Origin of the sequence: Desulfosporosinus shakirovi (assembly GCF_020595055.1) — a bacterium.
In the GTDB taxonomy this organism is placed as follows: Bacteria; Bacillota; Desulfitobacteriia; order Desulfitobacteriales; family Desulfitobacteriaceae; genus Desulfosporosinus; species Desulfosporosinus shakirovi.
This window is the reverse complement of record NZ_JAJDOO010000021.1, coordinates 1-57,671: the sequence shown is the minus strand read 5'-3', so window position 1 is coordinate 57,671 and position 57,671 is coordinate 1. Positions and strand designations below refer to the sequence as shown.

Below are 57,671 nucleotides of genomic sequence, written 5' to 3'. Positions count from 1 at the left end.
GAGAAAGCTGTATTTTTTCAAACTGAAAAGGCTAAGCAAGGCCCCAGCAAGGCCCAAGAGGAGATACCATTTGTCCAGGAGAACTCCCTTGATTTTGTAGGCTCCACCTAAGGGAGGAACCGGTTGCCAAAAAAGGTCCTTTTCTTTGGCAAAGGTTCGGTGCAAAAACAGTACGGGATGTTGAATTATATAAGACACTGCCAATTGCTTATATTCCTTTTCTTGTTCGGGAATGGGCAATTTTTCGATCCGAGCTTTAACTTGGGGTTCATAGCTCGGTTGAGCAAAATAAAAATATTGATCCGTAATAGTCAAGGGATTATTCCCCAGGTAAAACTCATAAGAACCATAATTTGAGACAGCAATGAACTGATGGTATTTAATGCCATTGCGAATCCACCAAGGGCTCATCACCACCACTGTCATCACAAGGATGACGGCAAAATCCCGCAGAGCCATTTTCAAGTTCCAACCCTTGGCCCACCAAATCCAGAATCCCAAAACAGGAAAAAAAAGCAACAAGAGGGGACGAACCAGATTCGAAACCCCCATGGCTGCCCCTAAGAGCAAGAGAGTCTTCAGTTTCGGCCGATCGACTTCTTTCCCATAGCGGGCTAAAAGATAAAGGAAAAGCGTGATGGTAAAAACATAGGTTGCCTCTGTGAGAACATACATCCCCCAGAAGGCAAATAACGGATATCCCAGTGTCAAGCAATAGGGGATCCAAGCATACCCCTTGCCAAACAAGAGTTCACCCGTCTTATAAGCGAAGACCGCGCTGGCAGCTCCGAGCACGGAGTGCAGAACAAGAATAACCATCTTAAAATTCATCACGCCAAATATCCCGTAAATGATGGCCAAGAGCATAGGATAGATTGGGCCTACCACATACTCCCGCGTTTGGGGGACTTCCCATATGTCACCGTCATCCCCCTGGACAAAATTCGCTGTATTTACGAGCCCATTGCCATGAAGGAAATTCTCAGCTATGTTGGAATAATGTAAACCATCGGGAGAAATAAAATAGCCCACACTATATGATCTGAAATATAGGAGTTCTATCATTAGGGCAATGAGAAATAAGAGTCCCGTAAACCACAACATTTTTCGAAGCACAAAGTTCGAGGCACGAGATTTGAACTCTCGATTTGTTCTATTCTCTCTAGTCAATAATTTTTCATCCTCTGCCGATTTGGGATCATTGAGAAGTCAAGAGACTCCCCATTGTTTTTTCATTTGTGCTTGGGATTACCCCGGTTCCGCCCAAAATATAAGCTGTTTTAGTCTTCCCGCACAGTCCCTTTAAGTAAGTACTTGTATCCGAATTCAGATCTCCTTTGGGGACGAGAATCATTGGGCTTCCAGTCAAAGCTGCAAAAGCACCTCCGGATAAGCCATCTGGGAAGGTCTCCCCTGTGGCTATGACGATGGATTCAGGATTTTGGTTAAAATGCTTCACAATTTGTAACATCGTATCATATTTTGTATCCCCAGCCAAGCGCAAAGGACCATGGGGTTCTAAGGGACCTCCTTTGGCATCAAACGTAGTGGATACCGCAAATTTCCCTCCTACAATGATGGTTTTTGTCACCCCGAAGTCTTTTAGTATTTGCTTAGTGGCCGCGGGCAATTTGTTTTGTTCTGTCAGAAGAATCGGAATCCCTAAAGCCGCTGCCGGAGCAGAAGCCGAGAGAGCATCCGGAAAGCTGGTACCGGAAGCTAAGATCACCTGTGAACTGGGTCCGATCTTCCTGGCAATAGCAGCGGCAGTATCTGGCGCTGACTCTCCGAAGATTCGTTCATAGGATAAACCCTCTTTCACAAGAGCGTTTGTAACCGGCTTCAGTATCGCTCCCTCTCCACCGATGACATAGACCTTAGCCTCAGAGGACAGACGTTTTATTTCTTCTAAAACCTCTTTGTCTAACTGATACGGGGATGTTAAAAGTAAGGGTGCCTTAAGCTTCTTTGCCAAAGGGGCAGCTGCTAAGGCATCTTGAAAGCGGTCTACTCGTGCAAGGAGCACGACCGGGGCAGAATTTTTCACCCAGCCGGTTTGGGATATTTTGATCGCCGTGTCTTCTGCCCTCATCCCATAGAGCCGCTCGATGCTTAACTCCTTGGGGTCGGGGGTTGGAGTCGGCGTTGGCGTTGGAGTCGGAGTCGGAGTCGGAGTCGGCGTCGGCGTTGGCGTTGGCGTTGGCGTTGGCGTTGGCAAAGGGTTAGTGTCCTTTATTTTTTCGTACCCGACTCTGGCGCGTTCTGTGAGGCTGGCATCCAGGACTTGTCCCTGCACAACCGTCAAATAGTATTTTGCCGCAGTCTCATTAGAGGAGGCTGTCCCTTCCAGGGCTAATTTATCTGCTTCAGCCAAGAGCTTTGTATAGGTGTTTCGCAGGCCATTTTTAGCCCGTTCTTCCAAGTTGGCATCCAGATTTGACCCCTGTAAGATTATTCCATAGTCCTGGGCAGCCGTCGCGTAAGTGAGGCTGTCTGCAAGGGCCAATTTATCAGCTTCAGCTAAGAGCTTGTTTAAGGCACTGAGATGACCTGTTTGGGCACGTTTCTGGATGGAAGCATCCAGGTTTGGTCCCTGCGAGATTGTCCAGTAGTATTTAGCCGCACTGGCATAAGAAGTGTCGTTCTTTTCGAGCATCAAAACATCTGCTTCCGTTAACAGTTTGCCATAGGCGTTAAGAATTTTCTTTTCAACAATCTCTTTATCTGTAACCGAGGGACTCTTATAAGCAGTAACATAAAATCCTAAAGCATAATACGAACTCCAACGAGCATAGTTGTACCAGTAATCACCATTGGCGGATTCGGCGCCGGTTCCTCCACCGGAATCAACCAAGCTGTCTTCATCAATCTCTAAATCTCCTAAATGAATCGAGGCCGGAGTACTCCAACGACCGGATAAGTAGGGAGGATTTACGGGAGGTAAGAGTTCCTTCGGGAACTTTGTGGCTCCCGGCGCAAAGGTAATTGCACTGTTGTACTTTTGACCCATCAGACTAAACACCGAATCCTGATAAGCGGATTTACCCGTTATGGCATTGGGATTATTTCTGGTTGCCCAACTATTATAACCCCAGATGGCAAAATACCAGTTTTCTAAAACATTGCGGTCCCCGTCCCCAATCTTGGGGTAAGCCCGCCATTTTTGGTTGAGCATCTGACAACCAATCTCAATATTATAGTCGATATCATTTTTTAATTTGTCCATCGTCTCTGTATCCTTGGGATCGTATGAGGAAACTTGCATAATCCCTATCCCAATTCCGTCACGTCCTATTAATGGTTTATCGGTTATAGGCTTTCCCGTCACAGTATCCATTTCCCATTGCTTCCAACCACTCTCCATCCAAGCAACTGCTTTGAGGAGTACAGGCGGAATATTATATTTATTGGCCATATCCTCTAACTTTTCACCGATCTCATTATAATAGGCCTTCTGATCTACGGCTGCCATGACCGGTCTGGCCGGGACTAGCTGGATAATAATAAGTCCGATGATAAGTACTGCCATGATCTTCTTGACGCGTTGTGCCCCCATACTCCTACTACCCCTCTCTAATGTGTCCAAGACAATATTCCATTTCTTATTCGACACTAAAGGAGAGGATTCCTGCCCAAAAACTGTTAATCGAGGGCTTATAGAAAACTTAGTCTGACTAGTACAGAAAATAGTAAAAAAGCCCCCTAAATCTAACTGATACAGTTGACCTAGCGGAGCCGGAGCATACAAGATGAAGTTGATCGCCGCCCTTTAAACCAGGCGGCCGGAAAAGATCAGAAAACCAAACATTACAAAATGAAAGGTAACCAGAATCGCTGACAGATCCCAGATCCGCCCTGTCCCCCAATACTTCCGGGTTTTGTTCTTGCGGTCCAGAAAGTCAAAGCCAATCATCAGCCCCGCATGATAAAGCCCATACAAGACATACTGGAGTTGGGTTCCGTGCCATACTCCCATAATGCCAAAAAGGAGGAGATAACCTACATAGGAGGCGGTATAACGATTTTTAAAGCGCTTTTTCTTAGCTGAATCAAGGACGAAACGCATGTAGATGTAATCTCTAAACCAAAATGACAGAGAAATATGCCAACGGTTCCAAAAATCTTTGATATTTTTAGACATAAATGGTTTATCAAAGTTGATAGGGGTCTTAATGCCCATCAGATAACTGACTCCGATGGCAAAGGCGCTGTACCCTGCAAAATTAAAGAAGAGGTAAAAGCCGTAAACGTACATGTACTTAAGGGTTGGCAGGAATCCAAAAGTATGGTTCAAGGGCTCAAGCCAATACTTATTGATAAGATAGGCGATAATAAACTTATACAGAAAGCCTCGAAAAATATAGTCCATTCCCTGGATGGCCAGCTCACCATAATCCTGACGAGTAAGGGGTTTATAAAGATCCGTAACAAAGCGTCGGTAGCGGTCGATCGGGCCGGAGGCAATGGTCGGGAAAAAGAGGACAAAGCTGATGAAATCCACCAATCGAACCTCTTTAATCAACCCATCGCGAATTTCCAGAATGATCCCTGCCGTACGGAAGGTTAAATAGGAAATCCCTATAAACCCGATGACAGTTTGCCAAAAGCCCAGCGCTATAAAACTAGGGTTAATCTTTACGACCACTAAGGGCAGAATGGCTAAGAAAGTTACCAGATAAAAGACACCGGCGCGATTTTTTCCCAGTGCACTCAGTCGATAGGACAAGTAAAGCCGTACTATAATCCATTGGAACAAAAGATAACCTGCAATCTGATAGAGAACGCTCAGTGGTCGTCCAATGAGCAGAAGCATACCCAAGGTAGAAAGTAAGACCCAGGCAGCTCGTACTTTACCGGATACTCCGAGAATCCCCAGCAAAACTGCCGGCACCATTGGGATAAGCAAATAGATGAAAAAGGAAAAGTCCTCAAAAGGCGTCATTATTGACCTCCCAGCAAAGCACGCCGGTCTGCCTTACCATTCGGTGTCATGGGCATTTTCTCGAGGAATTTAAACCGACGCGGGATCATATATTCGGGCAAGTGTCTGCGCAAATCTTCCTTCAGAGCAAGAGTCGCCTTGAATTCGTCTTCCACAGGCTTACTCACGGTAATAAAGGCCTGTAAATATTCCACTTTACCGCGTCGTTCAATGGGTAAAACTACGGCATTCTCAACCATCGCTAAGCGCCTGAGATTTTCCTCGATTTCTCCTAATTCGATCCGGTAACCATGGAGCTTAACCTGAAAATCCAACCTGCCTTGGTAAAAGAGGAAGCCCTCTTTAAACAGCCCAGAATCTCCCGTTCGGTAAGCATTCCAAGTTACCCCTTGTTCTTGCCAGCTAAAAAAAGCCTTGGCAGTTTGCTCTGGATTGTTAAGGTAGCCCACACTCACATTGGGGCCGGCAATAACCAGTTCCCCCGCCTCTCCCTCGGACAGGGTCTCAGGTCTTTGGGGCAAAAGCCCCTTCTCAGCGGCTATGGTTGCCGTGAGTCCATGGGTATCACAGATGAGGACCAGAGCATCCGGTTTAACCCTTCCTACCGGAAGTGGATTAAACCCGTTCAGAATGTCTTGGGTGATGGTCAGATTGGTTACCGCCACTGTGGCTTCGGTGGGGCCATAGAGATTTTCCACCTTAGCTCCCGGAAAGCGCTGAGCCAGTTTAGTTGCGCAATCATGGGTAAGAATCTCTCCGCAAAAGAGAAAACGCTTGACCCGGGGCAGCAGGGTATCATTAAAACCGGGATCCATTAAACACACCTCGGCAAAGGAAGGGGTTGATACCCAGTAACTGATGTTCGAGGAAGCGAAGGAAGCAAAGAGTTCTTTGGGGTTAGCAATTTGGTTTTTGTCCACACTCCAAAGGGTCCCTCCTGTACTTAAGGACATATATAAATCCATCACCGAAAGGTCAAAGGAAAAGGGGGCCTGATTGAGAAAGACCTCATTCATTTCCTCCGGCTGAAAGGCCGGGTTGACCCAGTTGAGAAAACTCTCTAAAGCCCCCAGGGTAATCTGAACTCCCTTAGGTACTCCTGTACTGCCGGAGGTGTAGATAATGTAGTAAACTTCATCCGGTTGTACCTGCCATGCGGATGACGGTACTTCCCATTGATATCCCTTAAGGATACTGTCCTGCCCGTCCGGTGAAATCATTTCTTGGATCATAACTTTGTGCGAGGCATCCCCTTTAGGCACAATTTGAGGGGAAAGGACTGCCCTTGCCCCGGAAGCCTCAATAATTTGCCAAAGCCGCTCCCCAGGCACGGAGGAATCCACAGGAATATAGGGATGGCCTGCTTTGACACAAGCCATAAATAATACCGGCATCTCATTTTCTTTATGCCCGTACACGACAACCGGAGTTTGACGAGTTATTCCCTCAGCTGAATTCAGTTCATGAAGCCATACTGCAATAGAATTAGATCTGCTTTCTAAAGAAGCATAGGTTAAAACAGAATTCCCATGTCCATGTGCCACCCGCTCCGGACATCTTATAGACCAATCATGGATTTTTTCACTAAGCATGAAACACATTCCCCATTCGCCTAAAAGTTATTGTAAATAAACGGAACTGTAGTTTGTTGCTTTTGCACTAAATAAAGAATAAACAAACCCATCAGGATGAGGTAGTAATAGGCAACTCGACTACACCATATTAAGGTGGGATTCCATTCCTTAGGTCCCTTCCCCTTCGTGATAAAATCCGTCCAATACTTCATCGATGTTCACCCACCCTTTCCAGCCCAAGTGCATCGTGTCCTGCAAGAAGTAAGCATCATATTCGTGATCTCCGAAATTTGCAACCACAAACCCTCTGTCCTTGATCATCTTCTCTGCTCGTAAATAATACGCCTTTCGTTCCTCTATCGGAAAACCTGTATAATCATACCAAGTTCCATTGACTGGCACTATAATAAACATCGGTTGAGCCTTAGTCTCTTGGAGTAAATCCAACAATAGCTCCAGATCTTGGTATTCAGGCGAGGGATATAGTCCCGAATGGGACGATGAATTTCTATTCTGGGCGAGCCTGGGTTGTATATTCTCTGAATAGTACTGATCCAAGATACCGAATGGATTATTATGGGTCAATTCTTCACCCTGCCTGGTGGCCTTCTCTTTTAATTCCTGCCACGAGGCAAGAGGCGGCGCCGTTACAGCAGCATTTATTAAGACACCTTTTGGGTTGATTAGCCGGGCGTAGGCAATAGTTTTCAACGCGTCTTGAGCTTCGAGGGCGGCCATTTCAATTCTTCCCCCAACTGCTAATCTCAGACTCCCAAAGCTTGGTTTTTGGCTTGTAAGTAAGTGCTGGTTTAGAAGGGCGTAGAGAGTGGGTTGCTCCTCAAAGGCTTCGGGAAAGTCTAAGAGGCGGGTTATTAATGAAGTTTTAGTCTCTGCAGATAAAGAGGAGTCAAAAACCATTCGATAGGCGTGGAGCGGGGAAAAATTCTGTTTAAAATACGCGGGACTGATTCCTTCCGGAGTAAACCATTGTGCAGAAAGTATAAGGGCAATTTTTTTGCCCTTAAGAGACTCTCCTAAAGCTGCCATGTTTAAAGCATGGATGATGTCCTGGGTTCCTCCTCGCCCCACAAGAAAAGGGGCAAACCCGGTGGGTTTTCCCTCAAAAAGAAGTGACGGATGAAATTCAGAGACAGCGGAAAATTCCGAAGACCCGTAAACAGGAAAAATATCCGGGGATCGCAGGGCTTTTTCCTGCAAGATCGTGCCCTGAAAACTTACAGGAGTTTGCGAGCCGCCGATGGTTTGGGTAACCCCTTGTTTAAGCCAAAAAAGCCCCACAACCTGCTGGGTCAGTGGGCCCATCCAAACTATTGTTACAGCAAAGAGAAGGACGGCAATAAGCATTGGCCCCAGTCGACTTCGAATCATCAACCCCTACGCTCCTCCAGGTAAGCAATGATTTTATTGGCGGTCTCCCATTCCTCGCGTTCCATTTCTGTTGGTGCCACTTCAATGGCCAGCTGCTCGTGAATGGCCACAAATAATTCAATGATTCCAAAGGAATCAAGCAATCCATTCTTAAACAATTCCAGATCCGGGTTCCGCTTTATCTCATCCGTACCACAAATATCGGTAAGTATATCAAGAATCTTTTCTCTAATCACTCGTTTATTCCTCCTTATGCAAGAACCTTCTTTTCCTATTCGACAAGATAGAAAGCAGTTCCTCCCTGAAACCTCCTGCCTTTTTATGAATTGTTCTTTGTATTCTTTTGATCCTTCCTTAATAAATCATAACCATTTATTGGGCATTTATATCAGTAAGCCCCTTTACCGGAGAAGACGACGGAGAAGGTTTTCCACAAAATCGATAAATCCAACCAGATATTCCAACGCCTGACGTATTCCACATCATAGGCCAGGGTTTCTCCCAAGGTTAGTTCACTCCGCCCGTTGACTTGGGCCAATCCGGTGACCCCCGGCAAGACGTTAAGGCGCAGGCGTTGTTCCGGTGTGTAGTGTTTTGCAATATCCGGAACCTCCGGACGAGGTCCTACAAGACTCATATTGCCCAGCAAAATATTCAGGAGCTGAGGGAGTTCATCCAAACTGGTTTTACGCAAAAACTTCCCGCTCCGTGTAATCCGGGGATCATTTTTCTCCTGAAAAACGAAGTTTTCCAGATTTTTTACTTTTTCCAGCTTTGACTTCATTAAGGCATCCGCATTGGCTGACATCGTCCTGAACTTATAAATAGTATAGGGCTTGCCCCAAATTCCCACCCGGGTTTGTGTGAAAATGGCCGGTCCCGAAGAATCCAAGCGAATCCAAAGGACTATAAAAAGCCACAACGGTGATATGATCACAAGAAGAACAGCAGCGACAAAAAGGTCAAGCAGCCGCTTCAGAGCAAGTTGCCACCGGGAATAAATAAGCTCTTTACTTTCAGCAGATGCCGCCAATCTCTGACCCATTGGTTTGTCTCCTTTCCGTATCTTACTTGCGAAAACCCTCGATAATTCGTTCAACAGCTTCAATGACATCTTCCGTATCTTGCTTACTCATCTTCGGATAAAGGGGCAAGGAGATAATACGTTCAAAGGTCGTTTCAGCCTGGGGAAAATCTCCTTTTTGGAAACCGAAGGTATCTCTATAGAAGGGATGCATTGGCACGGGAATAAAGTGCACACTCGTTCCAATCTGTTCCTTCTTCAATTCTTCGATAAACTCTGTTCTGTCTATGGATAGTTTCTCCAGATTTAGCTTTAGGATATACAGATGCCAAGCATGGCGGGCATATTCCTTTTCGGGAGGAATTTCCAGTTCGGGCATTTTGCCGAATGCTTCGTTAAATCGCTCGGCTATTTCCAGTCGAACTCCCTGCATGCGCTCGAGTTTTGCCAATTGGGACAGACCGAGAGCCGCCTGAATATCCGTCATATTGTATTTGTATCCGGGGTGGAGAATTTCGTAGTACCAGGAACCAGACGCCGAATAGCGGTTCCAGGCATTTCGGCTCATGCCATGTGAACTCATTATCCTGATTTTATCCGCAAGAGCCTCATCGTTGGTGGTGACCATGCCCCCTTCTCCCGTCGCCAAGTTTTTGGTGGCGTAGAAAGAAAATGCCGTTGCATTCCCGATGGTACCGATTAATTTCCCTTTGTACTTAGTATACACAGCATGGGCTGCATCCTCCAGTACAAAAAGATTATATTCCTTGGCCAGCTCCATAATTTCATCCATTTCACACGGATGTCCGGCAAGATGAACCGGAATAATGGCCTTAGTCCGGGGGGTTATCTTTTTACGAACTTCGTTGACATCGATGTTCATCGTCACCGGGTCGATGTCTGCAAAGATTGGTGTTGCTCCGGTATGAATAATAACGTTTGCAGAGGAAGCAAAGGTCATGGGAGTTGTGATCACTTCATCCCCTGCACTGATTCCGGCAGCCACCAGCGCGAGATGCAGCCCTGCCGTGCAGGAGTTCACAGCTATTGCATATTTGACTCCGATATACTCGGCAAAGCGTTTCTCGAACTCGTGGGTTTTGGGTCCCTTGGTAATCCAATTTGATCTGAGACTGTCCACAACTTCTGCAATATCATCCTCTTCAATAAGAGGCAACCCATAGGTTAAAAATTCTTTACGCATTGGATTTATGTCTCCTTTCAAATTCGAGCATATAAAGAACCAAACTTATCTTTTTTGACTGGTATGGAGTAATCGCTGATACACGGCTTCCATTTGAGTTACATTTTCTTGCCAATCATAGTGTTTTAACACATTTGCCCTGCCTTGTCGGCCTAAGCTGTCCCTCAGGGCAGGATCTTTAACCAGACCTTCCATAGCCTGGCCTAACTCGGCGATATTCTCTGATGAAACAAGTAAGCCTGTCTCTCCGTCTATAATTACTTCGGTTAATCCGCCAACCCTGCTGGCAATCACGGGACGGGCGCAGGCCGATCCTTCCACTGCTGTTACACCAAAGCTCTCTTGACGAGAAGGAATGACCACAATATCAATACTTTGATAGAAATCAGCAACCTTAGCATTGGGAAGTTGCCCCAGCCATTCAATATATGCACTAACTCCAAGCTTCTCTGCCAAGTCCTCCAGCTGGCCGCGCTCTGGGCCTTCCCCCGCAATGCGCAGACGAGTCTGAGGAAAACGACCATGAACCTGAGCAAAGGCCTCGATCAAAAGATCTAAGCCATACACAGAGTGCAGGCCTTTGGCAATGCCGAAGACGACGAGATTATCTGTTCTGCTGCTACCGCTTTTCGGATAAGAAACCTGTTCTCCCTGGGGGGGAGAAAAGCAAGTGGTATCCACTCCAAAGGGAATAATTTCTATAGCTTGTTCCGAGCCAATATAGCGATGCATCTCCTGGGCCATTATTTCACTGCTTGAGCATAGCACATCCGCACGACTCAGAATCCATTTTAACAGTTTTCGATGCAAAAAAGAGGTTCGGGGAAAGGAAAAAATATCACTGCCCCAGGCGGAAATAACCAAAGGATGCCTGCCGGTTAACGCTCCCAGCAAGCCAAAGCTCGTGGCATAATGGGAATGGATCAGATCCGGTTTGATCTCGGCGACCTTTTCCCGGACCCAAGTCTGGCGCAATAGTACATCCACCTTATCACCGGCCAGGCGAGGAATCACATGCACTTTAATCTTCGGCAGCTCTGCAGAGAGAAAACTTAGGATTTCTACCTCCCACCCTCGTTCTGACAGAGCTAAGGCCCATTTCTCCGTATGAGTGCTGGCTGCGTTGGCCAATATACAAAGTTTAGCCATCCCAGCTCTCTCCCCAAGGTTTCCATTGAATGGCCAGGCTCAATCCCCAGAAAGCCCAAACCATAGGGTCTTCGAAAAAACGGCCTTCCCCCTGGGAGCTGAGCCAAACCACGAAAATATTGATTAAGATTGCTTGTGCAAAAGAATTCATCTGATTCAACACACGCAAATTCATACTCACAATAATAATAAGAAAAACAAACATGCTTACAAGGCCAAATATCCCCATCTCAGCCGCTACTGTCATTAAACTGGTATGAGAACGAGTGACTGCATCACTCCAAGGCACCAGATAATGGTAGGGCTGTTCTATTGCCCACTGAAAATTTCCCAACCCCACTCCCGTCAAGGGGTTTTCGATAAACATGGCCCAACCGCCCTTGATCAGGTGCTCACGCTGTCCGAGAACGCTCATCCCGGTGAAGAGTGTTTCAAACCGGATGCGGATACTTGGAATGAGATAAAGAGCAATTGCGCCCACCCCTCCAAGCCCCAGTATACTCCAAGGCGTCCTGGGATTTTTCACTGAGCTGATGGCTATAATAACAATTCCTATCAGCAAGGTCAACCATCCTGTTCGCGAAAAGGTAACTCCCAAAGCTGCCATTTGGACAAGAAGTGCCAAGGCGGTCCCGATATTTAAAAACCATTCCCGCCGCAGGAGAAGGAGTAAAGTCCCCAGGATAGAGATATTCAAATAACGTGCAAACAGATTAGGATCAATGAAACTTGCATTCACCCTCCGTACTCCGGAGATATTAATACCTCCGCCCCAAATCCAGTTTCCACTTAAATATTGGGCTAATCCGATGATTGCCGTAAGAGTCGCCATAGCAAAGATCACCTTGAACACTCGGTCAAAGACTGTTTTTCGGTCCGCGCCCAAAGCCATACTTACCCCGACAGCAAATAGAAGAAGCAGACGCACCCCTTCATTAATCGTTGTTTGTGATTGCAAGCTTGTGGTCAGTGAAACGAGGACGGCAATAAACAAGGGAATGACCGCCCAAATCAAGGGAACCCCAGCAAGACGCTTTAAGGTCTTCCCTATTCCTGATTGAACAAAACGCACTGCTCCCCAAGCTAACAAGAAAATCATCCCTATGCGCAAAAAGGTTAAAGAGGTCGGCGTTTCCGCACCGCTTTGATAGGGGGGAAACAGCACTTTACTGATATCCCAAGGCACCAAAGCAAAAAACAAGGGAATAATCCAATCACCCCACCGTTTCACACAGCCACTTCCTCTCACTTATAAACTCCTTGCCTTCCGGCTATTTTAGCTCTTTTAGCCACTGACTGACAATGCTGTTCCAAGAATAATGCTCTTCTACATAGCGCCTGCCGTTCTCTCCCATAGACTTTCCCTGGTCACTTAACTCGTATAGGGAACGAATGGCTTGGGCCATCTCAACAGGATTTTCCGGTTCAACGGTGAGTCCCGCTCCGGCCTCTCTGATCAGCTCTACGGCTTCCCCTTCTCCACTATAGATAACAGGAACCCCACAGCCCATAGCCGGAAACATCTTAGACGGACGTGCCCCTTCAAAAAGTTTTAGCTTCTTTAAGGGAATTATACTTCCTGCAGCTAAGGACAAATAGCGCGGCATATCTGTAACCGGTTGAAATCCGAGGAATTGCACATTCGGCAGCTTCATCTCTTTGGCCATTTCCTCAAGTCTCGGCTTTTCCGTCCCATCCCCCAGAAAGAGAAAATGATACTGTGGTTCAGAACGCAATAAGTTGGCCGCTTCCAATACGCTCTCTAACCCCTGGGCATATCCCATCGTCCCGGTATAGACCAAGACGAATTTATCTTGAAGTCCCAGCTTCTCCCTAAATTCTTGATCCGGTGGAAGGGAGCGAAAGAGATCGAGGTTTACTCCGTTAGGCAAAAAAGCGATTTTCTCAGCCGGTATACCCCGTTTTATCCAAGTGTCGCGAATTCCTAAGGTCACCGCAGACAGTTTCCAAGAACGATTATAAAGCCAGGTTTCCAATCCCTCTGTCATACGGATCATCGTCTTATTGGTAACCAATCCCAAAGCTACTGCAGATTCCGGCCAGAGATCTGAAACGTTAAACACCAGGCGGGCACCTTTAACCCAACTTCCGAGTACAGCGGTCATCCCCAGAAACAGTGGCGGGGACTCCACGAAAAGGACGTCACAAGGCCCTGCCTTTAGGATTCCCCATAAAGACGAAAAGGTAAAGGAAAAGTAATTTAAAAGGCGTTTCCAAAAATGTCCCCGTTGCACAGGGTAAACCCAGGTCCGGTAGACCGGCAATCCTTCTACTTCATCCTTCATAGACCAATATCCTCGATACTTTGGCGGAATGACCCCTGAGGGATGATTCGGAAAGGCCGTGACAATGACAACCTCATGCCCCTGGCGCTGCAATCCTTTTGCCAGTTCTTTAAGCCTCACTTGGGCAGCTCCTGTTTCCGGAGGAAAGTATTGGGTCAAAATTAAAAATCGCATTGATTTACCTTCCTTATCCAACTTTCTGAGATTGGAGCAATACTTTATTTATCGCCAATTAAAGTCATAAACTTTAGTATTGATTACTATTTTTCTTTCCAAAGGTTGCTACAATTTGTTCTGCGGCCTTGCCATCACCGAAAATACTCGGATGATTCTCCGGAGGAGTAAACATCTCTACCGCCTCAAGAATTTTCTCTTCATCCGCGCCGGTCAAGCGATTCCATCCCACGTCGACTGTTTCGACCCACTCGGTTTCATCCCGCATGGTAATGCAAGGAACACCCGCAAAATACGCTTCTTTTTGGACTCCGCCGGAATCCGTAACTAATTTTAAGGTATTCGCTTCAAGTGTAATCATATCAAGATAACCCACGGGTTCAATTACCTTAAGTCGATTAAGCAGGGATGTTAAACCCAATTCATGCACTATTTTACGGGTTCGCGGATGTAACGGCAGGACCACAGGCAGCGAAATCTTAGATAATGCTTTTAAGATTTGAGTTAAACGTGCCGGATCGTCCGTGTTTTCAGCCCGATGTATTGTACAGAGAATATATGATTTTGGTCCTAAACCCAACATCTGGAGAATAGTTGATTTTTCCTTAGCCAACTCCAAGTTATAAAGAAAAGCATCGTACATGACGTCTCCGTCTTGAGAAACTCCCTCTGTAATCCCCTCAGCGATAAGGTTCTTCACGGCAGTTTCAGTCGGACAGGAAAGCCGACCGGAAAGATGATCTGTTAAAATTCGGTTGATCTCTTCAGGCATTCTGCGATTAAAACTTCGAAGCCCCGCTTCGATATGGATCACAGGGATATGAAGCTTCGAGGCAGCCAAAGCTCCCGCCAGTGTCGAATTCGTATCCCCGTAGACTAACAGAGCATCGGGAGTTTCTTGAATCAGCACTTCCTCAACCTTTTCCAGAATTGCCCCAGTCTGAGCGCCATGTCGGCCGGAACCTATCCCCAAGTGAAAATCCGGCCTGGGAATATGCAGTTCATCGAAAAAAATATCGGACATGTTAGTGTCATAATGTTGTCCGGTATGAATTAATATTTCTTGATGGTCCCTTCTTAAAACACGGGAGACTGAAGCCGCCTTAATAAACTGGGGCCTTGCTCCTACGACCGTTGCGATTTTCATAGTTTCCTTATTCCTTTCTTATCTGTTGGTTGGCTAACTGAGAGACTGAGACTAACATTGCCCAAAGGATCCAAAGCAGGGGTTCTTCATATAATCGTCCTTCTCCTTGAGCACTGATAAAAATTGCTATGACTCCTGCCACTATGCTGGCATTCAAGAAACGCAGACGCTCATGACGGATTGTACGGGAAATGTCCCACCCTCTTTGGAGGGTCTTAGCAAAAAGAAAATAAAGAACGGTAAAGCCGATAATCCCGGTTTCCGCCAAGACGGTAAGGATCGCCGTATGGGACAGAGAAACATAAAAGGTAGAGTAAGGATTGAAGTATGGATAGATGGTTGTGAAGGCTACTCCAAAGGCCCCCACTCCAATGCCCACCACCGGATGATCCCTCACCATGGCCATTCCTGACCGCCACAAATACTCTCGAATCCCTCCGGAGGCACTCAATAAACCCGATCTCAAACTCTCTATCCGTGCCATGATCGCCGGATTCAAAACAGCTGCCGCAATAATGGCCAAAATCATCAGCACCATGGCATAGAGTGTCAATTTTCGTCGGGGAATAAGAATCACGAAAATGATCGCCGAGACACCCAGAGCCAAAATCCCGCCTCGTGAACCGGTGATTCCCAAACCGGCACCCTGAAGCAAAATGGCGACGAGGGGTATAACACGGGATGACCATGATGTGCGTCGCTCGAGCTCAGCCACGGAGAACAAGAAGGTGATAACAAGGAAACGGGCAAAGATATTGGCATCGGCAAAGGTGGTGTTTGAGCGGCGATTAATGACGACAGCCGAGGTCGGGATGAAAAACCACTGTGTTAGATACTGTACAATGGCAACTAAACCCAGAACCGCTCCGGCTGCAATCAGCGTATAGCCTAAGCGCTGCAAATCCTTTTCGTCTTCGACGTAGGCTACGACAAGGTAAAGGGTGATAATCAAGGAAAGCAAGCGCAGGGTTTCTGCAAAGGAATGTGCCGGCGCAATAGAAAAGGCCGTTGAAAGCAAGTAAACTCCTAAAAGCGCGATTGGGAGCCATAAAAGGGCGTCTGTCTTTAGACGTTTCCAAATCTTAAATTTATCGGCTATGTGTGCCCCATGGTCTTTATGACTCTGCCAAAGATCACATAACCAACGCAGGCCTAAGGCCAGTTGTGTAAGACGAAAAAAATCTAAGATAGAAACATTAAAACCAGCTAATCGCTCTGGTAAGCTGTAAGCCGGTATGAACATTTTTGAAACCTCAAGGGGAAATGTGACGATAAGGACTGCCGGCAACCACCTGGGACGTTTTACGGCAACCCAAACAATCCCCCACAGATAACCCAAGGTTATTAACGTCGACGGATAATAGACCCAGCGCAGGATCATATAAAGCCATAAAATGGTTACAAAGACTTCAAGAATCAGGAGCAAACGGTTTTCACTCAGATTATTTTTTTCCATCTTGCCTCTCCTTTCTCCTCGAGATCCATTTAGTGCTCACCTGCTTAATAAACAACGTCATCTCTCTTATGTCCTCCCGCGTAAAAATCAAAACGGTTTTAAACTTTTCGCCGCTTTCACGGCGGTAAAAACCATAGTTCAGGGTAAAAAGTGATATATAAACTAAACTCGAGGCCAAGGAGGCGCCCATAATACCCCAAAGGGGGATGAGGGTAAAATCAAGGATCAGGGTTAGTACGACTGTGATACCGGAAGAGATACTTGAATAAATCGGCTTTCCTCGGGCCATTAAATCCCCCGAAAGCACTACAGATCCACCAAGGGCCACAATCCCAGGTAATAATACCAACAAAGGGTAGAAAGCTCCACTAAAGCGAGCCCCAAAGAAGAGGAGAATCAGCGGATAAGCGATTATAGCCATTCCGAGTGCGGCAAGAAAGGTCAGCATTATGGTTAGGCGCGTGACTTTCGGAGTCATAGAGAAGGTAAGGCTGTCTTTCTCCGAAGCAAGCTTTGGAATGAGAGCCGTATTGACCGCATTACCCAAGTATCCGACCATTTCGGCGAGGGTGACCGCAGTAGCGTAAAGGCCAACTTCAGATAAGGGCAAAAATCCGGCGATTATGAAGAGGTCCAGTCGATAGTTTATAACCATCATGACGTTCGCTAAGTAGGACTTAGCCCCATAGCTGAGAGTTTGCCTTATATACGAAGGGCTAAAGACATGAAAACGCCAGCAGACAATCTTCGCCATTTCCGGCAGCATATACAGGGTTGTCAAGATATTTCCGGCAACCCATATCCCAAACCCAGTGGTCACTGTCAGACGGTCCAAGGCAGCCGCTGCCGAAACTCCTGCGGAGAGGACTGCGAACTGGACCAGTAAGGCCAAGTTGTACTTGCCTATGGAGTCCAATCCCCATAACACACTCAACCAATAGAGATTAAGCAGTCCGAAAGGAATCGCCAGCAGAATCAATCCCAATTGGAGGGGCGTCACTGCTTGCATGTACCCATTTTTTAAAAAGTGATAAGCAATACTTACACATACAACCATAAAACCGCCCAAAAAGGCTGCCATACCCAGTGAACTTCCCACAGCCTTTTTGCCATCTTCCGGGTTTCGTGCCACGTAGTAAGTATTGGCATAATTCAATCCTAAGCTACACAGCGGTACCAATACCGTGGGGATCTGGACAAGAAAGGAATACAAGCCCTTTCCCACGGGTCCCAGCACGCGAGAGATGATGATTTGAGTTACCATGGAAAAAACAACGCGTCCCAGGGTTCCAAACAAGGTCAAAAAACTGTTTCGAACAAAACTCATGGTTTTTCACCATTATCAGGATTGCCCCACAAGACATCGGGATCCACAGTCTCCCGTGTAACCACTATACTTGACGGGAATATGGAAGAATACTTCACCTCTAAAACATTCCCGTTTTTCAGCAGATCTCTCTGCTCTTTTGTCAGATAAAATGTCCAAGTATATTTGGCATTGGGCTTTGGTGCCAGAGTGATATAGTAGGGATATTTTTCGAAATCAAAATCCCTTTCTAATTCCAGCCCTTTGATCATGGTGGTTAACCAAAGATCCGTAATATAGCCCGCAGCTACTTTTTGGGTATTAGGGGCTGGTTCGACAAGGCTATCCCCCGGCGAGTGATAGGTTACCCGAACACTGTTCAGTGTTTTAAGAGTTGCCAGTTTAGCAGCATCAACAATAAAGCGTTGAACTGTGTCCTCTTTAAAGGAGTATACAACACAATAGAATTGATCATTGTTCTTCGGAGAAATTCTCTCTAAAGAATTAATTTCTCCATCCATGATCCTTTCCTCCGGAAAAACCGTCGTCACGTATGAGACATAATTGTCCACCCCGACCCATTCAACCTTTTGACCTGGGCTTGGTTTGTCCTGGGGGGTAACAAAGGAGATTAGGTTTTTTCTGCCTTCAGGTGTTTCTACTTCATAAACCGTTCCCACGAAGAAGTAATGCTTTACATCAATAAGTTGACCTTGACCAATCTCCAATTCTCCGTTAAGAAAACGGGTAGCCCCACTCTGTGCTTCCTGGATTTCGGTCTCTGTAAACGGCCCTTTTACCTGTCTATACCCTGAAAAAATACCCAGGAGCACAAATAGAAACAGGCCGATTAAAACAAGATTCCCTCTGCGCAACGGTCCCAGCTTCCTAACGCTATTTTCCACGGTATACTCCTTCGATCACGCGGACAATTTCTTCTTGCTCCGTTCTTGAAAGTTCGGGATAGCAAGGAATTGCCAGGGCTTCCGTACATGCCTTCTCCGTGATTGGGAAGGAGCCCTCTTTATACCCCAAATCATGAAAAGCCTTCTGTAAATGCAATGGAACCGGATAATAGATTGCACAGGCGATATCCGCTTGTTTAAGCGCCTCCATCAGTTCCCGGCGACGATCCGACCGCAGGACATAGAGATGATAGATGGGGGTGCCCGCCGGATCCCGGCCGGGCAGAGTGAGTGGCAGTTGAACTAATAGTTCGTCATAAACTGCTGCCTTTTCCCGACGACTATCATTCCATCCATTTAAATACCGTAACTTAACCCGTAGGATGGCAGCTTGAAGCTCGTCAAGACGGCTGTTGTAGCCGATTTTATCATGATAGTATTTTACTTGGCACCCGTGGAATCGCAACATGCGCAATTCTGAGGCCAAATGCTTGTCGTTAGTGACGATCATGCCTGCATCTCCATAAGCCCCTAAATTTTTGGTGGGAAAGAAACTGAACGTTGCAGCATGTCCGATTGAGCCGGCTTTTTTACTTTTGTATTCTGCTCCAATAGCTTGAGCGGCATCTTCAATGACCTTTAGATCATGGCGTGCGGCAATTTCCATAACCCTCTCCACATCCAGCATCTGACCAAAAATATGTACAGGGATAATGGCCTTTGTCCGAGAGGTTATTTTCTTCTCTAATTGAGTTAAGTCCATGTTAAGTGTCACAGGGTCAATATCAACGAAAACAGGAGTCGCACCAACCTGAGCAATGGTTTCTGCAGAGGCAAAGAAGGTGAAAGGAGTGGTAATTACTTCATCTCCGGGGCCAATGCCAAAGGCTCTAAGAGTCAGCACTAAAGCATCTGTACCGTTAGCAACCGCGACAGCTTCCTCCGTGCCGCAGAAAGCCGCAATTTCCTTTTCCAAAGCCTTCATCTGCGGCCCCAGAATATATACGGACGAATCCAGCACATCTGTAATGGCTTGATTGATCTCATCCTTTATGGTCAAATACTGAGCCTTAAGATCTAAAAGAGGAATTTTCATTATAATCTTCCCTTTCTCTTCTATATTCAACCCATAGCACGAGGGCACTATAGTAACTCTTCGTCTGGAACTGCTCGAAGATCTTTGGCGGGGAACCCCTTGATAACTCGCTTTTCCGTGGTATCTTTGCTAACCAATGCCCCCGCAGCCACAAAGGTTTCCGGAGCTACCTTCACCCCTGGCAAAAGGATCGAGCCTCCGCCAACACGGGCCCCTCGCTGAATGGTAGGGCCTTTGATTTCTTTAAAGCGTTTTTCAGTCCGTCCCATGTAATTGTCATTGGTCGTCGTAACCATGGGCGCTATAAACACTCGTTCTTCGATTTCCATATAGGCAGTTATATATGAACCTGTCTGTATCTTGGTGAATTCGCCAATCTTAGTGTCATTTTCTACTACTACTCCGCTGCCGATAACCACGTTCTGCCCAATTGAACATCTCTCACGAACGACTGCTCCATCTCCAACAAAGGCCTTATCAGCATAGTTGGTGCCGGCATAAAGGACGGCAGAACAACCTATCGTAAATCCATTACCTATCTGAAGAGCGGGCATGTCCGCTTGTGCTTTAACTGTACTCGTTGCCGAAGCCTTCGGCAGACGTCCGATTGAAGAATTGCTGCCAATAAATCCATCTTCCCCAAGAATAGCTTGCGGATAAACGGTGGTATGATCTCCTACGCGAGTTTGCTGTCCTATTACCGCACCTCGACCAATACTCACATAGTTACCCAGCTCAACCCCGTCCCCGACCTTTGCTTCGTCGCTAAGGACACACCCAACTCCCAAGATGACATTTTCCCCAAGCACAACATTTTCTCCGATCACACAAAACGGCCCGACGGTTGTGGTTATTGGGACAGTTGCACTGTGGGCTATGAGATTATGATTCATAATTCATCACTCCTACTCAACCAACGGAAACACGATCGGTTCCTTCGTCTCTTGGCACTTATAAATCGCCAGAATAATCTCTAATGCCTTGCGTCCCTCTTCTCCCGGTATGGCCGGTACTCTGTCTTCTCGAATCGCTTGAATCATATCTGAGATGATTTCTCGGTGGCCAAAGCCGTAAACGTTTGGAGGGTCCCCTGCTTGGCTGGCGAAGATCGTTTCTTTTTCCTCTGCGCTGTCCGGGAACTCCCAGACTTCGATGCGGTTGACTGCAATTCCGCCAACAATGACGGATCCCGTTTCACCGAAAACATTCAAGGTCTCTTCAATGTTCGTAGGATAAATAGTAGAGGCTGCCTCAATGATTCCGATGGCACCGCTTTTAAATTTGATAACGGCTGCTCCCATATCTTCCATTTCAATTTTGCGCATAAATGTTTCTGTATATCCAAAAACTGACTCCACCGGTCCAAAGCTCCACTGCAGGAGGTCAATGTTATGTATCGACTGATTCATGAGTACCCCGCCGTCATGGAGTTTTGTCCCGCGCCAAGGTGCTTGCGTATAATAGTTATCATTCCGATTCCAACGCACTGTAGCCTGTCCATGAGTCAATTTACCAAAACGTCCATCTTCTAATGCCCCACGAAGGAGTTTCACTGAGTCATTAAAACGGTTTTGATGAATGACACCTAATTTTACACCCGCTTTACGGCAAGCCGCAATCATAGCATCCGCTGTTTTCAAGGTCATGGCCATTGGCTTTTCTACAAGTATATGTTTGCCTGCTTCAGCTGCAGCAATTCCGATTTCCGCATGTATGCCACTGGAAGTTGCAATAGTAACGACATCAATGTCTGTCCTTTTCAGCATTTCCCTATAATCGGTGTAGGGCTCTGCCCCATATTTATCGGCAAAGGCTTGGGCCAACTCCGGCACTATATCACAGACTGCGACTAGGTCTGCCTCAGGAAGGGAAACTATAGATTCTGCATGTTTTGGGGCAATTCGCCCACACCCTATAATTGCAAACCGAATTCTGTTTTCTCCGTTCATATAAATACAACCACTCTTTCCTTGATTTATCAATTCCGAGACTCCCACTTCTTCAAGTGGGTGTTCCTTATTCTACTTCAGTGACGATAGTCTCCGGTCGAGAGTATCTCCGAGGGCCTTTCCCAATAGGAACATTTGACGCGAAGAAGGTATACTCCCCGAAGTCTCCATGTACAGCTTTAGCTGAACAAGTTCACTTTCGCTTGCTGGAAATCATCCCACTTCTAAGGCTGTAGAGACAAGGAACTGTCTGTTGTCGGGGTTAATTTTAAGAATATGCTGTTCTTTGCTTGTACTGTACAGCTTTAAGGGGAATCTGCTGATTCCCCTTAAAGCGTTGGGTTTCTATACCTCAATCGCCATATTTCAGAGTCTAGATTTTAGCGATCTTCTCACGATTGCTGAGAACATTTTTCGTGGCATTACGGGTATCTACTACGAGTTTGGCCTTGTCAACAACTCTCTCATAATCCACTGCCGTATGATCGGTTAGGATTAAGACAGCGTCCGAATTAGCTAAGACTTCATCCGTCAGGGGGACACTCTCCAAGTGAAGCATACTTCCACCGTGTGGCTCAATAACCGGAATATAGGGGTCATGGTAGGTGATACTTGCCCCCTGCTTGCGCAAGAGTTCGATAATTTTTAAGGCTGGAGATTCGCGCATGTCATCAATATCCTTTTTATAGGCTACCCCAAGGACAAAGATCTTAGCATCTTTCAAGCTCTTGTTGACACTATTTAAGGCACGCACAACTTTATTGATAACATAATATGAAACTTCTACATTGATCTCACCGGCAAGTTCAATGAAGCGGGTATGGAAATCATACTCACGAGCTTTCCAGGTGAGGTAGAAGGGATCAATAGGGATACAGTGCCCTCCTACTCCCGGACCGGGGTAAAAGGTTTGAATTCCGAATGGTTTTGTTCCTGCGGCTTCAACCACTTCCCATATATCAATTCCCATGCGGTCACAGAGCATCATTAGTTCGTTCACCATAGCAATGTTAACCGCTCTGTAAGTGTTTTCAAAGACTTTGGTCAACTCAGCAGCCGCCGGTGAGGATACGGGAACCACATTGGATATAGTTTGGGTATAGAGTGAATAAGCAATTTCTAAGCATGCGGGAGTCATTCCTCCCACCACTTTAGAGGTGTTTTTTGTACTGAAGCGTTTGTTGCCTGGATCGACGCGCTCCGGTGAGAAGGCGAGAAAAAAGTCGCGACCCACTTTGAGTCCTGTCTTTTCTAATAAAGGCAGAATGACTTGCTCTGTTGTGCCTGGATAGGTCGTGCTCTCTAAGGTGATTATCTGTCCCGGGCGAAGATATTTTCTGATCTCTTCTGTCGACGCCTGCATGTAGGAGATATCCGGGTCACGAGTGATGGTTAAAGGGGTAGGTACACAAATAATTATGACATCGCATTCCGCTAAGCGCGAGAAATCTGTGGTTGCGATCAACAACCCGCTCTGCACAACATCCTTGAGATCTTCATCTTTGACATCCCCAATATAGTTGTCCGCTGCATTGACGCGGTCCACACGTGCCGGGTTGATGTCAAAACCTGTCACGGGAAATCCGACTTTCCCTTTTTCTACAGCTAAAGGGAGTCCTACATATCCTAAACCGATAACTCCAATTCTTGCTTCATGTTTTTCTATTTTTTCTTTGAGAGCTTTGGCAACCACATCTTCGTCAGTAATTACATTCCGTACGGTTAACATCTTAATAAATCTCTCCTTAATCCATTCTAAGACTCCCACTCCTGAAGTGGGAGTTTCACTTTTCTGTTTCATCTCAAGTCTGGCTTTAGCTGGACTTAGTTCAGTGATTAACTACAACTTTTTCCACCTTCTTACGAAAAGTGGGGATCACGGTCTGTAACAATTCAATAACTTCATCTCTGGTTAAAAAGCTGCCTCGTTCTCGAATGACATGGGTTAACTCTTCCAGGAGTTTTACGTCGATTCCATTCGGTTTTGCAACGAAGATTCTACTGTGTTTAGTCGATGTAACTCCTTCTTCAGCCGTCAATAATTCTTCGAAGAGCTTCTCACCCGGCCGAATCCCTGTGAATTGGATCTTAATATCAACATCGGGGTGGAAACCCGAAAGCCTGATTAGGTCTTTGGCTAAATCCACGATCTTAACCGGTTTCCCCATATCTAAGATGAAGATCTCACCGCCGCGTCCCATGGCTCCTGCTTGGATGACTAACTGGGCCGCTTCAGGAATTGTCATAAAGTAGCGAACCATATCCGGATGAGTTACCGTAACTGGCCCGCCTTGAGCAATTTGCCGTTTAAAGGTAGGAATCACACTGCCGCGGCTTCCTAAAACATTGCCAAACCGGACGGCTACAAACTTCGTTTGAGAACGAAGATCCAAGCTTTGGATAAGCATTTCCGCGGTACGCTTAGTAGCTCCCATAACACTTGTTGGATTAACCGCCTTGTCTGTAGAAATCGAAACGAAGGTCTTTACTTTTACTTGATCGGCGGCTTCAGCTAAATTCTGTGTCCCAACAACATTATTCTTTAGAGCTTCTTCCGGGTTTCTTTCCATCAAAGGGACATGTTTATGGGCTGCAGCGTGGAAGACAACCCCCGGCTTATATCTATTAAAGATTAAGAAAACCTTTTCTCGGTCTTTGATATCCAAGATCTCAGTTATGTAGTCGATTCCCGGGTGTTCGACACGCAATTCTTGTTCGATGTCAAAAATACTGTTTTCCCCGTGTCCGAGCAGAACCAGCTTCCCTGGATTAAACCTGGCAATCTGACGACAGATTTCCGAGCCGATGGATCCACCGGCTCCTGTGATAAACACAGTTTCTCCTGCAACATAACCCGCTACTTCCTCCAGATCAACGGAAACCGGGTCTCGACCAAGCAAGTCCTCCACCTGGACTTGTCGAATCGGGTTAACATTAATGTCTCCGCTAATAATGTCATAGACACCCGGCATTATTTTTAAAACGACCCCGGATTTTTCACATATTTCCACAATTTCGCGAACGGATTGGCCTGAAGCCGATGGCATGGCAATGATAACTTCATCCACGTTATGTCCTTTTACAATACGGGCAATATCGATCCTCGTACCTAAGACTGGAATTCCAAGTAACTGCAACTTCTGTTTTGAATGATTATCATCGATAAAACCGACTGGGCGACCATCTCGATAATTACGGTTTTTTAATTCTCGGGCAGCTAATACTCCGGCATCTCCTGCCCCAACAATAAGTACTAGTTTCTGCGAGCCTGGGACATGACGATCTAAGGTATTTTCCTGTAAGATCCGCCAAATAAACCGCGAACCTCCAATTAAAAAAACCATTGCCAACCAAAGAAGCAATGCTGCAGTGTGTGGCATCCTAATATAGGTGAGAGTTGCTGCATTAGATATACCATAAAAGTATACCACTGCTACTGTTCCTCCAGTTCCAACTGAAACAGCATAAACAATCGAAAGTAACTCCCCTGTACTTGCATACTGCCAAAGACGATTATATAACCCAAAGACGTAGAAAACCGCAAGATATAAAATAGTCCCGCCAATGGCTGTCTGATAATAAGTCTGGTAATAATTTAAGGGTATACCTTCATCAAAGCGCAAATAAAAACTGCCGAAAGCTGCCAAGTTGATTAACAAAGCATCAATCAGCATTAAAATCAACGTTCGTTTGCGGAATAACACGTTGCTCAACCCTTTCTCGCTACACCTCAACATTAAACTTTATCGTTCTAAAGTTTACTACAACTCACATGGTTTTACAACTATGAACAATCGGCAGCCTCTGTTCAAGGCGACTCAAAAAATCCCTTTAAAGATCTTAATTTAAGATCTTTTTCTGCTCTGAGAGCCTACTAAATAGTAACTAAAAGGAAGGAAACTAACCAGCCTAATACTTAAATAGCTTAAAATAATCGTGATAGCAAATACTATGGGATAAAAAGCCCAACTATCAAAATCTATCTGATAGTTCCTGAGGATTTTAATAGCGGATTGGTTAAAAAAGATATGGATTAGATAGATTCCGAAGGAATAATCTCCGATTCTTTTAATAACTTTAGCAAAGATACTTCTCCTTTTCCCAAGAAAGCTCATAGACACCTTAAAGAGAAATAAAAAGGAGATGACTCTCAGAACAGGATATATGAGCTCCGGACCTATGAAGAAGTAAGCTGGAATGGAGTCATATCTATAGCCTGTCGTTAAACCGATAATTACAAAAAAACTGGTTCCTAAAGTTAGGGCAATGGACATGATCAATAAAAAGGACTTTGGCACCGTGAATTTCCCCTTAAAGGAGTCAAAATGATCCCAAGTATAAATCCCTAAGCAAAAGTAAAAAAGAAAGCCCATAAAGTTAATTTTTGTACCTGATAAATATGAGGTGTGCAGGCCAGCCATAAAAAATGTCTGTATCATTAACATTAGAACCAACAACAGTTCTGATCTATTTCTCTGTTTGAATAACGAGTAAATTCTTATGATCAGGGGATAAAGGATGTAAAATTGAATGATGATCGAAAAAAACCATAGATGATATGAAGCATCTGCAAGCCAAATATTATTTAGTAAAAGTGCGAAGTTAGTATCCAACGAACTATTTTTCATGATGTCCCAATGGTTAAATGCAGTATATAAGATAGAAAACAGGAAGTATTGGGGAATAATCGAGCGTACTCTTTTTCTGTAGAACTCCTTTAATGAGAATGACTCACAATAGTTCTTAGCTAACACAACCCCCGATATCAAGATAAACAGCGGCACTGCGAATTGAGAAAAAATATCTGCCCATAAATTCACCAGAACCAAGGAGTTGAACTGTTTAACTTCTGTAAAGTAGCCTGTTGTATGAATAGCGATTACTGCTAAAACCCCAAATCCTCTTAAATACCCAATTTCCTCAATTATATCGGGTTTGACATTACTTGTTCTGCTTCGAATCATGTTGATATTCCTTCCTCTGATTGGTCAGCTCTTCGAGTACACGTTTTTCTATAGGTAACTAAACGACGAGTTCGCCTAGCTGCACCAAAGGTTTAACTGAGCACTAGTTTATCATACACCCTGGTTTTATGCATAAAAAAGGACTACTTAGTCATTTTTAGACTGTAGCCCTTTTTAACCAATTACTGTATTGTGCTCTCTCCCGTAATTATCCAACGCGAACTTTGTTTAACGAGATTGACACGAACTTGAACAATCTGTTCATGCTCTTCCCCTACTGCAGTTCCATCAGTTAAACTGTAATCCTTTGCTGTATAACGATAATCCACTCGCAGGGTCGCGGCGTTTTCAGAGACACTTTCCACATCGACTTGATCGAAGACTATTTGACTCACATCTAAGCCTATACCTTGTACCAAATACTCTTCTGCCCGCCGCGCATGTTTTTCAAATAAATCTCCCGTATACGCTTTAGCAAGTTTGAGACGAAAGGTAGCCATATCTGTTGATTTCCAGGCTCCGAAAAAGATTCCGATGTTCTGCTTATAGTCTGTGATAACTTGTTGCGCCATAAGTGAATCCTTATTAGAAAGAGAATGAAGATCACTTTCAGACATGCCGACTGTCCCAGGGTCTTGCGGCGGGATCTGAATAGGATCATTCACGGTACCCGAAACAGTTTGTATCTTATCTTGGCCACGCAACTTGGAGATAAATGAAGTCGGGGAACTCGAATTCGTGAGTAAAGACACACCTAGTGTCCCAACCAGTACACCAAGTCCTAACGCCAGCGCTCCAAACAAATAATTCATCTTACGCATAAAGACCAATATCTCCTTCAAATGGTTTTATTACTATATTGACCAAAGAAAGGAGATGTTAGACATTTATTTTGTATTTAACAAAAAACACAAGGCCTGTCCATTATAGACGGCCTTGTGTTTTTTATCATTTATTTAATTTTAAAACAATCTTGATCAGCTTCTAACCTTGTAAACACAAGGTCGTTTCCACTAATCCGATTGCCAATTCAATTTTCAACGGAATAATATTCTCAATTTAGTCTTTTTCGATAGGCCTGTCTCCCTCCGCTTTAGCAGATTGTCAATCCATAAAATAACCAATTTGATGGATCAATCTATATATAAAATCCGAAAGTCTTATAATGCTCATCAAAGAATTGTACTTTTTAGCCTTATATACATAAACCTCATTATCAAATACAAGTGCGCCATTGTGCACCTTGAATACAATTTAGTGCAGTTAGTTACCGCATATAGTGCTGCAGCTAAGCTTCATTTCATTCTTATGTTCATTGCTTCAGTTAATACCTAAATTATGTCCGTTTGGTTGCAAATGGCGTCGCTCCGTAGATCTTTGAACTTGCGTCATTGCGCATAAGATGAGCATCGAGATCGTGAATTCCTTGGTGGAACTGTTCAATCCGGGTTTTATCCTTCGAATCAAACGAATCGATCCCACTGTTTAACAGCACATCCAGGTAACTCGTAAAGGCTGAAGCTTTGGAAGCATTCGCTTCATTTTTATACTGCTTGTCCAGCAATGTTTTATGGAATACGATGTACTTCTTAATGTCTTCTTCGTTCATCTGGGGACCCGCTGCCGGCCCATAGAGATAACCATCTACATATTGGTGGATATTCCATGCGGAGCCAAAGGCTAATGTTTTTGCATCATCACTTAATGCAGCCTCTCCGAAGAATGCAGTGACAGACGGCGCCAAGTCTATCAGCTTAGTGTCCGGTTCCCTGTACTTATTTTTCGATCCCGAATCACTTTGTGGGGGTGAATTAACGGTCGTGGGTGCTGCGGTGGGCGTTGTTTCCGCTGTTCCTTTTACCGCAGGTGGAGCAGTTCCTTCAGGCAACATCGTACCATTACTGCCATTAATGCTGTTATTGCCGTCAACAGCTGGTGTTTGAATAACCACCTGGTCAGTAATAGCGCTTTGTTGCCTGAAAACCTTCCAGACACTAGGGCCATACACCCCTGCTGCAACAACAGCACCCGCAAGAACTAACGTTCCGGCTAAGGTTACTATTCTCTTTTTGTCTATTGGTATCATTAGTCTCTTCCCTCCTTTAGACTTTTTTTATACTACGAGAGCATTTTACCAATTTTTAGGAGAGAAGAGTGTCGTTTTTGCTGTAGAGTCTGGTTCATTTTCTGTTCTCTATGTTCACGAACTGTCAAAAGCCTTCAGCCAGTCCATATAATTCGCGATAATCAAGCAGCATTGTCCAAAAAAAGTCGGTAATTTATTAGGCCAAGAACAGAAATATTTGGACCCTCACCAAAAGCGGTGAGGGTCCAAATATTATCTGTTCTCGTCTTCCCTTCGAACTACTTCTCGAAGATAATCAAATAGTTCTTCCGAAAGATCTCCTCTGCGCAAGGCATAGTCGATGGTTGCTTCCACAAAACCCAGCTTATCTCCAACATCATACCGACGACCTTCAAATTCATAAGCGAGTATCTCCTGATAGCGCCCCAGTTCCTTAATTCCATCTGTGAGCTGTATTTCTCCACCCCTGCCAGCTGGCAGACCCTCTAAGATACCAAATATTTCAGGGTTTAAGATATATCGCCCCATGATAGCTAAGTGAGTTTCCGGAGCCTCCTCCGGACGCGGTTTCTCTACCATATTCTTGGCACGATAAAGCCGATCAGCAAACCTTTCCCCATCCACTATCCCGTATTTAAGAGTATCCTCCAGCGGAACCTCTTGAACTCCTACTATACTTGCCCCATAGCGCTGATAGTGATTGATCATTTGCTTCAAAGCAGGCACTTCTGAATAAATGACATCATCCCCTAAAAGGACCGCAAACGGTTCGTTACCAATGAATTTCCGGGCACTGTAAATTGCATGTCCCAAACCTAAGGCTTCTTTTTGCCGAACGTAATAAATATCCGCCATCTGTGCAATATCCTGAACCAAATCTAACAGTTCGTCTTTAGCATTCTTTTCCAAGAAAGCTTCAAGTTCCATCGAGCGATCAAAGTGGTCTTCAATGGCCCGTTTATTCCGGCCTGTCACAATAACAATATCCTCTATTCCGGATTGAATAGCCTCTTCTACAATGTATTGAATAGTTGGTTTATCCACAATCGGCAACATTTCTTTTGGTTGGGCCTTTGTTGCCGGTAAAAAACGGGTTCCCAGCCCGGCTGCCGGTATCACTGCTTTACGAATTCTACGCATGCTAACGCCTCTCCTTTGTTATAAGACTTTGTGCCCTCGATTAAGATTTCTTAGGGACTATAAAGATTCACACATTCATTCACTGAGAGGGTTTCGACGAGCAGCCATTAATTACCTTCTACTTTTTACATATTTGTAAAACAATACATATTACGAGCCTTTTCATTGTTATTTTCCAAAACATTCCTGGATCCTTTGGAATGCTCTAAAAATTATATTACCATACTAAGAACATGGAAAAACTTAAACACTTCTTTATCTACGGAATTATTGGCCTCGTCGTTGAGGTCATGTATACGGGTTTAGCTTCCCTTCTCAAAGGGGACTTAAGCATGCAAGGGTTCACCTTCTTAATAATGATCCCCATATATGGACTCTCGGTATTTCTAGAACCCTTACATACCTCTCTGCGCTCACATTCCTGGTGGATTAGGGGTTTGATTTATCTTGCCGTAATCTGGACCATAGAATATTCCAGCGGTTCAGTCTTGACTTCAATCTTAGGAAGCTGCCCTTGGCAATATAATGACTCGTTAAATATTAACGGATACATTACCCTCCGAATGGCTCCCGAATGGTTTCTGGCCGGATTAGGATTTGAATATCTCCATGATTTCATGGATAAATTGCCCTTTAAAATATAAAGACCCTATAAATTCGGTCGATACCGCTATCCGCCAGCACTGTTAACGAGACTTATTTTCCCATAAAAATCAGTCTGCCTAAAGTATTGAAATGCGTGCAAAAGAATTGTTTTATGATTACAATTAAGAACGCAGGAGCGATAAATCGCTCCTGCGTTCTTAAAGTTATTATGCTTTGTCTTATCTTACTTTTCTTTTTCTACAGGAGCTTCAAGTTTTTCTAAAACTTGGTCAACAAGCCCATATTCTTTGGCTTCCTCAGCCGTCATATAATAATCGCGCTCTGTGTCTCTTTCAACTTTCTCAATGGGTTGCCCCGTTCTCTCAGAGAGAATTCTATTCATCTTTGCTTTAGTTCTGAGCAATTGTTTAGCATGAATTTCGATTTCAGTCGCTTGCCCGGAAAGTCCATGCCCACCAATTAACGGCTGATGAATTAAGACTTCAGCGTTAGGCAAAGCTACTCGTTTTCCCTTAGCACCGCTTGCTAAAAGAAATGCCCCCATACTTGCTGCCATTCCGATACAAATCGTACGTACATCTGAGCGAATATATTGCATAGTATCATAAATAGCCATTCCTGCAGTGATCGAACCACCGGGACTGTTAATATACAGATTAATATCTTTTTCAGGATCTTCTGCTTCGAGGAAAAGCATTTGTGCTACGACAAGATTGGAGACATCATCATCAATACCACCCCCGAGGAAGATAATTCGATCTTTCAAAAGACGAGAGTATATGTCGTAGGAACGTTCCCCACGATTTGTTTGTTCTACTACCATTGGGACTAGATAACCCATTTACAATTCCCCCTATTTCACTTTTAATTAGGATACTGTAGTTAACTTAATATATTCTTGCCGATTAACTTTATTTTAGTACAAAGGTCAGTTAAGGTCAAATGATTTGTTGTAAAAAACCTACCTTTATCATATAATCTAAAATTTTATTCAAATAATCCTCAGTAATATCTGGCCATTCAAACCCGGTTTCATTTAAATATGCTTGAGTAATATTACTCTCGATCCCAACTTTGCGCTCCGGATCAACATCACGCGCCTCAGTTAGGTCCAAAACAAATCCCCTGAGCGCAGGTAACGACTCTACATAGTATTCAATTAATTCGTAAAACGATTTCATATCTAAAGGCTTAATTCTGATATCCAGTGTATGAAGGATATCGATTAGTTTTGTCATCTCGATTTTCTTATGGTTAAACATGTGAAATACGCGACCAGCTCGTGTATTTGTCTTAATGATATTAACAATGCCTTGAGCGCAGGAATCTACTGGGGTAAATTCCAGTTCCTGATGCAGTTTATCCCTTGGAATCGCTCTAATCTCCAGTATCGATTTTAGTTTCTGATAAAAAGCATTTTCGTGAATATTTTCTTGGAATTGACCATCTGAATATCTGCCGGTCAATACTCCTACTCTAAAAATAGCAGCTTGCAGTCCCAATGAGGTTGCTTTAAAGATATTTACCTCTGCCTCAAATTTGCTTCTAATATATAAATTATCACGATAATTTTGACCTATATACAGTTTAGTTTCGTTAAAACACCCGCTGGCAAATTCACCCGTTAATTGATTCCCAGCAATACTTAGAGTGGATACATGGTTCAAAGGCCTGCCGAAGGTTAAGCAAAAATCTATTACTTCCTGTGTTCCCTGGACATTTACTTTCTCGAAATCAAAATAATCCCCATAATGTTTAACCAGCCCCGCTGCATGAACCACAATTGAAACATTCTTTCCCAACTCCCTATAATCTTCAGAAGTTAGGCCAAAAAGTTTTTGGGAGATATCCCCTTTGATGATTTTTATTCTGGTATAGTCACACTTCACTGATACCGAGAAGTAGCTATTAAATAGACGTCGAAACCGTCTCTCCGTTTCAGTCCCGCGAACTAAACAGTATATAGTGCTTGAAGTACTATTCAAGAGTTCCCAAAGCAGATGCATCCCTAAAAAACCAGTTCCTCCCGTTAAAAGCACGTTTTCTCGCAAAGCTGGCATCAAGCTTTGCAAAGGTTGATCATAATTCACATCTGGCCGTGGAAATTCCTCCTCTAACTTAATAATTCTGCTTTCTTTTATTTCTCCCCTTACCTTATCCGAAAGTTGCCGAATCGTAGGATAATCATAAAAGTCCTGAGCATTTAAATCCCATTTTCTAAACCAAATCTCTATGAGTATCTCAATAATTGCCAGAGAATCTCCCCCAAGGAGAAAAAAGTTATCATCAATGCCGACGTCACCAACTCCTAATACTTTAGACCATAATCTGACCAATTCTTCTTCTACTGGATTTCCCGGAGGTGTCAGTATTGTATCCTCCAGCTCTGCTCTCGATATCGGATCAGGCAGACTCTTTTTATCTACCTTGGAGTTGGGAGTCAGGGGGATCGCGTCAAGCCACACAAATTTTGCAGGAATCATATATTCCGGTAAGCGCCGCCCTAAATATGCTCTCAATTCTAAGGTAGAGCAGACCTTATTTCCGACTAAATATGCGCAAAGATAATTCTTCTTATTCCCATCCTCACGAGTTATGACAACAGCTTCTTGTACTTGTTCATGTTTAATTAAACATTCCTCAATTTCCCCTAACTCGATACGAAAACCTCGGACTTTGACCTGATCATCATTTCGACCTAAATATTCAATCTCCCCTTCTGAAGTCCAACGTCCAAGATCTCCGGTTCTGTACATAATCTTCCCTTCATGAAAAGGGTCGGGAATAAATCTTTCTTGGGTAAGATCCGGACGATAGAGATATCCTCGAGCAAGCCCTTCTCCGCCGACATAAAGCTCCCCTGTCACTCCCATAGGAACTAGCGCCCCGGTACTATCAAGAATATAAATCTGAGTATTGGCAATAGGCCTTCCTATAGTTACGTGATCATCTTGAGTTGCCTCTTTATACATACACCACACAGTCGTTTCAGTAGGCCCATACATATTGTAAATTCTTGCGACCGGGGCAACTTTCTGCAGTTTATTGAGCACTACTCTAGAAAACGATTCTCCTCCGATGAAAATATCCATTAAGGGCGTCAAACCTGCAGAGCATTGGGAATCTTTTAACAGGGACTGGATTTTAGAGGGTGTGGCCTGGAGCATTTGAATATTGTTCTTCTTGATAAGATCGAACAAGAGATTGGGAATTTTCTGTTCAGATTCATTAGCCATAACCACACATAACCCATAGGATAGCGGTACCAGAGTCTCCATAACAAAGATATCAAAGGCTACTGTAGTCAAGGAAACAATTGCCTTCTTTTCTGAGAAGCAAAAAAATTTCCAGAGGGCATGAATAAGATTATTAACTGATTGATGTTCAATCATTACTCCCTTGGGAGCACCCGTTGATCCAGACGTATAAATTACATAGGCTAAATCATCTGGCTTATTAAGATTTTCCAGATCTGAGGATAACCCTGAGTATATTAACGAATTATTCAGATCAACCTGCTCTAAACCTAAGGTTCTTTCAAGCCTTTCAACAGCCTCCTTTTCCTTAATACCGGAGGGATTTGTTAATAATATATGTGTCCGGCTATTACGCAACAGATCCTCAATTCTACTAACCGGGGATTGAGGGTCAATAGGCAGATAGGCGCCTCCTGCTTTGAGTACTGCCAGAATACCGATCATCAGTTCAGGGGAACGACTGAGCATAATTCCGACAATATTATTTAAGGTTACACCTTTTAGCCTTAAGGTCCAGGCTAGTTGATTGGCACGTTCATTTAATTCTCGATATGTAAGTCTATTGTCATTAACAATTAAAGCAATATGCTCTGGGGTTTTCTTTACCTGTTCTTCAAACAACTGATGTATTAATTTTCTTTTAGGATAATCCAGCTTCGTAAGGTTAAGTTCATGGACAAGTTTGTATTTATCTTGTGTTGTCAACAAAGAGATTTGAGACAAGGATTTGGAAGGCTCTGAAATCGCGTCTTTTAAAAGATTTATAAAGTACCGATGAATTTCTTCAACTTTTTCATCACTTAAAGCTTCAACTAAATAATCATAATCAAGCCTCAACATTCCATCATCTTTCCAGTCACTTATGCTAAGAGACAGAGTGTTAATTTCATGTCCATTAAAACTCCAAAAAGTTTCTAGGTCCATGTTTTCGACATCTAATTTAGAAACTTGATACGAAAAAGCGATATCGTTTAAAGTCCCTGAAAAACCATACTTTGCCCTAATATCTTTAAGAATCTCTTTATATGGATAGCGTTGGTTTTTTAACAATCGCTTCCATACCTTAGCAGTATGTTCAAGAAATGTTAAGAAGTCCCATTCGCAATCAAGGGTTATAGGAAAAGGTATATTGCTTATAAACATTCCGGCCGTATTCCTCTGTTGATAATTTGCCCTATTAAGTACTGGAGTACCAATCACAAGGTCCCGTTTAGAGGTTACTTTTGATATGCATAAGGAAAAAATGGCGAAGAAAAATATAAAACCAGAGACATTATGTTTTATTGAAAAGGCTTTAACGTCATCGCAAAGATCACGGGATAAGATCATGGTTTTTCTTTTAGCCCGACTATTCCTCTTTCCTCGATTTTTTACATTTAACAAAGTAGGCTCAGGAATTGTCTCAAACAATTTTTGCCAAAAAGCTTTACGTTCCATATATTTAGGGGAATCACTATAACTGATATCTTCTAAAATATAACTTAAGTAAGAAGGTTTTGGTTCTATTTTAAGGGTTTTATAGTTTATTAAATCACTATAGACGTTAAGTACTTCTTTGATAATCATCGTCAAGCTCCACGCATCCGAAATAAGATGGTGAAATTTAAAATACAATGCTACTTTAGAGTTACTTAGTCTGACATAGGCAATATAAAATAAATCAATGTCTAAAAGCTTAAAGGGAAGCCGTGTTTGATGATCCTTCCAGTACTCAAACTCTTTTAGTCCATTTGAATGACTAAAATCCAGTCGTTCGATCTGGTATTCCCGGAACTCGGATATAAATTGGCGGGGTTCTCCCTCAATCATAATGAATCTCAAACGAATCGCTTCATGCCTTTGGATAATTAAGTTAACCGCTTTCTCAAGGACGTCCATATTTATATCTTCTTGGATTATCACACCAACCGCTAAATTTGCATGGCTTGTATTTCTATAAAATGTTTCTATGTCCCATATGGATTGTTGCGGGAATGTCAGAGGGTAAAGTATTGGATTATTCATCTTCCATCCTCCTAATAATCACTTAATATTTTCTCCACCCTTTACCAAGCTGAGATGAGAAAATTTTAATTATTGGCTGATAATGTTACCAAATAGTAACCACTTTTTAAAACTATCGGTAAGTTCTTGAAGGAATGTGATTGATTATGTCGAAATAATAATATGTTTTATCTAACCATATTTGAAAGGTGGCTTTCTTTGCCGATGCCTTCTCCATTTCTAAAACTCCCTGATAAATATAAACGAGAATTCTTTGATGAAATAGTACGTTTAAATTTTTTACGCTCGCGTAATCTTGCACTGGTTCTTTCCCTTCTTAATATGTTTTTTATTTTTTTTGATCTAAAGAATTATCAGGAAGGGCTATGGTATTGGCGGACCCCATCTGGGTATTTGACTTTATTTTACCTTCATGTATTCTTAGGCCTTATATTATCAATTTTCCTCCTATTCTCATGGTTCAATAGACTAAAGTCAGAGGACCAAATACTGACTCGTTGGCATTCTTCGTTGGGGACCTTTTTTTCCGCTTTCATTATCCTTTTCAGTTCCTGTATCTCCATAAACGATCAGCTCCTTCACAATCAAATCACTGTCTTCATTCTTGGTTCTATTTTAATTGCAACCAACAACTACCTAAAACCGATAATCAGTATAACTGTATTTGCTTCTTCCATGATTTTATTTATGCTTGGAATTACGTTCTTGCAATCGGATTTAGACGTTCTTAAGGGTAATTATATCAATGGCACAATTCTGATCATTTTCGCGTGGTTTCTATCGTTTACTATATATAACATGAAGATTCAAGACTTTGTCAGTCAAAAAACGATCCAGCAAAAAAACAACGAGGTCGAAGACTACAATAATGACCTCATTGAGATCAACAACCGTCTTGAAGAGTCTCTACAGGCCTTAGATGAATCTCAAAATGTGATTTTCACCTTGGCCTCGGCCTTGGAATCTAAGGATACTTATACCCGTGGACATTCTGAGCGTGTTGCAAACTATGCCCTCCAGCTGGCACAAACCCTTGGACTTTCAGTCAATGAACAGCAAACCGTTTGGCGAGCAGCACAATTACATGATATTGGAAAAATCGGAATACCCGATGCAATCTTAAATAAATCCGGCAAACTTAACGAGGAAGAATGGGAAATCATGCGCTCACATCCTGAAATGGGAGAAAACATTTGTTCCACGCTCAGTTTTGCTCGTGATTTCCTGCCACTTATTCGCCATCATCATGAACATTTTGACGGAACAGGTTATCCTGATGGATTGAGGGGAGAGGAAATACCCTTTTTGGCAAGAATTATTACGATTGCCGATGCTGTAGATGCAATAACCTCTCATCGTTCCTATCGGCCAAGCCGAACCATCGACTATGCATTAGAAGAATTAGCCATGGGAAAGGGTCACCAATTCGATCCCACTATTGTTCAAGCTTTTATTGAGTCCTTTAATTATGCTTAGCTGATAGATAAAGGAACTTTGAACTTAACGAAGAATGTTGATCCCATAGGGCTGGATTCGATCGTGATTGTTGCATTATGCCGTGCAACAATTCCGTAACAGACTGCCAATCCTAACCCCGTACCAGTCTCTTTAGTCGTCAGAAAAGGAGTGCCCAGCCGATCTATTATTTCTGGTTTAATACCCGTTCCTTCATCTTGAATGACTAGAATTACTTTTTCGTCCTTAAAGTGTGTTCTTATGATAAGGCAACCACCTTTAGACATTGCTTCAAATCCATTCCGAGCCAAATTAAGAATCATCTGGCGCATTTCTTTATCATCTAAAATCAGATCGGGTATTACATCCAGTTGAGTCGTCACGCACTTATCACTCCGAATAGCATCCACCTGAACAAGAGGTAGGATGCTATTAATAATATCATTGAGATTATGTCTGGTAGCCTCAGTTACTTTCGTACGACTTATGGAGAGGAATTCCGTAATAATATGGTTTGCGCGATCAAGTTCGCTAATCATAAGCGGAATATAGCCGCTGTATTTAGCAGAATTAGTATTTTCAGCAAGTAGCTGTAGAAATCCTCTAACGGTTGTCATCGGGTTTCTCACCTCGTGACCGATACTTGCCGCCATTTCACCGACCAAGTTCATCTGATCCATCCGTGTCATTTCCTTCTCTATCTTCTTCTGAGCAGTAACATCCCTGACAATAGTTGATGCTCCAATAATTGTTTCATTGTGATTCTTAATCGGAGATACAGTCAGATGAACTTCAATAATCCGTCCGTCTTTCCTTTGACGAGTAGTCTCAAAATGTGAGACGGACTTCCCTAGAGAGATAGTTAACAAAATATCATCCAGCTCAAACTGCTTGTCTGCCGGAAACAATTTTCTAACTGACAAGCCCACCATCTCTTCCTCCGAGTATCCGTAAATACACTCTGCCCCTCTGTTCCAATCTATAATTATACCTTCTAAAGTCATTCCAATTATGCCGTCTTCTGTTGACTCAACAATAGATGCTAACCGAAAGATCTTTCTTTCAACTTGTTTACGTTCACCCACTTCTTTCATAAGCTGATGATTAATTTCTTCCAGTTCCCTTGTGCGTTCTTTTACTAGACTCTCAAGGCTATTTTGATGTAAAAAATCTCGGAGTTTAGAATTATAAAGAGTTAACGATAAAACCCAAGAGACAAATATCAGCATAAAAGTATTAATGTAATGTCCATTTAGCACCAGAGAATCAGGCTGATTTCGTGCTATTCCCAAAATAACAATAATGTAGGACAAAAAATAGGCCCAGAAACTTTCCATCGGACTTAAGCTAAAAAAGACAGCTATTATTAGGCAAACCATAATGTAAACTGTCAATTGTCCATGAATCCTTTGATCAACCCAGCCGGTTATAACTGCAGCCATGACTAAGCAAAAGACCGCAAAACAAATCTCATATACATTATGAATCCATCTTACATCCTCCACTGACTTAAGGTTTGTGTGCCAATATAATATTGTGATTACTGTCGTTCCAAGTCCAAATACAACATGAGAGTAAAAAAGCCATTCATACCCAGGAGTACTGCTCCAAAGACCCTGTTGATAATTACGGTAATCCGTAAAAAGGAAGATCCAATCTAATAAAAGCAAGACCATTGATAAAATTCTCAGGCGAAAATAATTTGAAAACACTTTATTCTTTAAGAATTCCTTTTGAGACTTATTTATAATAAATTTATTATTTATTTTAATAGTCTTCATTGTCCACTCCTGTTCAAGATTGGGCTTAAACCCCTATAAATGAAACATATATATATTCCTGTTTAGTTACCAATAATCCTTCTTTTCATCAAAAAATACCCATCAGCTCACATCGAACTTTTTAACCCAATTATGTTCCCTGGAATACAATGGAATATAATTTTGGGAAAGGCGGCGACTCAGACGTGGATCAATCAAAGACACAATCCCCTCCTTATCCTCCCTATTTTGGCCCTTATCCACTAGCCCCAAACAGTTTGAGGGGCTATAAACCTTCACTTCCAAACAAGCATAGTTGTTCTACTGTCTGTCCCCCCCTTCTTCCTTTAAAACGCAACTTTAATCTTGGCTACTGGGAATTACTATCGCCTGCTCTTTTCGGGACAGCTGGGGCACTTTTTTTAAGCCTTTTCTCGAGTGAAGATAATCCAGTTAAACAATTTGGAGGCACCCTCTTTAAATTTTCAATCGTCGGGTATGCAATCGGTGCGACCATCGCAGTTTCCTTAGCAATATCTGAAGTCATAAAAGAATCCAAAGCTCCCTACAACCACTTACTCTGTCCCATCGGTGGGGGGATTCTGGCAATTATCTTTCTTTTCTCGGCAGAGTATCTGCTCCTCTATAGATTTTTCCCTTCCAGTTTTACAGGGAATGTGGGAGATAACTTAGGAATTCAATTTCTTTCATTTTTATATTTGAGCATTACGACGATTGCTACTGCCGACTTAGGTGATATCTTGCCGACAGATATTACGCCCCGTTTGTTGATCGCGACAGAAATAGCCTTTAACCTGTTTACTTTGGCAACAGGAATTCAGCTTCTCCTTGCACAAAACAGCTAAAATCAGGGGGTTATTTCCAGAAGCATCCCCCTGAAAGATGGCCCTGCCAATGTATAATGAATTCATTCGCAAATATGCTTATATTTGGACAAGATTCATTGTAATATAAAAGGCGAATTAAAATCTAATAATTACAAAGGGGTAATTTAAAGATGAAAATTTTGGAAAACGTAATGGAACAAGTTGTGAAAAAGAACCCGAACGAAACCGAGTTTCACCAGGCTGTAAGAGAGGTCCTAGAATCTATCGATCCGGTTGCTGAGAAGCATCCTGAATGGGTAAATGCCGGAGTATTCAGCCGGATTGTTGAACCAGAGAGACAAATCATGTTCAGAGTCTCCTGGGTTGATGATAGTGGAAAAGTTCAAGTAAATCGTGGATTCAGAGTACAATTTAATAGTGCCATCGGTCCTTATAAAGGCGGTTTAAGATTTCATCCATCCGTTAATCTAGGAATTATTAAATTCCTGGGATTTGAACAAATCTTTAAAAATTCACTCACAAGCCTTCCTATTGGTGGAGCTAAAGGTGGATGTGATTTCGATCCAAAAGGTAAATCAGACGGAGAAATCATGAGATTCTGCCAAAGCTTTATGTGTGAGTTATCTAAACATATTGGTGCCGACACAGATATTCCTGCAGGAGACATTGGCGTCGGTGGTCGCGAAATCGGCTTCATGTATGGTATGTATAAAAGAATCCGCAACGAATTCACCGGAATTCTTACCGGTAAAGGATTAGCCTACGGTGGGAGCTTAGCACGTACTGAGGCTACTGGTTATGGCCTTTGCTATTTCATGGAAGAAGCTCTTAATGCAAAAGGCAAATCCTTTAAGGGTGCGACCGTTACCATTTCTGGATCAGGAAATGTTTCAATTTATGCTGCAGAAAAAGTCCAACAATTGGGTGGAAAAGTTGTTGCGATGAGTGATTCCAATGGTTATATCTTTGACCCGGCAGGAATTAACCTAGACACTGTTAAACAAATCAAAGAAGTTGATCGACTCAGAATCAACAAATATGTAGAATCTCATCCAACTGCAACTTACAAGGATGGATGTGCTGATATCTGGAGTGTTAAATGCGATATTGCTCTTCCATGTGCCACTCAAAACGAATTAGACGGACAAGCTGCCCAAACTCTGGTAGCTAATGGATGCTACGCTGTCGGCGAAGGCGCTAATATGCCTTCTACTCCGGAAGCGGTTAATCTTTTCATTGATAAAAAAGTAGTTTTTGGCCCGGCGAAAGCGGCTAACGCTGGCGGGGTTGCGACTTCCGCTCTCGAAATGTCCCAAAACAGTATGCGATATTCCTGGAGTTTTGAAGAAGTCGATGCGAAACTTAAAGACATTATGATTAACATTTACAAAAATACCAGCGAAGCTGCTAAGGAATATGGCCAAGAAGACAATCTCGTTGTAGGTGCGAACATCGCCGGCTTTATTAAGGTTGCTAGTGCAATGTATGCTCAAGGAATTGCTTATTAAGCTTGATTGGTAATGAACTAAGTTTATACGTTTGATAGACAAGGCACCTTGGCAAGTTACCAAGGTGCCTTGTCTATTTTTACACTTAGCTCTTTTCCCTAATCACCTACACTTATCAGGTAAAATGCCCGTAGAAAAAAACTTATTGTCCTTTGATTAACTATTTGTTTCGTCTACGGCTAAAGCGGCTAAGAAATTCCTTAATTCCTCCACGTTTCTCGGTCGCTTCTTGTACCTTCAAAGTATCTGCCAAACGCCCAGCTTCACCTTGTGAATTCGGTCCTTGGAGGTTTGGTCCCCCTTGGGGAAAGGGCGGATAATTCATTCCTCTTTTCTGCATAAAACGTTCAAGACCCCTCATAGGAAATGGGTTTTGTCCCAAGCTTTGCATCAGATTTTGGGTATTTGGGTTATTAAAAAGATTAAGTCCTCTAATTGACACTCCACCTTCACCTCCTTGACTTGATCTAAATCATGAGACTCCCACTTCAAGTGGTACCCCGATTCTCCTTCGGCGGGGGTAAAGTCCCACTAAAGTTTCGATGTTCAACTTTAGTTGAACGAGTTCATTAAAGAGATTTAACGATAATGGGCTCCCTTGTGATAGGAAGCCCCTTTCAGATGAACCTTAGAAGATAACTCCCAAAGCGATTAGAATTAAAATCGCAATCGTGATGATTCCAACTCCTACTCCTGTACCAACAACGGGAGCAACACAACACCCTCCACCATAACCGTACATATTATTTATACCTCCTATATTAGGTGAGATTACTTAAACAGTGGGCTCCTTAGAATACAATTCCCATCGCAATGAGAAGCAAAATAATAACAACTACCACTGCAATACCAGCGCCAACGCCGCTAGCTCCGTCAGCTCCGAATGCCATTTAAAATCCCCCTTTCATTCTTTATACATTATACGAAGATCCCTTTACTTTGTTTACACATATTGGTTAAATTTCATTTATTTACTTGTGTTTTATTAATCAATAACTTCTCTACCATTAGTTAATTGCTTATCACAATAGAAAGAAAGACCGTTCCCTTATATTAGAGAACGATCTTATGTCTTTGATTCTTTATAAATGTTCTTCTGATGATCATACCTTTGAGTGTTGATAGTATCCCCTTCTTGTTTAGTTATAATGCTAGTTCTCCACTGGCTCCTGTTCTTATTGTATAAACATTATCCACTGAAGATACAAAGATCTTTCCGTCTCCAATTTCTCCGGTCCGTGCTACTTGGGTAATGACCTCGATGACCTTGTCAACATCACTGTCAATAACCACAACCTCGATCTTCACCTTTGGAATAAGATGAATGGTATACTCAACACCTCTATAAACCTGAGTATTTCCTTTTTGCTTTCCACACCCGATTACTTGGGTCACTGTCAATCCATTAACCCCATGTGCACCTAAAGCATCTTTTACATTGTCTAACTTTCCAGGCCGAATAATCGCCTCAATTTTCTTCATATTCAAATCCTCCATCATTATTTAGTCCGCTTGTTTTTTATCAAGCACTATAAGGGTAACTAACTTAGCCTATTAGATAAACTCTGAATATGCGGTTTCTCCATGTAGCGATAAATCCAAACCATTTGCTTCCTGTTCTTCATTGACGCGCAATCTGGTGAACAAGCCTATTACTTTTAATATGACGAACGTTGCTACTACAGCAAACACCACGGTAATTAAAACACTCGTAGCCTGAATACCCAATTGGGACATATTTCCATAGATTAATCCATCTGCACCAGCTGAATTGATAGTCTTGGTAGCAAAAATTCCTGTGGCCAGTGCTCCCCAAGTTCCTCCAATGCCATGGCATCCGAAGGCATCTAAAGCATCATCATAGCCGAACTTTGCTTTCATTACACTGATTGCGATATAACAAACTAATCCACCTACTAAACCGATAACTATGGAGGAGAGTGGGGTCACAAATCCGCAAGCAGGAGTAATGGCTACTAACCCGCTGATCGCACCGCTGGCTACGCCAAGCATCGTGGTTTTCCCTCGATGGATGCGTTCCACAAACGCCCAGGCAATGGCAGCCGCAGCAGCGGCAGTATTTGTATTAACAAAGACCATTCCAGCTAAACCATTAGCACCCAAGGCGCTCCCTGCGTTAAAACCAAACCAGCCAAACCACAGGAGCCCTGCGCCTAAAACGGTCATCGGCAAATGATGAGGTGCCATTGATTCTTTGCCAAGCCCCTTACGCTTTCCAAGTACCAAGGCTGCAACTAACGCAGAGTAACCGGAACTAATATGAACCACATTTCCTCCTGCAAAGTCTAACGCCCCAAGATTCCTTAAGAAACCACCGACACCCCAAACCCAGTGGGCCACGGGATCATAGACAAATGTTGCCCATAACAACATAAAGAGTATAAATGCCGGAAAACGCATCCGCTCTGCAACAGCGCCGCTAATTAGAGCAGGGGTAATTACAGCAAACATCATTTGAAAACCCATAAAAACAATTGCAGGGATAGTGGCAGCATAATCCGTGTTGGGATCCATCCCAACTCCATTTAAACCTAACCAGTCTAAGCCACCAATTAAACCGTGATGATCCGTTCCAAAGGCTAGAGTAAATCCAATTAAAATCCATTGCAACGAGATGAGGCCAATGGCAATCCAACTATGCATAAACGTGCCAAGAACATTCTTTTTTCGAACCATACCGCCGTAGAAGAGCGCTAAACCGGGCGTCATCAAAAGAACCATAGCTGACGAAACTAAAATAAAGGCTGTATCTCCCGTATCCATAATTATTCCTCCTTACTTCGAAAACCTGGCTAAAGCCAAGCCATAAGCGTCACCATGACTCAACCAACGATGGTTTGAGATTAGGGCATCTCCATAGATGGCTAGATGCCCTAATGGCAATCCGCCGTGATGACCGATTAGTTATACTTTCTGCCTGGCAAAAACAAAAAGGCGCTTTGAGTACTCTTGCGAGTATCCCAAAGCGTCTTTGCTTTGCCTAGATGTATAACCTATGAGGTTTCGGTTGTGCACAACCTTATGTTAGGTATTCTAGCATAAAGGACAAACCAATTACAATACTTTCTTTTTATGAATCTTGTATACCTACGGAAGGCAGAGATCAGAAGCCAGAGGCCAGAGACCAAAAATCGGAAGTTAGACGTCTTCGAATCTCATTGGACGAACAGCTTTTTGATAATTTTATTAGCGGTTTCAACGAGTATAGTTCGTTAATACTGACATGATGAGGGGGTTATAGACAAACTCCAAGAATAAAAACAGGATGAACCCCACAATTCCACCAATCATCGAGCCGTTGATCCTAATCCATTGTAAATCATTACCCGCTTTATCCTGTACAAACTGATTGAGGTCCTGATCCGTGTACGCTGCCAGTGTCTCCCTCACCATGAGTCCAATCATGTCATGTTCATTTTTGATTACGCGACATAATGTATCCACGATGAACGAATTCACCTTATCCCTAAGGGCTTTATTTTCCTGAATGCTAACCCAATATTTTTCCAGATAGAAGTGTAACATGCACTGCAGAGCATTTGGCTCCGAAGTTAGTGACGGAGAAGTTGCGGTGTTGATGGCCGTCTCTATGACAATTTCTAAAAAGTCCTCGAAGAAATGCTCTTTCAAAAGATCATCTTTCCAGCGTTCTATCTGGACTTCAAACTCTGGATCTTGAGCGAATGCCACTATTTCACCCATTAAATTATCCCTTAAAGTTACGCGCATAGGATGGTTTTGATCCTTCAATTTGCGCAAAGTTAGAAGCAACTCAACTTGCAAGGCATCGGCTGCTTCCTCCAGGTTTAATCCATCTGACATCTCTACAAAACCTAGTAGGGTACGGAATATTGACCCTCCGTTGCTTACCTTTTCTTGCTTTATCTCCTCGAGGTATCGGAGAATAACTTGCCTTGTTTCCCCTTGGGAAGCTTTATCCCACAATCCTTCTGCCAACTGATCTAATCCTTGATCCATATAGCCATGGTGCAGTGCCCATCCGCTCGCAGCCTCAACCTTGGGGGCTAAGTGCCAAGTCTTAGCATTTTCTCGAAGATACATAGAAAGTTTCTTTGCTAACTGGTCCGGAGATTGTCTTTCTATATAACGCTGAAGGTAAGGAGTTAATTTGTTCGTAAGATATACTGAACCGCCTTCCTTTTTAACATAGTTAACAAGGGATTCAATAAAGGGAACTCCTTCGATCTTCTGTCGAATCAGATCAACACGTAATAGCTCCGATTGCACCATGGACGCAACTGCTTCTATGACCTTTTCCCTGTTTCGCGGGATTAGCGCAGTGTGAAAGCCCCATCCCAGCGGCTTCTTGAAAATTGCAGTTACTGCAAACCAATCGGCGATTCCGCCGACCAAGGCTGCTTCTAAGACGAAATACACTAGCCTGATCCCAAAGTTATGCGGATTAGAATGTTCTATGACTGCTGCACCTATAAAAAGGATAAAAACTGCAGTCAAAACGAGATTCGCCTTTTTCTGATAATTCATGACTGCAACACCATCCCAAGCAAGTAAATGAGCATTCCAGCTAAGCCGCCAACGACTGAGCCGTTAATTCGAATCATTTGCAGGTCATTTCCGGCTTTATCCTCAATCAGCTCAACCAGCTTCTCATCTGTCAAAGGATCCAGCCCTTCGCGGACTATGCGTCCGATGGCATTGTGATGGTATATAATCTGTTTTTCAAGGATACTTTTTACCTCTTCATTGACTTTCGCCCTGAAATCTTTATTATGTTCAATCTTTTTAAGATACCCCTGCCAGTTGTCCCTTAAATTTACGAGCAGGTGCTCAGTCACAGAATAGGACTTCTCATTGCTTGTCCCTAATGAACCTGCAATTACTTTTTTTGCATCCAGGGCTTCCAGTTCCCCATCCAAAACTTTGATAACAAAGATATCCAGACGCTCTTGAAGCGAAGTCTTTGTTTTGAGTTCCAAGACAAACTGGAGCAAGGATTCCTTGAGCCATTGTACGACGGTCCCGTCCTGTAATGCCTTTCTGACCTTTTCTTGCAGGCCATGCGCCAGCTCAGCAGGCGAAGGAAGGAGCTTCCCAATCATTTTACGTGTGGAATTGTTTTCTTCATACCTTGTTAAGGCTGCTTCCATCATATTCTTGAGAGTATCTTGAACGACAGTTTGATCTACAAATTCAGTGATTGCCCGACAAACAACCGTCAAGACCCCATCGATATCTCCATGTTCTATTGAAAACTCGAGGACTTCTGCCAGAGTTTGAGATAGCTTTAAATCCTTTATGTTTTCTTTAAGCAACCCCTTAATCTGCCCCCTGAGTACTTCCGGTTCCCGATGGTTCCAGATATCCTGTACGGTATTGGCAAGCATAAGATTCACAGTTTCCTGGACTTCCCGTTCCTGAAAGACTCGAATCAGCACTCCGGAAAAATCCCATGCGGACAGTTTACGTCTAAGTATGTCTTGAGAAAACAATTCCTGTTGCACCATATCTGCTAAGGCTGTAAAAATTCGTTCTCGGTTCTGCGGAATAATCTCAGTACGCACGACTTTACCCGGCCGAATACCCAGCGGCCGCCGAAAAAGGGCCGTTACCGCAAACCAATCGGCAAGTCCCCCTATCATTCCTGCACTGCATCCACTTGAGATGAGCCCACCAACAAAACTGCCTTGTAGATAAAATGGATAGCTCACTAAAAAACCTAGGGTAATTCCTCCCAAGGTTAGGTTGGCACTCTGAGTATTATTTCTTTTCGTCATTTTTTTCACCTGCATCAAACATTATGAGGAAGTTTCTGTTTCTTTGTCCTCTCCCTACCTATTCTAGCCTATTTTTTATTCCTATGCCAGTAGCCTTAACCTTTGGATCAATTTACTTCCTGTAAAACAGATCCAAAGTAACCTTAGTGCTGCTTCTGTCCACAGATTACAGCTAAACAAAAAGTGATTTTACTCTCTAAATTAGAGCATCTCCATAGAGGCCGGAGGCTGTAACTGACTGGTATCAACGACTTCGGCTCAAATAAAGTGTACCCTATAGGCTTGACCTTTTTCAACCGCCTCTCTATAGGGTACACTTTGAAAATCTTTAACAGTGCTTGAGTCTCTTTACATTGTTGGCGACCTTATGCCTCGTTAGGGACTATTCATAGACCTTCTCTTCCATTAAATGTGCGTTTTCAGCATCTTCCTCGATTGCTCGATGGTTAGACATCTGGGTTTTTAATTCCTTGTAATATTCGTGCTGAATAATGAGATCCATCACTTCATTCGTGCCCGTCCAAATCATGATCAATCTTGTATCCCGCAAAAGCCTTTCTACTGGGAACACATTCGTATAGCCAATCCCCCCCATGATCTGCATAGCATCGTTAACGACGGCCCAGGCTGTACTGGTGGCAAATTTTTTGGCCTCAGAGACTAAGCGTCTGCCTTGGGCCGCTGGCACTCCTGAGTCAATAGCTCGAGCAGTCGTGTAGACTAAGGCGCGTGCAGCGTCTAAACGAGTGATGGAATCAGCAACTTTGAAACTCACTGCTTGGAAATCTTTGATCGTGTGATTAAAAGCCTTGCGCTTGGTACTGTAAACTGAAGCTACTTCCAGAGCTGCACGGGCCATGCCTAAGGCCCCAGCCGCACTTGTCATTCTTTCCGGAATCATCATTTGATAGAAAATCTCAGCGGCTCCGTTTTCTTTACCCAAAAGGTTCTGACGAGGAATCCGTACATCCTTAAAGACGACACGCCCTGCTCCGCCACCTCTGGTCCCCATTAGTCCGTACACATGCCCGACTTCTACGCCCGGACCCCTGTCTACGATGAAAGCACTCATGCTTTCATGGGATTTGCCCTCAGGATTGGTCTTGGCATATACCATAAAGTAGTCTGCTCCTTCAGCACCGACCACAAACCTCTTTTGGCCGTTAAGTATAAAATCCTCCCCATCTCGTACCGCAACTGTGGTGGCACCAAAGAAATCCGATCCGCCCCGAGGTTCGGTCAGCGCCTCGGCGGTGTAGATTTTCCCTTCTAGAGTGGGTTTTAAGTAGCGTTGTTTTAAGTCTTCCGAACCAAAACGAGCGAGAGCTTCCCCAACGATAGAAGGCAACGAGTAAAGGCAGGCTAGACTGGTACCTAAAATCCCGATTTCCTCTAAAACTCCGACTTCATCAACCCAGTTGAGCCCCCGACCGCCATACTCTGGGGCAAAACGCAAACCTAAAAGATTTGCTTCTCCAAGATCTTTAATGTATTCAACCGGATAAACCACTTTCTCGGCATCCATATCTAAAATCAATTGCTTGGGGACCTTGTCTTTCACAAAGGCAATTGCCTCGTTTTGCAGTTCTTTTTGGGCGCCGGTCAAAAGAAAATCGAACATCATTCTCTCCTCCTTGTTGATGGTAGATTTATTTGACTAACTTATTTGTCCGTTGGCAGGTCATTTTCTTTATGACGTTATTCCTCTGTACATTTCTTCATTAACTCTGTAAATTGCTGATGATAGTCTAGTAATTCTGCTTTAAGCAGGGTGAGTTCTTGGATTTTCTCCTCAAGCTCCTGCAGGCGCTTTTCTCCATAGGCCACTGCACGTTCCAACTGGAGACCCTCTGTACGATCAATATCATAGAGATTGATCATTTCCTTAATTTCACTCAGAGAAAACCCCAACCTTTTACCTCGAAGAATTAACTTTAAGCGAGCTCTCTCTCGTGCCCCATATAACCTCTGGCTCATTTTTTCGTGGTGTACTGGGGTCAACAAGCCCATTTCCTCGTAATAGCGAATAGTCCTCGGTGTAATTAGAAATTCTTCTGCTAAATTCGAAATACTCACGAGTGGCTGTTCAACAACCAAAAAATGCACTTCCTTTCAGACTATTAGGGATTACTATTACGAATATTCTGACACCCGTTTACGTCAACGTCAAGTCCTTTATTTTAAATACCACGTTCCTCATTAATAATTTTTAAGAATTTTTTATTTTATCTCCTACGGTCAAACTCTGTTTTTAAACTTACAAGGATTCCTTCCAAACTATACGTAAATCTTGGAAAACTGGGAACTATAAAAGAAGCTCCTCAAAATAGAACCTTACTAAAGGAGGATTCCATGAGCAACAACTCTCTAATTAAAGATCCTTATCAACTGTTGGATGACTATATTGACAGCCTCCCCTACAAAAAAGAAAATCTTATTTTAATTCTCCACCATGCTCAAGGACTTTTTGGCTACCTGCCCGACAAGGTGCAATGGCATATTGCACAGAAATTGGACATCCCCTCAGCCAAAGTCTATGGCGTTGTGAGCTTCTATTCATTCTTTACCATGAAGCCCCGTGGGCAACACGTGGCGAACGTTTGCATGGGCACCGCCTGTTTTGTACGAGGTTCTGAAAAATTACAACAGGAAATCGAGAGTCAGCTAGGGATTAAAACCGGGCAAACTACAGAGGATCATCTTTTTTCCTTAGATTCTGTGCGTTGCATTGGGGCGTGTGGCTTGGCTCCTGTCATAACAGTGGATGGAAAAGTCCACGGACGTTTAGAGAATACCGAGGATATTAAACAGGTTTTTGCCAAGTATCGCTCGGAAGCGACACCCGATGCACAAAGCGAGATATCTAGCGTCGAACCTATACAAGACGTGAAGCACGCCACGTGAAACAATTTTTCGGGCCGCGATACTTAAAAGTCGCAGACTTCAGTTCGGACTTTGAAACTTGGGCTTAAGACTTCGAAGTACGAACTTCAGACCTCGAACTTCAAACTCGCGCCTCGAACCTCGACTAAAGGAAGGAACGTCATATGAAACTCAATGACACCGCTGCGCTGAATGCCCTAAAAACCGAGAGCCTGACTCTTCTTGAAAATCGGCGTATTGCTAACCCACTAACGACTATGGATGCCCAAGGCAAACCGCGGCATATTATGGTTTGCGGAGGAACCGGTTGCCACGCTTCAGATAGTCCTGAAATAGCAAAATTACTAAAAGAAGAACTTGACCGGCGCGGATTATCTGATCAAGTTGAAGTGCTCCAAACAGGTTGTTTTGGGTTTTGTGAAAAAGGGCCAATTCTTGAAATTCACCCCGATAATACCCTCTATGTAGATGTATCCACCAGCGATGTAGCTGATATTGTTGAGGAACACTTCGTTCAAGGGAAGCAGCTTGAACGTCTTCTCTATATTGACCCTAACACAGAACAGCGTTTTGCTGCCGACCTCCCCTTCTATCATAATCAACTTCGTATTGCCCTCCGCAACTGCAGCTATATTGCCCCTGAAAACATTCGTGAATATATCGCTGCCGATGGCTATCAAGCCTTAGCCAAAGTCCTTTTTACGATGACCCCTGATTCAGTTATTGAAGAGATAAAAAAAAGCGGCCTCCGCGGGAGAGGCGGCGGCGGATTTCCCACCGGTGTAAAGTGGGAACTTACGCGTCAGGGCGAGGCTAAACAACGCTATATTATTTGTAATGCTGACGAGGGGGATCCCGGGGCTTTTATGGACCGCTCGATCCTCGAAGGCGACCCCCACAGCGTGTTAGAGGCGATGCTCATAGCAGGCTCAGCCATCGGATCAACTCATGGATTTATCTATATCCGTGCGGAATATCCACTGGCTATTCACCGTTTAGAAATCGCGATCACCCAAGCTAGAGAGTATGGATTGCTTGGAAAAAAAATCCTAGGCAGCGATTTTTGCTTTGATGTAGAAATTAAATATGGAGCAGGCGCCTTTGTGTGCGGAGAAGAGACTGCCCTTATTCATTCCATTGAAGGTGCTCGCGGTGAACCTTCGGTTAAACCCCCTTTCCCCGCTCAGGAGGGACTGTGGGGCAAACCCACCTGTGTCAATAATGTGGAAACCTTTGCAAATATCACCTCCATTATTTTAAGAGGAGCGGACTGGTTTTCGAATATCGGAACGGAAAAAAGCAAGGGGACTAAGGTTTTCGCCCTAGCTGGAAAAGTTAACAATGTAGGACTTGTAGAAATCCCTATGGGAACGACCCTGCGTCAAATTATTTTTGATATTGGCGGGGGGATCAAACATCATAAGACCTTTAAAGCAGCGCAAACCGGCGGACCCTCTGGCGGATGTATTCCCACCAAATATTTGGATACCCCCATTGACTACGAATCGTTGATCTCCATCGGTTCTATGATGGGCTCTGGGGGATTGATTGTTATGGATGACAGCGATTGTATGGTCAATATTGCGAAATTCTTCCTCGAATTCACAGTGGACGAGTCTTGCGGTCGGTGCACCGCCTGTCGGGTCGGCACAAAACGTCTTCATGAAATCCTGACAAAAATTACGGAGGGCAAGGGAACCTTAGACGATTTAGACAGTTTGGAAAAACTGAGCAAAATCATTAAGGATACCTCACTTTGCGGACTTGGGCAAAGTGCGCCTAATCCCATTCTCTCCACTTTAGAATATTTCAGGGACGAATATCTGGCCCATATAGTCGATAAATCCTGTCCGGCTGGAGTTTGCAAGAGTTTACTGAGGTATAAGATCACTGACAAATGCAAAGGGTGTACTCTTTGCACTAAACATTGTCCAGCCAACTGCATTTCCGGCTCTGTCAAAGAACCGCACGTTATCGATGAAGAACGTTGCCTCAAATGCGGGGCATGTATGGAAAAATGCCGATTTGGTGCCATCATTCGCCATTAAGTTACCCCTATACCCTGCTTATTAGAATGCGTGGGCATAAGTGCAACTAGGCGGCCGCTTCGCATGCTGCAAGAAGGCTAATTCGTTCGAAGACTGTGTCTTCGTGAGCGCCAGCCAAGTTTTCTTTAAAGGAGGACTCCGTTATGGATATTCAACTAACAATCAACGAAATATCCCTTACCGTTCCGGATGGAATGTCCATTTTAGACGCTGCTCGAACTATAGATATCGATATTCCAACCTTATGCTACCTCAACCTGCATGAGATGAGATTGAATAATCACATTGCTTCCTGTCGTGTCTGCGTGGTCGAAGTAGAGGGCCGCCGAAATTTAGCCCCTGCCTGTTCCACTCCAGTATTCAATGGTATGGTCGTTAAAACGGATACCTTGCGAGCTGTCCAGGGCAGGCGGACCATGGTGGAACTCCTGCTTTCCGATCATCCTAAGTCATGTTTGACCTGTCCCAAAAACCTGGATTGTGACCTCCAATCCCTGGCAGCGGATCTTGGAGTGCGAAATATTACCTATGAAGGAGAAGAATCTGAGTTTGCAATCGATAAATCCAGTTTAGCTATTATTCGCGACCCTAATAAATGCATTCGCTGTCGCCGCTGTGAAACGATGTGCAACGACGTTCAAACGGTTGGCGTATATTCTGCAGTGGGACGGGGTTTTGAAACAGTGGTTAAAACCGCCTTCGACTTACCTCTGCACGACACCTCTTGCACGTTCTGTGGACAATGTGTAGCCGTATGCCCTACTGGGGCCTTGATGGAACTTGATCAAGTAGATAAGGTGTGGAAAGCCCTCCATGATCCGACTCGTTACGTTATTGTAGAAACGGCACCTGCTGTACGGGTCGCTCTCGGAGAAGGATTCGGACTGGAACCGGGAACGATTGTGACCGGCAAAATGGTTGCCGCCCTCCGCAGGCTTGGCTTTGACCGTGTCTTTGATACGGAGTTCGGGGCTGATGTGACGATTATGGAAGAAGCTACTGAGCTGATTCACCGCATAGAACACGGCGGGCGTCTGCCGATTCTCACCAGTTGTTGTCCTGCATGGGTCAAATTCTTTGAGCATCAATTCCCGGATTTATTGGACATTCCCTCAACCTGTAAATCTCCTCATGAAATGTTAGGGGTCCTGTCCAAAAGCTATTATGCCGAGACTTATGGGATCGATCCTCAAAAAATTACCGTTGTCTCGATTATGCCTTGCATTGCCAAAAAATACGAAGCGGCCCGCCCAGAGCTGGGGCAAGATCCGGTCACTCCTGATGTGGACATCGTCATCACAACCCGCGAACTTTCGCGCATGATCAGGGAGGCCGGGATTCACTTTGATCACCTAAAAGATGAAGACTTTGATCATCCTTTAGGGGAATCAACAGGTGCAGCTGTGGTTTTTGGAACTACCGGCGGCGTCATTGAGGCGGCCTTGCGAACTGCCTACGAGTGGTTGACGGAAAAACCCTTGGAGAACGTGGAATTCGAGTCTCTTCGGGGGATGGATGGAATCAAGGAAGCTGTCATTCCGATTGGAGAGCGTGACTTTCGAATTGCCGTTACACATGGTCTGGGGAATGCCCGAACCATTCTGGAAAAAATACAATCAGGTGAACGTCATTATGATGCCATCGAAATAATGGCCTGCCCCGGTGGATGTATCGGAGGCGGAGGTCAACCTTATCACCATGGAAATATAGAAATACTGCAAGCCCGTGCCAATGCCATCTATCAAGAAGACCGCTCCAAGCCTGTGCGCAAATCCCATAAAAATTCTGCTGTCCTTAAGCTTTACAACGATTTCATTGGCGAACCCTACGGAGAAAAAGCCCACCAACTACTCCATACCAGTTTTACAAAGCGTCGAAAGATCTAGAGCTTCCTTCCCTACTATTTCTTAATGTTAAAGGTTATGATAAACTCTGTAGAGTAAAATTTTAAAGAAGTGGTGGGAATATGCAACACGAATTCTCTAGGACAGAGCTTCTGATTGGCAATACCGGTCTGGAAAAGCTTCGTAAAACCAGTGTTATGATATTTGGAATTGGAGGGGTAGGTTCTTTCACTGTGGAAGCCCTGGCCCGTGCCGGTATTGGCCATTTAATCCTAGTCGACTTTGACGATATATGCCTTACAAATATTAACCGACAATTACACGCTCTCCGCTCTACTGTGGGCGAAGCGAAAGTCGAGGTCATGAAACGGCGAATTCAAGAGATCAACCCGACAGCTCAAGTGGAAACCATCAAAGAGTTCTATTCGGCGGCAGATGCGGAGCGCTTTCTTGATCGAAAGCCAGACTATGTTGTTGATGCCATTGATACTGTTTCCAGTAAAGTCAGTTTGGCTAAAGAATGCTTACTGCGCAAAATCCCCTTTATCTCCAGTATGGGAGCAGGAAATCGCCTTACTGCCGAAAATTACAGAGTTACTGACCTTTCTAAAACCAGCGGGGATCCACTAGCTAAGGCCATGCGCAAATTGCTGCGCAAAGAAGGAATCACTAAAGGAATTAAGGTCGTATTTAGCCCCGACCTGCCGCTTACTCCAATCTCCTCTGACGATGACTGTCGAACAAATTGTATCTGCCCAAGGGGGGAAGCCCACTGCGCTGAGAAACGCCAAATTCCAGGAAGCATTTCCTTTGTTCCACCTGTTGTTGGTCTGCTTATTGCCGGGGAAGTTATTCGGGATTTACTTAATACCAAGATACTTGCTTAAATTCAGATCTTATTAGAAAGCACTGAAGTCTTAGGTCGCTTGTCTTGACTTACCATAGTCTTGAATAGGAGAAAGAATACTCCGATATCAATAAGGATATCTCCAACACTAAACATTTGTTTTTTTAATCCTAGGATATCCAGATAGAAACGATCTGCTAAGAAACTCAGGTGAGTCATCGATGTCATTAAACCATGGGTACCCTGTCCCTCCAGCAATGCTTTGCGGCTCTCCTCTGGAAGGAAGAATCGATCCACCGGCATTACTCCTCCGTTTACACCAATTACGATAGTGTTAAGTAAAATCCCCAGGGTAATCCAACTCATACCTGGGCATGTTCTGTTACGCCATGTGAAAAATAGTAATAAAAAATAGGACCCTGTACCAAGTGACTGAACCAGCCAACTTGAGTCTAGTCCAACTTCTCTGACAGCGGCCCAGTAGAGACCACTTTGTATTATAAGGGCAACCGGGACCAGCCAAGATTCCCTTAAAACGAGCTGACCTAAGCGGTTAATTTTCCCTCCCCATAACAGACTTATTATTAATGCCAGAATTAAAGCTTCTATGAGCATACTTCACCTCTTGAGTAGAAATTAAGCAATTTGCACGTGTTCCACATTAACCCTTTGGACTACCTCGTCCGTAACCACATTGCAGAAAACTTCTACAATTTTTGGATCTAATTGTGATCCTGCTACCCTTTTTAACTCGGCAATAGCCTCACCATGAGTACGCCCTTTGCGGTAACTGCGATCCGAAGTAATCGCATCATAGGTATCGGCAACAGCAATGATCCGCGATTCCAGTGGAATCTCTTCCCCTCGGATCCCATCTGGGTATCCTTTTCCATCAAACCGCTCGTGATGATGGCGAACTACTTGTCCAATATCAAATAGGAATTTAATACCTTTGATAATCGTTTGCCCAATCACGGGATGGCTGCGAATAGCCTCCCACTCCACCTCTAGAAGTTCCCCTTCTTTATTTAAAATTACTTCGTTGACTCCGATCTTACCAACATCGTGTAAGGCTGCAGCATATTTAAGAAATTCAATTTTTTCTTCACTCATTTCAATTCCTTCTGCAACAGCGACTGCCAACTTACCTACCCTTGCAGAATGCCCGCTGGTGTATGTATCCTTAGCCTCTAGCGCCTGGACTAAGGCTTCGACTGTATTGAGATAGTTTTCCCGCATATCGATGTAGAGTTGAAAGGCATGACGAGAAATTAAAAGTGGGATAAAGAGAAGAAAAAGTCCTAGTGGACCCCAATTCTTATAGAGCAATGCCAACAAAAAGCCAAGAGGAACGAGTGCCATAAAGTTAGGTAGGGCCCACCGAAAGTTAACCATCCATATGGACAAAGGGGCTTTATTTGATAGGAGCCCTAATACTAAAGCAACAATGGTCATATTTATTATCAAATAAATAACCGCTGCAACAACATAAATCAGAATCGATTTTACATCAAATTGAAACGAAAAGATTTTAGCAAAATAGATAACAGCATACGCCGCAGTTAAGGACAAGACATATTGAGATGCGTTAAAAACCCTTTTATATAAGGGTTGTTCAATTGCAACCTTTCCAAAAATAAACAGTCCAGATAATGCCATTGCTGTCAATGTAACTCCCAAAGGAAATAAGATTAGCGAAGAAAGAAAGATCGAATAACTTACAGTTACATACCCTCCTTTAGGTAGGGCAACTGGCAAAGATTCACAAGCAATGGCAAGCATCCCGAAGATTAAAAGATTAATTAATTGTTCAATAGTCCAATTTGTGTTAAAGATGTTCCATACTAAAATAACTGTAGCAGAGGTAGTTATCACAGAAAAAAATAGTTTAAACTTCTTCGACGATCTTTCCATAAGCCACCTCAAATATTATTCTGGCCGACAACTTACAACTTAGATTTTATGGTCATGCCCAACGGCGAAAACCTTGTTATATTCTACTTTATACGTTCTACCACCGAAAGGTTGCGCCACCGGCGAGTACGAGAGTAACGAGAACAGAGATTGCTTTTAATAATTTGCTCATTGCGGTAAACCTCCTTGATTTTTTTATCAAAGGGACAGTTCTACCGCTTCGCTATAGTGAATAAAACAGGTGTACTCCCCGATCTAAATTGTTAAGTGGCCGACCAAATCTTGCAAAAATAATTGGAACTGAGGAATTACAGTTTGCGATTAACTGCGTCAAGAGTTGCCTTACCCACAGTTTCCCGATCATCATTTTTGACAATGGCACATCCGGTAAGGGATTGTTCACCCGCAGAGGCAATTAAAGTTATGGAAACTAACGCAATATGTTGCTTTGCTAGCTGTATAATTCCAACATCTTCAGTAACAAATAAAAGTCCGGACTTGAGCGGTTCAAGTGCTTTAAGTGTAGCCTCAACAAACAGACGCAGTTTATTATGAGACGAGGACGGCCCTTCAGCGAGCCCTTCTAGAAGAGTATCTCCTTTTAACATTTCCACTTTAACTTCTGCCATTCCATTGACGGTTCTGAGTGTCACCCCAACTAATTTAGGCCGATTCGGCACCTCTATTACAGAGTTCCCTTTTTCGAACATTTTATCTCTTTAACAGTTCTTGCTTCCCGTATTTCAATGTCATCCTCATTTCAAAAAATATTAAGGTCCCCTTTACTGATGGTTCAGTAAAGGGGACCTTAAAGGACTTCTGAAGTTTTTATGCCATAAACATTTTTACATCCTCTTCAACAGTGGAGATGCCTGCAATACCAAAGTTTTCAACTAAAACTTTAACCACATTCGGAGACAAGAAACCCGGAAGGGTTGGGCCTAAGTGAATGTTCTTTACACCTAAATGGAGCAGTGCCAGTAACACGATAACTGCCTTTTGCTCGTACCAAGCAATGTTATAGGAAATAGGCAGTTGGTTAATATCATCAAGCCCGAAGACTTCTTTGAGTTTTAAGGCAATCACAGCTAAGGAATAGGAATCATTAC

The 57,671-nt window shown here is 43.6% G+C and carries 46 protein-coding genes and 1 pseudogene (1 of these 47 running past the window's edge); 8 read left to right on the top strand and 39 right to left on the bottom strand.

What is annotated here, in order from left to right; genetic code table 11:
- From LJE72_RS17000 to galU, 25 genes are all read right to left on the bottom strand, one after another.
- Positions 1 to 1,170, bottom strand: partial view of an ArnT family glycosyltransferase gene (locus LJE72_RS17000; protein ID WP_229249056.1) — the 5' portion only. The gene continues 180 nt to the left of window position 1, outside the view; the window shows 1,170 of its 1,350 coding nt (coding positions 1-1,170); it begins with the start codon at positions 1,168 to 1,170; its stop codon lies beyond the left edge, outside the window.
- Between the two features lie 28 nt (positions 1,171 to 1,198).
- The gene (locus tag LJE72_RS16995) at positions 1,199 to 3,556 is read right to left on the bottom strand and encodes a cell wall-binding repeat-containing protein (protein WP_229249055.1); all 2,358 of its coding nucleotides are present in this window, start codon (positions 3,554 to 3,556) and stop codon (positions 1,199 to 1,201) included.
- Positions 3,557 to 3,769: 213 nt separating this feature from the next.
- Positions 3,770 to 4,942 carry a D-alanyl-lipoteichoic acid biosynthesis protein DltB gene (gene dltB, locus LJE72_RS16990; protein WP_229249054.1) on the bottom strand — a complete coding sequence of 391 codons (1,173 nt, stop codon included), beginning with the start codon at positions 4,940 to 4,942 and terminating at the stop codon, positions 3,770 to 3,772.
- On the bottom strand, positions 4,942 to 6,534 hold the full coding sequence (gene dltA / locus LJE72_RS16985) for a D-alanine--poly(phosphoribitol) ligase subunit DltA (RefSeq protein ID WP_229249053.1): 1,593 nt from the start codon (positions 6,532 to 6,534) through the stop codon (positions 4,942 to 4,944). The genes dltB and dltA overlap by 1 nt, the downstream gene beginning before the upstream one ends.
- A 20-nt stretch (positions 6,535 to 6,554) precedes the next feature.
- A complete protein-coding gene (locus LJE72_RS26790) occupies positions 6,555 to 6,728 on the bottom strand; it encodes a teichoic acid D-Ala incorporation-associated protein DltX (protein ID WP_396391326.1) in 174 nt (57 codons plus the stop codon).
- Positions 6,685 to 7,905: a D-alanyl-lipoteichoic acid biosynthesis protein DltD gene (gene dltD, locus LJE72_RS16980; protein WP_229249052.1), complete on the bottom strand. Its 1,221-nt coding sequence runs from the start codon at positions 7,903 to 7,905 to the stop codon at positions 6,685 to 6,687. Before dltD ends, LJE72_RS26790 begins: the two co-directional genes overlap by 44 nt.
- Positions 7,905 to 8,141 carry a D-alanine--poly(phosphoribitol) ligase subunit DltC gene (gene dltC / locus LJE72_RS16975; protein WP_073027838.1) on the bottom strand — a complete coding sequence of 79 codons (237 nt, stop codon included), beginning with the start codon at positions 8,139 to 8,141 and terminating at the stop codon, positions 7,905 to 7,907. Before dltC ends, dltD begins: the two co-directional genes overlap by 1 nt.
- Positions 8,142 to 8,293: 152 nt before the next feature.
- Positions 8,294 to 8,950 carry a sugar transferase gene (locus tag LJE72_RS16970; protein ID WP_229249051.1) on the bottom strand — a complete coding sequence of 219 codons (657 nt, stop codon included), beginning with the start codon at positions 8,948 to 8,950 and terminating at the stop codon, positions 8,294 to 8,296.
- A gap of 22 nt (positions 8,951 to 8,972) precedes the next feature.
- Positions 8,973 to 10,133: a UDP-4-amino-4,6-dideoxy-N-acetyl-beta-L-altrosamine transaminase gene (gene pseC / locus LJE72_RS16965; RefSeq protein ID WP_229249050.1), complete on the bottom strand. Its 1,161-nt coding sequence runs from the start codon at positions 10,131 to 10,133 to the stop codon at positions 8,973 to 8,975.
- A 45-nt stretch (positions 10,134 to 10,178) separates the two neighbouring features.
- Positions 10,179 to 11,282 carry a glycosyltransferase gene (locus LJE72_RS16960; RefSeq protein WP_229249049.1) on the bottom strand — a complete coding sequence of 368 codons (1,104 nt, stop codon included), beginning with the start codon at positions 11,280 to 11,282 and terminating at the stop codon, positions 10,179 to 10,181.
- Positions 11,275 to 12,513 carry an O-antigen ligase family protein gene (locus tag LJE72_RS16955; RefSeq protein ID WP_229249048.1) on the bottom strand — a complete coding sequence of 413 codons (1,239 nt, stop codon included), beginning with the start codon at positions 12,511 to 12,513 and terminating at the stop codon, positions 11,275 to 11,277. The genes LJE72_RS16960 and LJE72_RS16955 overlap by 8 nt, the downstream gene beginning before the upstream one ends.
- 40 nt (positions 12,514 to 12,553) lie before the next feature.
- Positions 12,554 to 13,762 carry a glycosyltransferase family 4 protein gene (locus LJE72_RS16950; protein WP_229249046.1) on the bottom strand — a complete coding sequence of 403 codons (1,209 nt, stop codon included), beginning with the start codon at positions 13,760 to 13,762 and terminating at the stop codon, positions 12,554 to 12,556.
- A 73-nt stretch (positions 13,763 to 13,835) separates the two neighbouring features.
- Entirely contained in the window at positions 13,836 to 14,909 is a 1,074-nt protein-coding gene (gene wecB / locus LJE72_RS16945) for a non-hydrolyzing UDP-N-acetylglucosamine 2-epimerase (RefSeq protein WP_229249044.1), read from the bottom strand.
- A 7-nt stretch (positions 14,910 to 14,916) separates the two neighbouring features.
- Entirely contained in the window at positions 14,917 to 16,365 is a 1,449-nt protein-coding gene (locus LJE72_RS16940) for an O-antigen ligase family protein (protein WP_229249042.1), read from the bottom strand.
- The gene (locus LJE72_RS16935) at positions 16,352 to 17,692 is read right to left on the bottom strand and encodes a flippase (RefSeq protein ID WP_229249041.1); all 1,341 of its coding nucleotides are present in this window, start codon (positions 17,690 to 17,692) and stop codon (positions 16,352 to 16,354) included. Before LJE72_RS16935 ends, LJE72_RS16940 begins: the two co-directional genes overlap by 14 nt.
- A complete protein-coding gene (locus tag LJE72_RS16930; protein WP_229249039.1) occupies positions 17,689 to 18,576 on the bottom strand; it encodes a hypothetical protein in 888 nt (295 codons plus the stop codon). The genes LJE72_RS16935 and LJE72_RS16930 overlap by 4 nt, the downstream gene beginning before the upstream one ends.
- Positions 18,566 to 19,672 (bottom strand): DegT/DnrJ/EryC1/StrS family aminotransferase, encoded by a 1,107-nt coding sequence (locus LJE72_RS16925; protein ID WP_229249038.1) that lies wholly within the window; start codon positions 19,670 to 19,672, stop codon positions 18,566 to 18,568. Before LJE72_RS16925 ends, LJE72_RS16930 begins: the two co-directional genes overlap by 11 nt.
- A gap of 47 nt (positions 19,673 to 19,719) precedes the next feature.
- Complete coding sequence (locus tag LJE72_RS16920) at positions 19,720 to 20,565, bottom strand: N-acetyltransferase (RefSeq protein ID WP_229249037.1); 846 nt, start codon at positions 20,563 to 20,565, stop codon at positions 19,720 to 19,722.
- A 12-nt stretch (positions 20,566 to 20,577) separates the two neighbouring features.
- The gene (locus LJE72_RS16915; RefSeq protein WP_229249080.1) at positions 20,578 to 21,621 is read right to left on the bottom strand and encodes a Gfo/Idh/MocA family protein; all 1,044 of its coding nucleotides are present in this window, start codon (positions 21,619 to 21,621) and stop codon (positions 20,578 to 20,580) included.
- Positions 21,622 to 21,994: 373 nt separating this feature from the next.
- Entirely contained in the window at positions 21,995 to 23,350 is a 1,356-nt protein-coding gene (locus LJE72_RS16910) for a nucleotide sugar dehydrogenase (RefSeq protein WP_229249036.1), read from the bottom strand.
- A 100-nt stretch (positions 23,351 to 23,450) separates the two neighbouring features.
- Positions 23,451 to 25,325, bottom strand: coding sequence for a polysaccharide biosynthesis protein (locus tag LJE72_RS16905; RefSeq protein WP_229249079.1), 1,875 nt, complete (start codon positions 25,323 to 25,325; stop codon positions 23,451 to 23,453).
- Between the two features lie 141 nt (positions 25,326 to 25,466).
- Entirely contained in the window at positions 25,467 to 26,585 is a 1,119-nt protein-coding gene (locus LJE72_RS16900) for an acyltransferase (RefSeq protein WP_229249035.1), read from the bottom strand.
- Positions 26,586 to 26,767: 182 nt separating this feature from the next.
- Positions 26,768 to 27,406 carry a hypothetical protein gene (locus tag LJE72_RS16895; protein WP_229249034.1) on the bottom strand — a complete coding sequence of 213 codons (639 nt, stop codon included), beginning with the start codon at positions 27,404 to 27,406 and terminating at the stop codon, positions 26,768 to 26,770.
- 515 nt (positions 27,407 to 27,921) lie between these two features.
- Positions 27,922 to 28,671, bottom strand: a complete 750-nt coding sequence (locus LJE72_RS16890; RefSeq protein WP_229249033.1) for a hypothetical protein — start codon at positions 28,669 to 28,671, stop codon at positions 27,922 to 27,924.
- Between the two features lie 252 nt (positions 28,672 to 28,923).
- Positions 28,924 to 29,811 carry a UTP--glucose-1-phosphate uridylyltransferase GalU gene (gene galU, locus LJE72_RS16885; RefSeq protein WP_229249032.1) on the bottom strand — a complete coding sequence of 296 codons (888 nt, stop codon included), beginning with the start codon at positions 29,809 to 29,811 and terminating at the stop codon, positions 28,924 to 28,926.
- A gap of 233 nt (positions 29,812 to 30,044) precedes the next feature.
- Here galU and LJE72_RS16880 point away from each other — a divergent pair, with 233 nt between their 5' ends.
- Complete coding sequence (locus LJE72_RS16880; RefSeq protein ID WP_229249030.1) at positions 30,045 to 30,455, top strand: putative ABC transporter permease; 411 nt, start codon at positions 30,045 to 30,047, stop codon at positions 30,453 to 30,455.
- Positions 30,456 to 30,640: 185 nt separating this feature from the next.
- On the opposite strand, the gene clpP is transcribed toward LJE72_RS16880, so the two are convergent.
- Positions 30,641 to 31,258 carry an ATP-dependent Clp endopeptidase proteolytic subunit ClpP gene (gene clpP / locus LJE72_RS16875; protein ID WP_229249028.1) on the bottom strand — a complete coding sequence of 206 codons (618 nt, stop codon included), beginning with the start codon at positions 31,256 to 31,258 and terminating at the stop codon, positions 30,641 to 30,643.
- A gap of 97 nt (positions 31,259 to 31,355) precedes the next feature.
- Positions 31,356 to 35,678, bottom strand: coding sequence for a non-ribosomal peptide synthetase (locus tag LJE72_RS16870; RefSeq protein WP_229249027.1), 4,323 nt, complete (start codon positions 35,676 to 35,678; stop codon positions 31,356 to 31,358).
- Positions 35,679 to 36,383: 705 nt separating this feature from the next.
- Between LJE72_RS16870 and LJE72_RS16865 the strand changes: the two genes are divergently transcribed.
- A complete protein-coding gene (locus LJE72_RS16865) occupies positions 36,384 to 37,154 on the top strand; it encodes an HD-GYP domain-containing protein (protein WP_229249026.1) in 771 nt (256 codons plus the stop codon).
- On the opposite strand, the gene LJE72_RS16860 is transcribed toward LJE72_RS16865, so the two are convergent.
- On the bottom strand, positions 37,151 to 38,914 hold the full coding sequence (locus tag LJE72_RS16860) for a two-component system sensor histidine kinase NtrB (RefSeq protein ID WP_229249025.1): 1,764 nt from the start codon (positions 38,912 to 38,914) through the stop codon (positions 37,151 to 37,153). The two genes, LJE72_RS16865 and LJE72_RS16860, sit on opposite strands and share 4 nt — an antisense overlap.
- Positions 38,915 to 39,099: 185 nt before the next feature.
- Between LJE72_RS16860 and LJE72_RS16855 the strand changes: the two genes are divergently transcribed.
- Complete coding sequence (locus tag LJE72_RS16855; RefSeq protein ID WP_229249024.1) at positions 39,100 to 39,759, top strand: hypothetical protein; 660 nt, start codon at positions 39,100 to 39,102, stop codon at positions 39,757 to 39,759.
- 152 nt (positions 39,760 to 39,911) lie between these two features.
- Positions 39,912 to 41,249, top strand: coding sequence for an NADP-specific glutamate dehydrogenase (gene gdhA / locus LJE72_RS16850; protein ID WP_229249023.1), 1,338 nt, complete (start codon positions 39,912 to 39,914; stop codon positions 41,247 to 41,249).
- A 160-nt stretch (positions 41,250 to 41,409) separates the two neighbouring features.
- Here gdhA and LJE72_RS16845 read toward each other — a convergent pair whose 3' ends face one another.
- The 7 genes from LJE72_RS16845 to LJE72_RS16815 form a co-directional block, all read right to left on the bottom strand.
- Positions 41,410 to 41,691 (bottom strand): hypothetical protein, encoded by a 282-nt coding sequence (locus LJE72_RS16845; RefSeq protein ID WP_229249022.1) that lies wholly within the window; start codon positions 41,689 to 41,691, stop codon positions 41,410 to 41,412.
- Between the two features lie 701 nt (positions 41,692 to 42,392).
- Positions 42,393 to 42,731, bottom strand: coding sequence for a P-II family nitrogen regulator (locus LJE72_RS16840; RefSeq protein ID WP_229249019.1), 339 nt, complete (start codon positions 42,729 to 42,731; stop codon positions 42,393 to 42,395).
- A 72-nt stretch (positions 42,732 to 42,803) separates the two neighbouring features.
- On the bottom strand, positions 42,804 to 44,033 hold the full coding sequence (locus tag LJE72_RS16835) for an ammonium transporter (protein ID WP_229249017.1): 1,230 nt from the start codon (positions 44,031 to 44,033) through the stop codon (positions 42,804 to 42,806).
- A gap of 432 nt (positions 44,034 to 44,465) precedes the next feature.
- Positions 44,466 to 45,776, bottom strand: coding sequence for a DUF445 domain-containing protein (locus tag LJE72_RS16830; RefSeq protein WP_229249016.1), 1,311 nt, complete (start codon positions 45,774 to 45,776; stop codon positions 44,466 to 44,468).
- Positions 45,773 to 47,026, bottom strand: coding sequence for a DUF445 domain-containing protein (locus LJE72_RS16825; protein ID WP_229249014.1), 1,254 nt, complete (start codon positions 47,024 to 47,026; stop codon positions 45,773 to 45,775). The genes LJE72_RS16830 and LJE72_RS16825 overlap by 4 nt, the downstream gene beginning before the upstream one ends.
- A gap of 382 nt (positions 47,027 to 47,408) precedes the next feature.
- Positions 47,409 to 48,647: an acyl-CoA dehydrogenase family protein gene (locus LJE72_RS16820; RefSeq protein WP_312038940.1), complete on the bottom strand. Its 1,239-nt coding sequence runs from the start codon at positions 48,645 to 48,647 to the stop codon at positions 47,409 to 47,411.
- Between the two features lie 77 nt (positions 48,648 to 48,724).
- Entirely contained in the window at positions 48,725 to 49,123 is a 399-nt protein-coding gene (locus LJE72_RS16815) for a MerR family transcriptional regulator (RefSeq protein ID WP_229249012.1), read from the bottom strand.
- Between the two features lie 255 nt (positions 49,124 to 49,378).
- Here LJE72_RS16815 and LJE72_RS16810 point away from each other — a divergent pair, with 255 nt between their 5' ends.
- From LJE72_RS16810 to LJE72_RS16795, 4 genes are all read left to right on the top strand, one after another.
- Positions 49,379 to 49,930 carry an NADH-quinone oxidoreductase subunit NuoE family protein gene (locus tag LJE72_RS16810; RefSeq protein WP_229249011.1) on the top strand — a complete coding sequence of 184 codons (552 nt, stop codon included), beginning with the start codon at positions 49,379 to 49,381 and terminating at the stop codon, positions 49,928 to 49,930.
- 143 nt (positions 49,931 to 50,073) lie between these two features.
- Complete coding sequence (locus LJE72_RS16805; protein ID WP_229249010.1) at positions 50,074 to 51,957, top strand: NADH-quinone oxidoreductase subunit NuoF; 1,884 nt, start codon at positions 50,074 to 50,076, stop codon at positions 51,955 to 51,957.
- Positions 51,958 to 52,100: 143 nt separating this feature from the next.
- Positions 52,101 to 53,843, top strand: a complete 1,743-nt coding sequence (locus LJE72_RS16800; RefSeq protein ID WP_229249009.1) for an NADH-dependent [FeFe] hydrogenase, group A6 — start codon at positions 52,101 to 52,103, stop codon at positions 53,841 to 53,843.
- Between the two features lie 80 nt (positions 53,844 to 53,923).
- Entirely contained in the window at positions 53,924 to 54,688 is a 765-nt protein-coding gene (locus tag LJE72_RS16795; protein WP_229249008.1) for a tRNA threonylcarbamoyladenosine dehydratase, read from the top strand.
- A gap of 2 nt (positions 54,689 to 54,690) precedes the next feature.
- On the opposite strand, the gene LJE72_RS16790 is transcribed toward LJE72_RS16795, so the two are convergent.
- The 4 genes and pseudogenes from LJE72_RS16790 to LJE72_RS16775 form a co-directional block, all read right to left on the bottom strand.
- Positions 54,691 to 55,263 carry a DUF5317 domain-containing protein gene (locus tag LJE72_RS16790; protein ID WP_229249007.1) on the bottom strand — a complete coding sequence of 191 codons (573 nt, stop codon included), beginning with the start codon at positions 55,261 to 55,263 and terminating at the stop codon, positions 54,691 to 54,693.
- A 21-nt stretch (positions 55,264 to 55,284) separates the two neighbouring features.
- The gene (locus tag LJE72_RS16785) at positions 55,285 to 56,562 is read right to left on the bottom strand and encodes an HD-GYP domain-containing protein (protein WP_229249006.1); all 1,278 of its coding nucleotides are present in this window, start codon (positions 56,560 to 56,562) and stop codon (positions 55,285 to 55,287) included.
- 308 nt (positions 56,563 to 56,870) lie between these two features.
- Complete coding sequence (locus tag LJE72_RS16780) at positions 56,871 to 57,272, bottom strand: hypothetical protein (protein WP_229249004.1); 402 nt, start codon at positions 57,270 to 57,272, stop codon at positions 56,871 to 56,873.
- Between the two features lie 118 nt (positions 57,273 to 57,390).
- Positions 57,391 to 57,671, bottom strand: a pseudogene (locus LJE72_RS16775) (hydroxylamine reductase); the annotation flags it as partial.

Bases quoted from the DNA above. Each gene is read 5' to 3' on its own strand.
- LJE72_RS16995 (WP_229249055.1), bottom strand. From the start codon at position 3,556: ATGGGGGCACAACGCGTCAAGAAGATCATGGCAGTACTTATCATCGGA.
- dltB (WP_229249054.1), bottom strand. From the start codon at position 4,942: ATGACGCCTTTTGAGGACTTTTCCTTTTTCATCTATTTGCTTATCCCA.
- dltA (WP_229249053.1), bottom strand. From the start codon at position 6,534: ATGCTTAGTGAAAAAATCCATGATTGGTCTATAAGATGTCCGGAGCGG.
- LJE72_RS26790 (WP_396391326.1), bottom strand. From the start codon at position 6,728: ATGAAGTATTGGACGGATTTTATCACGAAGGGGAAGGGACCTAAGGAA.
- dltD (WP_229249052.1), bottom strand. From the start codon at position 7,905: ATGATTCGAAGTCGACTGGGGCCAATGCTTATTGCCGTCCTTCTCTTT.
- LJE72_RS16970 (WP_229249051.1), bottom strand. From the start codon at position 8,950: ATGGGTCAGAGATTGGCGGCATCTGCTGAAAGTAAAGAGCTTATTTAT.
- pseC (WP_229249050.1), bottom strand. From the start codon at position 10,133: ATGCGTAAAGAATTTTTAACCTATGGGTTGCCTCTTATTGAAGAGGAT.
- LJE72_RS16960 (WP_229249049.1), bottom strand. From the start codon at position 11,282: ATGGCTAAACTTTGTATATTGGCCAACGCAGCCAGCACTCATACGGAG.
- LJE72_RS16950 (WP_229249046.1), bottom strand. From the start codon at position 13,762: ATGCGATTTTTAATTTTGACCCAATACTTTCCTCCGGAAACAGGAGCT.
- wecB (WP_229249044.1), bottom strand. From the start codon at position 14,909: ATGAAAATCGCAACGGTCGTAGGAGCAAGGCCCCAGTTTATTAAGGCG.
- LJE72_RS16940 (WP_229249042.1), bottom strand. From the start codon at position 16,365: ATGGAAAAAAATAATCTGAGTGAAAACCGTTTGCTCCTGATTCTTGAA.
- LJE72_RS16935 (WP_229249041.1), bottom strand. From the start codon at position 17,692: ATGAGTTTTGTTCGAAACAGTTTTTTGACCTTGTTTGGAACCCTGGGA.
- LJE72_RS16925 (WP_229249038.1), bottom strand. From the start codon at position 19,672: ATGAAAATTCCTCTTTTAGATCTTAAGGCTCAGTATTTGACCATAAAG.
- LJE72_RS16920 (WP_229249037.1), bottom strand. From the start codon at position 20,565: ATGAATCATAATCTCATAGCCCACAGTGCAACTGTCCCAATAACCACA.
- LJE72_RS16915 (WP_229249080.1), bottom strand. From the start codon at position 21,621: ATGAACGGAGAAAACAGAATTCGGTTTGCAATTATAGGGTGTGGGCGA.
- LJE72_RS16910 (WP_229249036.1), bottom strand. From the start codon at position 23,350: ATGTTAACCGTACGGAATGTAATTACTGACGAAGATGTGGTTGCCAAA.
- LJE72_RS16900 (WP_229249035.1), bottom strand. From the start codon at position 26,585: ATGATTCGAAGCAGAACAAGTAATGTCAAACCCGATATAATTGAGGAA.
- LJE72_RS16895 (WP_229249034.1), bottom strand. From the start codon at position 27,406: ATGCGTAAGATGAATTATTTGTTTGGAGCGCTGGCGTTAGGACTTGGT.
- LJE72_RS16890 (WP_229249033.1), bottom strand. From the start codon at position 28,671: ATGATACCAATAGACAAAAAGAGAATAGTAACCTTAGCCGGAACGTTA.
- galU (WP_229249032.1), bottom strand. From the start codon at position 29,811: ATGCGTAGAATTCGTAAAGCAGTGATACCGGCAGCCGGGCTGGGAACC.
- LJE72_RS16880 (WP_229249030.1), top strand. From the start codon at position 30,045: ATGGAAAAACTTAAACACTTCTTTATCTACGGAATTATTGGCCTCGTC.
- clpP (WP_229249028.1), bottom strand. From the start codon at position 31,258: ATGGGTTATCTAGTCCCAATGGTAGTAGAACAAACAAATCGTGGGGAA.
- LJE72_RS16870 (WP_229249027.1), bottom strand. From the start codon at position 35,678: ATGAATAATCCAATACTTTACCCTCTGACATTCCCGCAACAATCCATA.
- LJE72_RS16860 (WP_229249025.1), bottom strand. From the start codon at position 38,914: ATGAAGACTATTAAAATAAATAATAAATTTATTATAAATAAGTCTCAA.
- gdhA (WP_229249023.1), top strand. From the start codon at position 39,912: ATGAAAATTTTGGAAAACGTAATGGAACAAGTTGTGAAAAAGAACCCG.
- LJE72_RS16840 (WP_229249019.1), bottom strand. From the start codon at position 42,731: ATGAAGAAAATTGAGGCGATTATTCGGCCTGGAAAGTTAGACAATGTA.
- LJE72_RS16835 (WP_229249017.1), bottom strand. From the start codon at position 44,033: ATGGATACGGGAGATACAGCCTTTATTTTAGTTTCGTCAGCTATGGTT.
- LJE72_RS16830 (WP_229249016.1), bottom strand. From the start codon at position 45,776: ATGAATTATCAGAAAAAGGCGAATCTCGTTTTGACTGCAGTTTTTATC.
- LJE72_RS16825 (WP_229249014.1), bottom strand. From the start codon at position 47,026: ATGACGAAAAGAAATAATACTCAGAGTGCCAACCTAACCTTGGGAGGA.
- LJE72_RS16820 (WP_312038940.1), bottom strand. From the start codon at position 48,647: ATGTTCGATTTTCTTTTGACCGGCGCCCAAAAAGAACTGCAAAACGAG.
- LJE72_RS16810 (WP_229249011.1), top strand. From the start codon at position 49,379: ATGAGCAACAACTCTCTAATTAAAGATCCTTATCAACTGTTGGATGAC.
- LJE72_RS16805 (WP_229249010.1), top strand. From the start codon at position 50,074: ATGAAACTCAATGACACCGCTGCGCTGAATGCCCTAAAAACCGAGAGC.
- LJE72_RS16800 (WP_229249009.1), top strand. From the start codon at position 52,101: ATGGATATTCAACTAACAATCAACGAAATATCCCTTACCGTTCCGGAT.
- LJE72_RS16795 (WP_229249008.1), top strand. From the start codon at position 53,924: ATGCAACACGAATTCTCTAGGACAGAGCTTCTGATTGGCAATACCGGT.
- LJE72_RS16790 (WP_229249007.1), bottom strand. From the start codon at position 55,263: ATGCTCATAGAAGCTTTAATTCTGGCATTAATAATAAGTCTGTTATGG.
- LJE72_RS16785 (WP_229249006.1), bottom strand. From the start codon at position 56,562: ATGGAAAGATCGTCGAAGAAGTTTAAACTATTTTTTTCTGTGATAACT.
- LJE72_RS16780 (WP_229249004.1), bottom strand. From the start codon at position 57,272: ATGTTCGAAAAAGGGAACTCTGTAATAGAGGTGCCGAATCGGCCTAAA.